This is a genomic window from Psychromonas sp. MB-3u-54 (assembly GCF_002836415.1).
In the GTDB taxonomy this organism is placed as follows: domain Bacteria; phylum Pseudomonadota; class Gammaproteobacteria; order Enterobacterales; family Psychromonadaceae; genus Psychromonas.
The window spans coordinates 1-48,158 of record NZ_PJBP01000121.1; the positions used below are offsets into that span (position 1 = coordinate 1).

At 40.9% G+C, this 48,158-nt stretch carries 41 protein-coding genes and 2 pseudogenes; 17 read left to right on the forward strand and 26 right to left on the reverse strand.

Annotated features, from left to right (window positions below; translation table 11 throughout):
• Positions 1-451: 451 nt before the first annotated feature.
• Entirely contained in the window at positions 452-1,792 is a 1,341-nt protein-coding gene (locus CXF72_RS08170; protein ID WP_101038481.1) for an SEL1-like repeat protein, read from the forward strand.
• 73 nt (positions 1,793-1,865) lie between these two features.
• On the opposite strand, the gene CXF72_RS08175 is transcribed toward CXF72_RS08170, so the two are convergent.
• Entirely contained in the window at positions 1,866-2,648 is a 783-nt protein-coding gene (locus CXF72_RS08175) for an NRDE family protein (protein ID WP_101038482.1), read from the reverse strand.
• Position 2,649: 1 nt separating this feature from the next.
• Positions 2,650-3,162, reverse strand: a complete 513-nt coding sequence (locus CXF72_RS08180) for a DinB family protein (protein ID WP_101038483.1) — start codon at positions 3,160-3,162, stop codon at positions 2,650-2,652.
• Between the two features lie 275 nt (positions 3,163-3,437).
• Here CXF72_RS08180 and CXF72_RS08185 point away from each other — a divergent pair, with 275 nt between their 5' ends.
• The 7 genes from CXF72_RS08185 to CXF72_RS08215 all read left to right on the forward strand — a co-directional run bounded on the left by CXF72_RS08185 (position 3,438) and on the right by CXF72_RS08215 (position 8,890).
• On the forward strand, positions 3,438-3,893 hold the full coding sequence (locus tag CXF72_RS08185) for a YHS domain-containing (seleno)protein (protein ID WP_101038484.1): 456 nt from the start codon (positions 3,438-3,440) through the stop codon (positions 3,891-3,893).
• A 123-nt stretch (positions 3,894-4,016) separates the two neighbouring features.
• Entirely contained in the window at positions 4,017-4,856 is an 840-nt protein-coding gene (locus CXF72_RS08190) for a hypothetical protein (RefSeq protein WP_101038485.1), read from the forward strand.
• Positions 4,853-5,761 carry a cyanophycin synthetase gene (locus tag CXF72_RS08195; protein WP_101038486.1) on the forward strand — a complete coding sequence of 303 codons (909 nt, stop codon included), beginning with the start codon at positions 4,853-4,855 and terminating at the stop codon, positions 5,759-5,761. The genes CXF72_RS08190 and CXF72_RS08195 overlap by 4 nt, the downstream gene beginning before the upstream one ends.
• A complete protein-coding gene (locus CXF72_RS08200; protein ID WP_101038487.1) occupies positions 5,761-6,942 on the forward strand; it encodes a hypothetical protein in 1,182 nt (393 codons plus the stop codon). Before CXF72_RS08195 ends, CXF72_RS08200 begins: the two co-directional genes overlap by 1 nt.
• A 308-nt stretch (positions 6,943-7,250) precedes the next feature.
• Complete coding sequence (locus tag CXF72_RS08205; RefSeq protein ID WP_101038488.1) at positions 7,251-7,460, forward strand: cold-shock protein; 210 nt, start codon at positions 7,251-7,253, stop codon at positions 7,458-7,460.
• Between the two features lie 488 nt (positions 7,461-7,948).
• Complete coding sequence (locus tag CXF72_RS08210; protein WP_101038489.1) at positions 7,949-8,287, forward strand: thioredoxin family protein; 339 nt, start codon at positions 7,949-7,951, stop codon at positions 8,285-8,287.
• A 279-nt stretch (positions 8,288-8,566) separates the two neighbouring features.
• The gene (locus CXF72_RS08215) at positions 8,567-8,890 is read left to right on the forward strand and encodes a hypothetical protein (RefSeq protein WP_101038490.1); all 324 of its coding nucleotides are present in this window, start codon (positions 8,567-8,569) and stop codon (positions 8,888-8,890) included.
• 391 nt (positions 8,891-9,281) lie between these two features.
• Here CXF72_RS08215 and CXF72_RS08220 read toward each other — a convergent pair whose 3' ends face one another.
• The 4 genes from CXF72_RS08220 to CXF72_RS08235 are packed head-to-tail and all read right to left on the reverse strand — an operon-like array spanning position 9,282 to position 13,559.
• A complete protein-coding gene (locus CXF72_RS08220; protein ID WP_101038491.1) occupies positions 9,282-10,481 on the reverse strand; it encodes an ABC transporter permease in 1,200 nt (399 codons plus the stop codon).
• A 3-nt stretch (positions 10,482-10,484) separates the two neighbouring features.
• The gene (locus tag CXF72_RS08225) at positions 10,485-11,699 is read right to left on the reverse strand and encodes an ABC transporter permease (RefSeq protein WP_101038492.1); all 1,215 of its coding nucleotides are present in this window, start codon (positions 11,697-11,699) and stop codon (positions 10,485-10,487) included.
• Positions 11,696-12,430 (reverse strand): ABC transporter ATP-binding protein, encoded by a 735-nt coding sequence (locus CXF72_RS08230; protein ID WP_232784916.1) that lies wholly within the window; start codon positions 12,428-12,430, stop codon positions 11,696-11,698. The genes CXF72_RS08225 and CXF72_RS08230 overlap by 4 nt, the downstream gene beginning before the upstream one ends.
• Positions 12,408-13,559 carry an efflux RND transporter periplasmic adaptor subunit gene (locus CXF72_RS08235; protein WP_101038493.1) on the reverse strand — a complete coding sequence of 384 codons (1,152 nt, stop codon included), beginning with the start codon at positions 13,557-13,559 and terminating at the stop codon, positions 12,408-12,410. The genes CXF72_RS08230 and CXF72_RS08235 overlap by 23 nt, the downstream gene beginning before the upstream one ends.
• A gap of 1,187 nt (positions 13,560-14,746) precedes the next feature.
• Between CXF72_RS08235 and CXF72_RS08245 the strand changes: the two genes are divergently transcribed.
• The 3 genes and pseudogenes from CXF72_RS08245 (at position 14,747) to CXF72_RS08255 (ending at position 17,812) form a co-directional block, all read left to right on the forward strand.
• Positions 14,747-15,703 (forward strand): carbohydrate porin, encoded by a 957-nt coding sequence (locus CXF72_RS08245; protein ID WP_101038495.1) that lies wholly within the window; start codon positions 14,747-14,749, stop codon positions 15,701-15,703.
• Positions 15,704-16,157: 454 nt separating this feature from the next.
• A pseudogene (locus tag CXF72_RS19800) lies at positions 16,158-16,438 on the forward strand (SulP family inorganic anion transporter); the annotation flags it as partial.
• A 339-nt stretch (positions 16,439-16,777) separates the two neighbouring features.
• Positions 16,778-17,812, forward strand: coding sequence for a carbohydrate porin (locus CXF72_RS08255; RefSeq protein WP_101038497.1), 1,035 nt, complete (start codon positions 16,778-16,780; stop codon positions 17,810-17,812).
• Positions 17,813-17,949: 137 nt separating this feature from the next.
• On the opposite strand, the gene CXF72_RS08260 is transcribed toward CXF72_RS08255, so the two are convergent.
• Positions 17,950-19,584, reverse strand: coding sequence for an FMN-binding glutamate synthase family protein (locus CXF72_RS08260; RefSeq protein ID WP_101038498.1), 1,635 nt, complete (start codon positions 19,582-19,584; stop codon positions 17,950-17,952).
• A 192-nt stretch (positions 19,585-19,776) separates the two neighbouring features.
• On the opposite strand from CXF72_RS08260, the pseudogene CXF72_RS08265 reads away from it, so the two are divergent.
• The 5 genes and pseudogenes from CXF72_RS08265 to gyrB all read left to right on the forward strand — a co-directional run bounded on the left by CXF72_RS08265 (position 19,777) and on the right by gyrB (position 28,140).
• Positions 19,777-21,494 (forward strand): annotated as a pseudogene (locus tag CXF72_RS08265) (SulP family inorganic anion transporter).
• Between the two features lie 428 nt (positions 21,495-21,922).
• Positions 21,923-23,299 carry a chromosomal replication initiator protein DnaA gene (dnaA, locus tag CXF72_RS08270; RefSeq protein ID WP_101038499.1) on the forward strand — a complete coding sequence of 459 codons (1,377 nt, stop codon included), beginning with the start codon at positions 21,923-21,925 and terminating at the stop codon, positions 23,297-23,299.
• 180 nt (positions 23,300-23,479) lie between these two features.
• On the forward strand, positions 23,480-24,583 hold the full coding sequence (gene dnaN, locus CXF72_RS08275; RefSeq protein ID WP_101038500.1) for a DNA polymerase III subunit beta: 1,104 nt from the start codon (positions 23,480-23,482) through the stop codon (positions 24,581-24,583).
• 36 nt (positions 24,584-24,619) lie between these two features.
• On the forward strand, positions 24,620-25,699 hold the full coding sequence (recF, locus tag CXF72_RS08280) for a DNA replication/repair protein RecF (protein ID WP_101038501.1): 1,080 nt from the start codon (positions 24,620-24,622) through the stop codon (positions 25,697-25,699).
• An 11-nt stretch (positions 25,700-25,710) separates the two neighbouring features.
• Positions 25,711-28,140: a DNA topoisomerase (ATP-hydrolyzing) subunit B gene (gene gyrB / locus CXF72_RS08285; protein ID WP_101038502.1), complete on the forward strand. Its 2,430-nt coding sequence runs from the start codon at positions 25,711-25,713 to the stop codon at positions 28,138-28,140.
• Positions 28,141-28,892: 752 nt separating this feature from the next.
• Here the strand turns inward: gyrB and CXF72_RS08290 are convergent.
• The 5 genes from CXF72_RS08290 to glyQ all read right to left on the reverse strand — a co-directional run bounded on the left by CXF72_RS08290 (position 28,893) and on the right by glyQ (position 34,483).
• Positions 28,893-29,228 carry a branched-chain amino acid transporter permease gene (locus CXF72_RS08290; RefSeq protein ID WP_101038503.1) on the reverse strand — a complete coding sequence of 112 codons (336 nt, stop codon included), beginning with the start codon at positions 29,226-29,228 and terminating at the stop codon, positions 28,893-28,895.
• A complete protein-coding gene (locus CXF72_RS08295) occupies positions 29,228-29,935 on the reverse strand; it encodes an AzlC family ABC transporter permease (RefSeq protein WP_101038504.1) in 708 nt (235 codons plus the stop codon). Before CXF72_RS08295 ends, CXF72_RS08290 begins: the two co-directional genes overlap by 1 nt.
• A 134-nt stretch (positions 29,936-30,069) precedes the next feature.
• A complete protein-coding gene (locus tag CXF72_RS08300) occupies positions 30,070-31,320 on the reverse strand; it encodes a valine--pyruvate transaminase (protein WP_101038505.1) in 1,251 nt (416 codons plus the stop codon).
• A gap of 176 nt (positions 31,321-31,496) precedes the next feature.
• Positions 31,497-33,563 (reverse strand): glycine--tRNA ligase subunit beta, encoded by a 2,067-nt coding sequence (gene glyS / locus CXF72_RS08305; RefSeq protein ID WP_101038506.1) that lies wholly within the window; start codon positions 33,561-33,563, stop codon positions 31,497-31,499.
• A gap of 11 nt (positions 33,564-33,574) precedes the next feature.
• Positions 33,575-34,483, reverse strand: coding sequence for a glycine--tRNA ligase subunit alpha (glyQ, locus tag CXF72_RS08310; protein WP_101038507.1), 909 nt, complete (start codon positions 34,481-34,483; stop codon positions 33,575-33,577).
• Positions 34,484-34,944: 461 nt separating this feature from the next.
• Here glyQ and CXF72_RS08315 point away from each other — a divergent pair, with 461 nt between their 5' ends.
• Positions 34,945-35,652, forward strand: coding sequence for a DUF2161 domain-containing phosphodiesterase (locus tag CXF72_RS08315; protein WP_101038508.1), 708 nt, complete (start codon positions 34,945-34,947; stop codon positions 35,650-35,652).
• A 50-nt stretch (positions 35,653-35,702) separates the two neighbouring features.
• Here CXF72_RS08315 and CXF72_RS08320 read toward each other — a convergent pair whose 3' ends face one another.
• The 14 genes from CXF72_RS08320 to mioC all read right to left on the reverse strand — a co-directional run bounded on the left by CXF72_RS08320 (position 35,703) and on the right by mioC (position 47,988).
• Positions 35,703-36,122 (reverse strand): F0F1 ATP synthase subunit epsilon, encoded by a 420-nt coding sequence (locus CXF72_RS08320; RefSeq protein ID WP_101038509.1) that lies wholly within the window; start codon positions 36,120-36,122, stop codon positions 35,703-35,705.
• Positions 36,123-36,137: 15 nt separating this feature from the next.
• Complete coding sequence (gene atpD / locus CXF72_RS08325) at positions 36,138-37,535, reverse strand: F0F1 ATP synthase subunit beta (RefSeq protein ID WP_101038510.1); 1,398 nt, start codon at positions 37,533-37,535, stop codon at positions 36,138-36,140.
• Between the two features lie 29 nt (positions 37,536-37,564).
• Positions 37,565-38,431 carry a F0F1 ATP synthase subunit gamma gene (gene atpG / locus CXF72_RS08330; protein WP_101038511.1) on the reverse strand — a complete coding sequence of 289 codons (867 nt, stop codon included), beginning with the start codon at positions 38,429-38,431 and terminating at the stop codon, positions 37,565-37,567.
• Between the two features lie 49 nt (positions 38,432-38,480).
• On the reverse strand, positions 38,481-40,022 hold the full coding sequence (atpA, locus tag CXF72_RS08335) for a F0F1 ATP synthase subunit alpha (protein ID WP_101038512.1): 1,542 nt from the start codon (positions 40,020-40,022) through the stop codon (positions 38,481-38,483).
• Positions 40,023-40,034: 12 nt separating this feature from the next.
• Positions 40,035-40,568 (reverse strand): F0F1 ATP synthase subunit delta, encoded by a 534-nt coding sequence (atpH, locus tag CXF72_RS08340; RefSeq protein ID WP_101038513.1) that lies wholly within the window; start codon positions 40,566-40,568, stop codon positions 40,035-40,037.
• Positions 40,569-40,579: 11 nt separating this feature from the next.
• Positions 40,580-41,050, reverse strand: a complete 471-nt coding sequence (gene atpF / locus CXF72_RS08345) for a F0F1 ATP synthase subunit B (RefSeq protein ID WP_101038514.1) — start codon at positions 41,048-41,050, stop codon at positions 40,580-40,582.
• Between the two features lie 39 nt (positions 41,051-41,089).
• Positions 41,090-41,347: a F0F1 ATP synthase subunit C gene (gene atpE / locus CXF72_RS08350; protein ID WP_101038515.1), complete on the reverse strand. Its 258-nt coding sequence runs from the start codon at positions 41,345-41,347 to the stop codon at positions 41,090-41,092.
• 80 nt (positions 41,348-41,427) lie between these two features.
• Positions 41,428-42,228 carry a F0F1 ATP synthase subunit A gene (gene atpB, locus CXF72_RS08355; RefSeq protein ID WP_101038516.1) on the reverse strand — a complete coding sequence of 267 codons (801 nt, stop codon included), beginning with the start codon at positions 42,226-42,228 and terminating at the stop codon, positions 41,428-41,430.
• Entirely contained in the window at positions 42,221-42,622 is a 402-nt protein-coding gene (locus CXF72_RS08360; RefSeq protein ID WP_101038517.1) for an ATP synthase subunit I, read from the reverse strand. The genes atpB and CXF72_RS08360 overlap by 8 nt, the downstream gene beginning before the upstream one ends.
• 163 nt (positions 42,623-42,785) lie before the next feature.
• On the reverse strand, positions 42,786-43,703 hold the full coding sequence (locus tag CXF72_RS08365; protein ID WP_101038518.1) for a ParB/RepB/Spo0J family partition protein: 918 nt from the start codon (positions 43,701-43,703) through the stop codon (positions 42,786-42,788).
• A gap of 12 nt (positions 43,704-43,715) precedes the next feature.
• On the reverse strand, positions 43,716-44,510 hold the full coding sequence (locus tag CXF72_RS08370; protein WP_101038519.1) for a ParA family protein: 795 nt from the start codon (positions 44,508-44,510) through the stop codon (positions 43,716-43,718).
• Between the two features lie 114 nt (positions 44,511-44,624).
• The gene (gene rsmG, locus CXF72_RS08375) at positions 44,625-45,248 is read right to left on the reverse strand and encodes a 16S rRNA (guanine(527)-N(7))-methyltransferase RsmG (RefSeq protein ID WP_101038520.1); all 624 of its coding nucleotides are present in this window, start codon (positions 45,246-45,248) and stop codon (positions 44,625-44,627) included.
• Positions 45,249-47,138, reverse strand: a complete 1,890-nt coding sequence (mnmG, locus tag CXF72_RS08380; RefSeq protein ID WP_101038521.1) for a tRNA uridine-5-carboxymethylaminomethyl(34) synthesis enzyme MnmG — start codon at positions 47,136-47,138, stop codon at positions 45,249-45,251.
• Between the two features lie 394 nt (positions 47,139-47,532).
• Positions 47,533-47,988 (reverse strand): FMN-binding protein MioC, encoded by a 456-nt coding sequence (gene mioC / locus CXF72_RS08385; RefSeq protein WP_101038522.1) that lies wholly within the window; start codon positions 47,986-47,988, stop codon positions 47,533-47,535.
• Between the last annotated feature and the right edge of the window lie 170 nt (positions 47,989-48,158).

The following is a 48,158-nucleotide window of genomic DNA, read 5'->3' on the forward strand; positions in this document are numbered from 1 at the left end:
AACACCATAGCGATCTTTTCATAAAAAAAGGCATTATCCTTAAATCCAATAAAGCTAAAAAAAACGCTGACGGCATTGCTTAAATCAAACCTATAGCGATCTTTTCATAAATAGAATCCTTATCCTTAAATCCAGTAAAGCTAAAAAAGCGCTGACAGCGTTGCTTAAATCAACACCATAGCGATCTTTTCATAAATAGAATCGTTATCCTTAAATCCAGTAAAGCTAAAAAGATCCGACGGATAGCGAATTTTTTAGAGCGTATGCAATGTTATCCCGAACATAATGACCAAAGCAGTCGTTAAACAATAAATATAACTATTTATTGTTATGGTGATTTTACGCATGGATATTACTCCATAAAAAACACTTACATTCAGGTTGTTATGATATTATCAATATCTTTTTATGCCTATTTGCAGATGTAATAACACATGAAGTAGAGTAATTAATGATGAAAAATATTATTTGGGTATCTCTTATTCTTTTTGCCTCTTTCGCACAGTCAGCAGACTTTCAAAAAGGGATAGACGCAGCTGACAAGGGTGACTTTAAAACAGCCTACAAAGAATGGTTTCCGCTTGCCGAACGGGGCGATGCAAACGCCCAATATAATATAGGGACTATCTATGCCAATGGTCTGGCCGTTCCTCAAGATTATAAACAAGCGCTCCTGTGGTCTCGCAAAGCCGCCGAACAGGGGCATGCAGACGCACAATACTATCTGGGGTTGATCTATAACAATGGTCAGGGCGTCCTTCAAGATAATAAACAAGCAGCAAAGTGGTATCACAAAGCTGCTGAACAGGGCCATGCAGGCGGCCAATACTATCTGGGGTTGCTGTATAACAGGGGCCGAGGTGTGCTTCAAGATGATAAACAAGCGGCAAAATGGTATCGCAAAGCCGCTGAACAGGGTCATGCAAAGGCACAATATTCTATGGGGGAGCGCTATGCCCTTGGTAAGACAGTCCCTCGAGATGATAAACAAGCAACCTACTGGTATCGTAAAGCCGCCAAACAGGGTCATCTAGACGCCCAATACAATATGGGGTTGATCTATCACAATGGTCAGGGCGTGCCTCAATATTATAAACAAGCAGCTCTATGGTATAGCAAAGCCGCCAAACAGGGGCATCCCGATGCACAATATAATTTAGGATTGATCTATGCCAATGGCCTGGGTATCCCTCAAGATTTTAAACAAGCAGCAAAGTGGTATCGCAAAGCCGCCGAACAGGGGCATCTAGATGCCCAATACAAGCTGGGGTCGATCTATGCCAATGGTGATAACGGCTTTAAAGATTATAAACAAGCGGCCCAGTGGTATCACAAAGCCGCCGAACAGGGCCATGCTGACGCCCAATATAATCTGGGGTTGATCTATCACAACGGTCTAGGCGTCCTTCAAGATTATAAACAAGCGGGCCAGTGGCACCGCAAAGCCGCCAAACAGGGGCATGCTGGCGCTCAATACAATATGGGAATGATCTATGACTATGGTCAGGGCGTCCTTCAAGGTTATAAACAAGCAGCCGAGTGGTATCGCAAAGCCGCCGAACAAAAACATGCCAATGCTCAATACTACCTGGGGCTGATCTATGCCAATGGTCATGGTGTTCGTCAAGATTATAAACAAGCGTATATGTGGCTCAATTTAGCCAAATATAATGGTGAAAAAACTAAAAATATATTTGATTTAATCATACCTAAAATGACATCAAAAGAGATAAATGAAGCGCAGAAACTGTCGAAAATATGCTTAGATTCACACTATGAAAATTGCGCTTAAAAATACTAAATTAGCTGAATTAAGCTTGCTAATGAACAGGTCCTAATATAAAAATTGGTTGTATGTTCCAGCTTTAAAGTGCAGGCAATTCGTTACTCAACGTTGGGCTTTGTAGAGTGAGAAGTCGTTGTTGCTTTTTTAATTGAGGATGCTTGCCGTCGCTAATATGAGATCGCCATTGCTGCAGGCTGGCTTCCGAGTAATAGTTAAATTCGCAGTAATTCGCATCGAGCAACACCTGACAGATACTTTTACTGTGGGCATCACTGCGGTCCATTAATACTGAATCACCTTGGCTGTCTGGATTATGCTGCAAATGAATTTTCTGCAGGACCTCAGCGGCCGACAACTCAGGTAACTGCGCCAACCATTGTTGAAAATGCCGTTGCCGTTTAGCTAACACCGCTTCGGTATTGAGCGCAGATGAGCTAAGCAGCAGTGCCGCTTGACAGACATTATGAGTACTTAAGTGCCGACCATTCCAGCTTAGATGTAAGCATTCACGACCAGACATGAGTACTAAATCAAAAGGGTTGTAGTATTGATAGCTTTGCTCAGAAAGGTGTTTTTTAACAAGCTTAACGTTGCCATAGGCTAAAGCTTGCGGAATAATATTTCCACGCGTAGGCGCGGTACTTGATTGGGGGTCTTGATAGCGATTAAGTAAGGCGAGAACCACCCCGTGATTATTAACACCAAACCATGTGCCTCCGGCTTGTCCGTCAATCGGATATAGCCGCTCAACGCCATTTTTCTGCTGTTGTTTTAAGCCGGCTTCATGGCGCAAGCGGGCTTCGTCACGATTCATGGTGATCACCAACGAATTGCTTAAACGTAGCACGCTTAGGGTACACATCTTAGTTACCTTGCTGGCGCAGGTAACTCGCCGTACTGGGTGCTATGCCGATAGCATCATCAACCAAAATACCTAATTCTTTTGCCACTAATTTGGCATAGGCCACATGATGCACCGTATGGTTAATCAGGTAACATAACTCACGACTTAGGCTGCTATCAAACAACCTGTTTTGTTGCTGCTTTAGGGAAATTTCAGACTCAACCTTAACGGCGCGTTCCTGCAATTCTGAATCAGGCGGAAGAAACCATGCAATTAATTCATTGATTAACTGCAAAGCCAACTCGGCATCATTTTCAATTTCGCTGTCGCGATGACGGCTGTTGTAATCAATATTGCCATTAACTGCACCCTGCTGAAGCGCCAAAAAATGATCCAGAATGTGGCGAACATGTTTGCCAATGCCCGATTCGCTATGCAGCGAAGGCTGGTTATAACGTTCTCCTCCACTCGCTACCACTAATTGCTGTACCTGCAGTAGTGCCTCTACTGTCGCTTCACGCAGCTGCTTCATTGTTTCTCCATTTATCTAACTAAAAAGCCTTCGCCATCTACTTGACCGGAGTAACGGCATAAATATTTCTTCGGAGTCTTCTTTTATCAACAATATAAGGATTGCTTGCAGCTGTTTTTATTGAAAAACATGCAATTCATTAATAAATCAGTGCGGCTTAATCGCATAAATTAAGGAGTGAGGATTTTATCCATGCAAAAATAAATACACAAAGATGAAATATTTACAGGCTTACCTAGGTCTAATTATTCTACTGCAGTCAATAAAGGTTGAACATGAAATTCGTCAATTTACCGGTGAAAATATTTTTACTGTTGTCTCTTTTCAGCTGCAATTCAGTACTGGCTGTCGATCAAGTTTATACGGGCTATTTTAGTCATAAAGCTATTTCAGGGTTTGATGCAGTTGCCTATTTTAGCGAGCAAAAACCGGTTCGAGGTTCGGCAAAATTTACCCTCGAGTATAAAGGAGCCGACTGGTATTTCAGCAGTCAGCACAATCTTAATAAGTTTAAAAAAAATCCAGACTATTTTTTACCACAGTACGGTGGTTACTGTGCATGGGCAATGGCGGGCAATAAAACGGCTTCGGGCAATGCACCATTTTGGACAATTTATCAGGATAAGCTCTACCTTAATTACGATCAAGACACTCAAGATCTGTGGTTAGCGAATAAAGATAACTTGATTAAAAAAGCCGCTAAAAACTGGGCAAAAATGGACAAAAAATAATATGCTATTAAGTAACACCAAGATAATTAACGGGCTGATTGTATTTTTGGGCTTGGTTCTTTTTGTCATCAATATACGCAGCTGCCAATCTCAATTGACAGAGGAAAATCCGGGGGTAACAACTTGCTGACACGCATCGCGCTGGTGGTTTCATATATTTTATATTGCATTCGATTTGCCGTTGCACCCTGGAAGTATTTTCAGCTCAACGCGAACTACTTTAATGAACAACGTAATCTGTTTTCGAAATTAGATATGGATGCGCGTATTCCCATACAATGGCGGCTGGTGCAGTGTATGGATATTGGTAATAACAACCCAAGCGCTTACCCTGTTTTTATGAAACCTGAATGGGGGCAAAACTCACAGGGTATTGTGCGTATTGATAACTTAGATACGCTGCAGAAGATACGCCGCAAACGCAGCGCTAACCCGCCATTTTATCTGCTTCAGCAAGCCGCACCGGGAAAACGAGAATTTGAAGTTTTTGTTATTCCCGAAAAAGATAATTTGCAGCAGTTTGCCGTTTTATCTATTACTGAAACCTGCAATACAAGCGATGATCCCCTGCCGATTAATGGAATCTACAATGACAACAGCTACTATACAGACCGTTTAGCCATGCTTAGCTTAAAGCAGCAACAAAAAATTTGGTCTCATCTTAAACAAATCGGTGAATTTCGTATTGCCCGTTATGGCATACGTGCTGATTCGCTGGAAAGTTTGATTGCGGGGCAGTTTCATATTATTGAAATCAACCTCTATGTCCCTATGCCACTGATTTTATTAGTACAAAATTTTAGCCTTTGGAAAAAAATTAAATTTATACGGAGCAGTATGAAGCAGTTAGCAAAAGTCACCACAACCATTCCGCGCACCCAAGCCGTTAAACCGGTATTTTTTAATAAATTCAAATTATCTCAACGATTAAAAAGAGCCACTAAAAATGAGGTTTCATCATGATTCGCTTGAAAAAGATCCTCTACGCATGGATCAGTAAAAAATTTATGGGCGGCTGCAGTCATTATAATGACCTTCGCGTGCGTAAAAGTTGCCGCAGCAAGGAACAGGCAAGGGATGTTTTTGCAGCGGCAAATGTTCCGCATGCACAGGGATTAATCTTTCTAAACCCTTTTAAAGCCATAAAATTTGCCAAAGAAGTTGGCTTCCCTTTGGTTATCAAACCCAATGTCAGTGGTTTCTCACGGGGCAGTTATTTTCCGATTGAAAATGTCAGGCAACTTTGGCGGGCGATATTTCTGGCCAAATTATGGTGGCCCTATACGGTTGTCGAGCAATATTTACAGGGCAACAATTATCGTGTGGTCGTGGCAAATGGGCAGGTAATGTCAGTATTACAACGTTATGCACCCTTTGTAACGGGTGACGGGATAGCTTCGATCGACCAGTTGATTGACAGAGAAAATGCCATTAGAGAGCAGATGAATTTATACCCTTGTATCTCTCCCCTGCAAAAAGGGCAACAAACGTTAAAGTTTTTAGCAAAGAGCGGCTATAACTTAACAACCGTTCCCAACTTGAATCAACAGGTGCTGCTATTTTATCGCATCTCATTAGCACCGGGTGGCGTGGTTGAAGTGATTGACAAGGAGACTATTCCAGCGGTGAATCAAACATTGTTTAAGAATGTGCTGCAGCGCTTTGATGCGAATATATTAGGCATTGATGTGATTATGGAGAAAGGTATTAGCACGGATTATCGGCAGCAAAAATGTATCTTTTTAGAGGTTAATTCACGCCCCTATCTGCATATGCATGCTTTTCCCCGTTATGGTGAAGCTGAAGATCTGTCTATCCATTTTGCACAATTGGAAAAGCTTAATATTCAGCAAACAGATACCTATTAATGAAAAGCTTAGTACGCAGCTTTTATCTGTTTGTGGCAGTACACTCCTTTCTGATCGGATTGCTGCCCATATTTATCCCTATTATTCTTTGGAATAAAGGGCTGGCGCTTAACGATATTGCCTATTTTATTGCATTCAGCGCACTCGGGTTTATTATTGCTCTGTATTTTTGGGACAGGTTACGTGCAGCTGCAAACTGGTCAAAGATAGTGGCTCTCTCTTTTATCTTTGAAATATTACTGGTCATTATTTTATTATGGGATTTCTCGCCTGTCTTATTAAGCATTGGCGCATTGATTAATGGTGCAGCGGGCTGTTTTTACTGGTCAACTCAACGGGTTTTGTTTCAACGTATTACCCAAACAAACAACAGCGGTGACAGCTTTGCTAATTTTCAAATTTTAGTGATGATTGTCTTAAAGTTAGGTATCTTGCTGGGCAGTTATTTATTAGCGGCAGCACAGATTAACCTGCTGCTTATTATTTTCATAAGTATCTCAACCTTAGGTTATTGGCTGCTTAGACACTCGCTTATTAACCAGATTGAACTATTAAGCAACAACCAACCCAGTGCTTTTTCTCTGCTTGAGGTGATTAACTTTAAAGACACTTTTAATTCGAAAGTGATTTTTTTGATTGATGGTGTTTTATTGTTTCTAGAAAGCTATTTTTGGGTATTGTCATTATATCTGCTGACCCAACAAAATCTATTAAAATTGGGCTTGCTGATTGTACTGTTAAGCGTACTTTTAGCCCTTATATTCTATGTTATCAAGAAGCGTATTGATCGTATTAACGCGCAGCACATCTTCACTATCGCGGTTTTCGGCTATGCGTTTTCCTGGCTGTTGCGCGCTGACTTAAGCCTTCAGACAGGTCCACTTGTTTTATACTCAACCGTATTGCTGATTGCCTTTTTAAGCAGCTTTTTTCGCCTCGCTTTTAACAAACGCTTTTATGATATCGCAAGCTTAGCGCAGCCGATTCAATATAGTATCTGTAAAAGTTATTATTCACAGTTTACTTTACTGTTGTTTTTTAGCCTTGCCGGTTATCTTTTTAATAGCAGTGACACGCCGCTACAACAACTGCAGCATATATATCTGCTGATTATCCCATTGGTTTTTGTCTATCTATTCTATGGGCGCACACAAAAAATACGGGCTGCTAAGCTAATTTAGCCTGTTTCAGGCTCTTGTAACCGACACAGGTAAATAACAGAATAAGACTTCGAGTTGATATTGCTAGGTAATCGCTGCCCTCCGCAGTCTGTTTTTCAGTCCTTAACTGTGTATTTATTAGGCATTTTATTGACTTTAACTTTTGATTCTGTATAATTCAACTCAGCAAAAGAAAGCCTTACGTTTACATTCTCCATTTCGTTGTTTTATTAATAATACCTCGCACTGTAGTTTTTAAGTTCCAGTCTGTTTTTACGCTATTCAAGCCTTCTGAAGGCAACCTTACATTAAAATTACAGGATATTATTATGTCTAATAAAGTACAAGGAACCGTTAAATGGTTCAACGAAGCGAAAGGTTTTGGTTTTATCGAGCAAGAATCTGGTCCAGATGTATTCGCTCACTTTAGTGCTATTGCAAGCGAAGGTTTCAAAACTTTAGCTGAAGGCCAAAAAGTAGAATTCACTGTAAGCCAAGGTCAAAAAGGCCCGCAAGCAGATACTATCGTAGCGCTTTAATTCGCTGTGATATTTTAGCTCCCCAATCGAGCTAAATTGATAAAAAAATGGTAAACCTTTGCGGGTTTGCCATTTTTTTTGTTTAAAAACAGGCTACCTTAACTCAAATAACATGAGGGAATTGACTGTTTATAGCTCACGGGCAGGTGATTTTTGAAACAAACAGGTATTAATTTTAAAAGCAGTCACAAAACGTCATATTGAGATGGACAATATTCAGCATCGCAAAAGGTGTTATTTAGGTCACGCCATCAATTGCTAGTTGAGCTTGAAGGGCTAGAATTTATGATAGGGAATGAGCTTATCAATCAGGTATAAGTGCACTTATTTAAGTTATTGCCTAAAAAACAGCACAAAGTTAAGCCGTTTATAATTGCCAGCACTTTTGAAAGTGGCTATAGAGTAACTGATCTTTTATAACTTGATGAAAATGGACAAATTTCATTTGAGCGAATCCATTATCCATCCAATACTAGGGAAAAAATAGCATGAAAAGTAGTCAGTTAGGATTTAATCCTGATTATACAAAAGACGCACCAACACTCGAACAGATTAGTGGCTTGGTCGGTGATGCTATCCTCGAATTCGGAGTACCCTGGTGCGGCCACTGTCAGGCTGCACGGCCGGCAGTAAAGGAGGGACTGAGCGAACATTCGCAGCTGCCTCACATTAAGGTATATGATGGAAAAGGTAAAACTCTGGGTCGTGCATTTCGGGTTAAGCTTTGGCCAACCTTGATTTTGCTGCATGATGGAACGGAGGTAGCGCGATTGGTCCGGCCTTTGAATGCTGACGAGGTACGCCAGTTGCTCGCACAATGTAAATAATTTTATCGTCTCTACTGCAGAATTTTATCTGCAAATTGATTGAGTTCACTTTTGTCGGGGGTTTTCTTCACCGCAAGTGAATAAATATATTTGCGGAAGATCACAGATAAATACCTTAACATTGTCAGAAAGGTGTAAACTGCGATCCATATCTCATTATTTTTTTAATTGGCATTAAAAAAACCCACAAATTATTGATGTTTAGTTGACCTCTTTTTTTTTGCCTGTAAAGTGTCATCAGCGTCTACTTCTTTGTTTATTGTCCTTAAAAGGAAAAATATGCATAAAATCATAAATGTTAAATTGACCTCTATTTTTTCCCCAATATGCCAAACGCTGCTTCAGGAGGATGCTCAAAGGCTGAAAACACAACCTGAGAATAAAGACCCGGATAACGCTACTGAATTACTTATTATTCGTCTCGACGGGACTATTATTGGTTATGCTACTTTTGACATTGTTGATGATATATATGTCAATATTAATTCACTGCATTTCAGAAAAATCTTTAAAGATCATTCACTCGGTGAATACTGGTTATCTCGTCAATTAAAGCGCCATCTACGTAATAATACCTATATCAATTTTTTGCTAGCCAGTTAAAAGTGCAAATACGTAATAGTACCTATATCAATTTTTTGCTAGCCAGTTAAAAGTGCAAATACGTAATAGTACCTATATCAATTTTTTGCTAGCCAGTTAAAAGTGCAAATACGTAATAGTACCTATATCAATTTTTTGCTGGCCAGTTAAAGGTATAACAATAACAGCGCTGCACAGTTAAAAGTGCAAATACGCAATAGTACCTATATCAATTTTTTGCTGGCCAGTTAAAAGTGCAAATACGTAATAATACCTACATCAATTTTTTGCTGGCCAGTTAAAAGTGCAGATACCTAATAATACCTACATCAATTTTTTTGCTGGTCAGTTAAAGCGATAACAATCACAGCGCTGCACAGATAAAAACCGCTCAGTTAGTTTTACAAATTGCTTATTCCGCCCGCAGCGCTTCAACCGGATTGAGCCGGGCAGCGCGGCGGGCAGGCAGGACACCGGCAATAAGTCCAATACTGATGGCGATGACTTCCGCCAGAATGACAAAGTTCCATGAAGTGTGTACAGGCAGCGCAGGTAAACTCAGATGCAGTAGTTGGGCAATACCGATACCCAGTCCCAGCCCGACGAATCCACCGACAGCAGAAAGTACAATAGCCTCCCCTAAAAATAAACTGAGTATCTGTGACCGTCGGCCACCTAATGCGCGAATTAAACCGATTTCACTGATCCGTTCATTGACCGCAATAGTCATAATAGTAACTATTCCGATCGCACCGACTAATAATGAGATACCGCCAATGGCACCAACGGCAAAGGTCAGCACATTCAATACCGACCCCAGCACCTCGAGCATCTGCTGCTGCGTAGTAATAGTGACATCATCCCTGCCATGTCGCTCTGCGAGGATTTTTTTTATACCCGCGACCACTGTTTCAATGGCAGTATTATCATCATAAAGCAGATCCACTTCATGCAGAGTCTCACGGTTAAATAAACTTAAGGCGCGGGATGCTGGAATATAAACGGTATCATCGAGATCAAATCCCAATACGTTACCTTTTGACTCCATCACACCAATAATACGAAAACGATTCCCCCCTACCGTAATGCGTTTTCCTAAAGGATTTAAATCGTCAAATAATTCATATTTGAGTTTACTGCCGAGTACGGCAAAAGCGCGCGGAGCAGTGGGATCATCATCGGGCAGAAAATGGCCTGACTTAATGCTCATTTGAAAAGCTTCCGGCATTTGTGAGCCAGCACCATAAACAGTAGTACGGCGACTGCGGTTACCCGCTTCCACCTCGGCATTGCCCTGTACAAAAGCCACTACGGCTCGCGCATAGGGTAGCCGTTTAAGTGCCTGCGCATCTTCAATAGTTAATGGTCTTTCGGTACCAAACACTCCCATACTGATCCCGCCGGTTGTCGCTTTCCCTGGATTGATGGCCACCAGATTAGTACCAAACTGGGTAAATTCCGCCAGTACAAACTGATGGACTCCTTCGCCGATAGAGGTTAACAGGACAACCGCAGCAACGCCCACTGCAATACCTAACGCAGATAAAAAACTGCGCAGACGATGTGCAATCAGAGATGAGGTGGTTAAATGGAGAAGGTCGCGCAGTCGCATAATCTATTTCCCCGTCAGGGCGAGAACAGGATCCAGGCGCGCGGCTTGTCGTGCCGGCAGTAAACTAAAAATAAATCCGGCCAACAGACTGACGGCAACCGCAGTCGATACCGCCCAAAGCGGGGCGTAGGCAGGCAGAGCAGGAAAAACCAGCCTGATGACAACACAACCGAGTTCACCCAATAATACACCGAGCATTGCGCCGAAGGTCGATAACATAATGGCTTCGAATAAAATCAGGTGCAGAATCTGCCGCTGAGGTGCACCCAGTGCTTTTAATAAACCAATTTCTGCCGTACGTTGAGAGACGGCGACCAGCATTACATTCATAATTAAAATACCGGCGACAGCGAGGCTGATTGCCGCAATACCGCCGATAGCATAAGTCAGTGCGCCTAATATACGATCAAAGGTTTTCAGAACCGCATCCTGAGTAATCACAGTCACATCACGTTTGCCCTGATGACGCTCTTTTAATATTTCAATGGTGGATTGTTTGACTGACTCAATGGCAGAACGGGTTTTGACTTCCAACAGAATACGAAACAGTGAAGCGCTGTTAAATAATTGCTGTGCAGATGCCACCGGAATAATAATAGTATCCTGCACATCCACACCAATAGATCGCCCTTCCGATGCCATAATTCCGATCACTCGAAAACGCCGATCACCCAGACGTATCCATTGACCGACTGCGGCTTGTGCTGCAAATAGTTGATCTCTTATATTACGGCCAATCACACAAACCGGTGTAGCACGATCCAAGTCGCCGGCAGGTAAAAAACGCCCCTGTGCCAGCTGCCAATGGCGAATATTTAACAGCTCAGCATTACTGCCAATAATGGGCACTTCACGTGAACGCCCCTGAAAACTGGCATTAATCGAACCTATGCTGATCGGCGCTATACGGCGAATATTAGTATTACGGGTTAATACCTGCGCATCATCCAGAGTCAGATCTCGGGGGGTAGTGCCCACCATAGCAACTGGATTAAGACCTGATGTTTCAGAATAGCCGGGGAAAACAATCACCAGATTGGTGCCTAATGAGCTAAACTCATTGCTGACATAACGCCGGGCCCCCTCCCCCAAAGCGGTTAACATAATGACCGAGGCAACACCGATAGCCATCGCCATTAACATCAATATTGTCCGGGTTGGGAACCCCGTCAGGGCGCGCCAGGAAAAACCGGTAATATCACGCAGCGCCGTTTTCATAAACTTGCCTGAGATAAGGTTTGATCTGATTCAATACGACCATCAAGCATTTTTAACTGCCGCGTTGCCCGCTCTCCAATATTGTTATCATGAGTCACTATAATGACCGTGATCCCCTGCCGGTTAAGCTGCTCGAGAATATTAATGACATCCTGACCGGATTTTTGATCCAGATTACCCGTCGGTTCATCAGCCAGTAATATTTTCGGCTGCATAATCGTTGCACGGGCAATCGCAACACGTTGGCGCTGCCCGCCGGAAAGTTGATCGGGTCTATGCTGAGCACGATCGGCCAAGTCCATTTCCGTGATCGCTTTATTAACCAGAGGGAGGCGCTGATCTGGCTCAGTACCTGCGAGCATCAAAGGTAGCTCAACATTCTGTGCAGCGGTTAATCGGGGGATCAGGTGAAAGGACTGAAAAATAAAACCGATGGTTTTGTTGCGGGTGGCAGCCTGCTCGTTATCCGGCAGTGCAGTAACATCCTGCTGGTTTAATAGATAAGTGCCTTCCGTTGCGCTATCCAGCAGGCCGATTAAATTCAGCAGGGTTGATTTCCCTGAACCCGAAGGCCCCATAATAGAAATATATTCACCCGCGACAATGGACAGATTAATATCATCGAGGGCATGCACCTTTTGCTCGCCAACCAGAAAGTCACGATGAATATTGTTTAACTCAATCATGTTTAATTGCATAGTGCTTAATTCAATCATCTTTACGTTCAACAATAGCACGGGCACCCTTCTCGACACCTTCCCGCTCAATTGAAGTCACCAGCCGTTCACCGGCAGCAACCCCGTCAAGCACTTCCGTATAACTCCAATTGCTTATACCGATTTTGATCTTTCGTTGTTCAAGCAATCCATTATCTTTTAAAATCAGTATATTGTTACGGTCGAACAGTGCCGCAGTGGGAATACGCAGGACGTTTTCACGTTGCTCAAGAATAACTTCGGCATCGGCACTGTAACCGGGCAGCATATTGTCAGTATTATCGAGATTGATAAATTCAACTTCTATTTCAACCGTGCGCGACTGTTTCTCCAGATCCAACACATAATCAGCAACCCGGCGCACTCGACCGGCAAATGTTCTGCCCGCAAAAGCATCCAATGAAATATGAGCAGGCATTTGCGGGCGAATCTGCGGTGCATCGACTTCATCAATGGGCGCGGAGACATACAGGCAGCTGTAATCAATCAAATCAATCGCCGGCAAAGTCGCAACACCAATCGGCGAAGGGGTTAGATACTCCCCCACTTCACCATTCACTTCAGCAACGCGCCCGCTAAAAGGTGCATTTAAGCGGGTGCGTGCCAGCGCGGCGTGGGTTGCATCAATTTTTGACTGGCTCACTTTGACCGAGGTCTGCGCAGCTTCGCATGCTGCAAGCTTAGCGTTCGCTGCGCTTTCGGCCTGGTCGACACTCTCCGCAGAGACCATATTTTTGGAGAACAAAGTGCGCAGGCGAAATGCTTCACGTTTGGCAAGATCGCCAATAATACAGGCCTCGCGCACCAGAGCCTCTGTTCGGTCACTCTCATACTGAGCCAGTGTGACCTGTGCCTGAAGATCATCATTCCATATTTCCAGCAGCAGTTGCCCGGCTTTGACCCGATCCCCCTCTTTAACCAGCAGATTTTCAATCTGGCCACCGATCGAGGGTGAAAGTCGCGCACGCTGGCAGGCCTTGAGCGTTCCCGCGCGCGTATTGGTAATAGTTGCCAGTACTTCGCCCTTGGTTACTTCCTGTACCACAACCGCGATCGGGCGGGGACGTTTGAGATAAACAATAAGCACAACAATGGCAACAATAATCAGCACACTGATAATGAGCAGGCGATGTTTTTTTAGCATGAAAAGATCCCGGTTATTTTTGCAGGAAAATTATTTATTGTGTTTATTAATCCGGACTGGATTAACTTATGCTCAGCGAAAAATAATAACAACTTGATTAATCAAAGCGCTATCAGCTGCACCTAATAAGGTTGAAATACTCAAAATCCCTTCAACTGAGTGTGCCTTCAGGCGATCCGCAGACCATTCTAAATATAGATCTAAAACAGCAATAGTGACAATAAGGCGATAGGGCGATAAAGCGATAAGGCGAAAAGGCGAAAAGGCGAAAAGGCGAAAAGGCGATAAGGCAATAAGGCAATAAGGCAATAAGGCAATAAGGCGATAAGGCGATAAGGCGATAAGGCGATAAGGCGATAAAGCGATAAAGCGATAAAGCGATAAAGCGAGAAGGCGATAAAGCGATAAAGCGATAAAACGATAAAGCGATAAAGCGATAAAACGAGAAGGCGATAAGGCGAAAAGGCTATAAAGCGATAAAGCGATAAAGCGAAAAGGCGAAAAGGCGAAAAGGCTATAAAACGATAAGTGCGGAGTGTTATAGCAAAAAAACTAAAGTGACAATGAGACGGTAAAGCGAAATGTTTTAGTAAAAAAGCTAAAAAGGGCGAATAACGGGCAGATAGATAACCAAGACTGAGATAGAAAATAGTCTGTTTAAAGGCAGAAATGAATAAAAAAAAGTGGATTTGGCAAATAGGGTATCAAATAGCAGCGCTGCTGTTTGAGTCATATTGTCCTAAAAGAGCACAAATTAATCCTATTGTCGTAATAAAAAGGAAATACAGCGCTTATATTTTATGACTAATTAAAACATTAGAAAGGGGGGAATAAGTAAAAATGCTGTTTTTATGACCTAAAGCACTGCGAAAAGCTCTTTTTTTGATTGAATTTTGACCTAGGTGGGGTTTTGTAGCCTTATTATTGATAGTTCAAGTTGCAGCTATCCATAATTAACCCTGATATTTTGTGGCCTTGCTCACACACCAGAAAGTAAAACTGCAAAACAGCTCACAAAAAAAGATGCAAACGCAATTTCTAGTTTGCGCAGTCAATTTTTATTAGATATCTTGAATTCAGAAAAGTTCAAAAATAATACAAATAAACAACAATATAATAATACAAAAAAAAATTACACAACACCTGAATCACTCAGGTATCTATGATAAAAAAGGAAATTAACTAACATGAAAAAATCTATTTTAGCTTCAAGCATCCTGGCTTTATTGGTAGCATCTGCAGCAAACGCAGGTCAAACATTTGATACTGCAGCAGGTTCTTTATCAATCGGTGGTGATGTTGAATTCAATTACGAATCTAACAATACTTCAAACTTAACTTCAGGTGGTGATGTCACTATCGTTGTAAAAGGTGAGCGTTTACTAGACAACAACGCATATGCTGGATTTTCTGTAGCTACTGAAGCTGGATTAGATGGTAACGTTACTTTTGATGACCGTAAATTTGTTATCGGTCAGAAAAATGATTGGAGCTTAGCGTTAGGCGCTTTTGAAGCAACTAACCTTTCACCTGCTGGCGCAGATATGTCTTTAACAACTTCTGGCGCGGTATCAGGTTACAATGGCGGCAAAGCGCGCGGCCGTGCTGCAGGTTCTGAACAAACTCAAGTCACTTTCAATAAAGAGGCCGGTGCACTAGGTTATGAATTAACAGCTTCAAGCCAAGATTCAGGTGATCTTGTTATTCTTCGTCCTATAGTGACTTACTCTGCAGCTAAATTCTCTCTTGCTGTAGGCGCTGAAGTTCCTGTAGTTGATACTCAAGATCATGCAGACTGGACTGGTTATGCTGCAACAGGAACTTTTGAAGCATCTGATATGGTAAGCATCACATTACGTGCTGCTACTCGTAGCGGTACTGAATTTGATACTGTTACTTCTACTATTGTTGCAGCTGATAATATGACCGCTGGTGTTGGTGTTGGTATACAGAACTTCTACTTAGGTGCTGAATTAAACGATAACAGTACTGATACTGAAACAAGTCTTTATACTGCATACAAAATCCCAGCTATTATGGATATTGATAACCTAGATTTCCACTTAGGTGCTGGATATGCATTCGCCCCAGATTCAGCTAACGATGTTACTACTGTTAAATTTCGTGTTAAATACATCTTCTAATTTAGCGGCTTAGCCGATAAACAGATTAAATAATAAAAACCTCACTTCGGTGGGGTTTTTTTATGCCTGAATTTTCAAAAAAAATCAGCACCCACCATAACCCGGTTTTCTATTGGTAAGTGCGCTATTCGGCGTTTACAAAAAATAGCTTTTATCCGTAATCTAATACCAAATCCATTAATTTTCTGCTTATTTCTGCTTGTTAAAACACCTTCTAGCTCGACATAAAACCACGTTTTATTCTTTGCTTCATAACATCCTGTTATTCACCCTTTCTTGGCCAGCTGGAGCTGTTCACAATAGAGTTACCTACTATTTTTTGAAATTAGAACAACTCGTTACTGCAATCAATGCCTTGCTTTCATGAATTTTTCCTGAGTCTACATAGATCACTTAATGAGTGGCATTGGTATCAGAAGGACTGCGAAATTATCAGCGGAAATAAGTGGTGGTGGTTGCTATTGCCTATGCACAATTGACCTATGTTATGCGCTAATAGGATTATATTCTGCCGATGTTGGTTTATTCGTTATTTGGCAGTTCTCGGTAATTAATAGCGGGTCCGATGCAGCGACTTGTGCGGTTATTGTGGCAGTTTCCCCCCTTAGCACAGTTAAGGATTGGCGAGGGGTTATGACCATAACAAGTCTTTGGGGTTTGCTTGGCAGTAGATTTAGGCTTGGCATGCTAGCCTACTTTCTATCCAACCCCATTTTAATAGGACTGTTATATGGCGGATTGCACGCATAAAAGACTCAGTGTGCATTTTAGCCATAATCTTAAGCACTCTGAAAAACTCTTATATTGTCTCAGTTTTGCTTTGCGCAGGCCGATTATTTGTTGTTTAAGTTGCAGCTACTCATAATTAATCCTGATTTTTGCAGGATTGCTCACATTTTGGACAGTAAAACTGTAAAACAGTTCACAAAAAAACATAGAAATACAATTTCTAATTTGCACGGCCAATTCTTATTAGATATCTTAAGTCAAGAAAAGATCAGTAACAAAGCAAAAAAAAATCAAACAAACCCTGGATAACTCAGGTATCTATGATAACTAAGGAAAGTAAAAATTATGAAAAAATCTATTCTAGCTTCAAGCATTCTGACTTTATTGGTAGCATCTGCAGCGAATGCAGGTCAAACATTTGATACTGCAGCCGGTTCTTTATACCTGGGTGGTGATGTTGAGTTTGATTACACAACGCAAACCGGTGAAACATGGGCTGATACTGATGGTAACATAACCGCTCCTGCGACTACTGCCAAGTCAGATTTTGCCGGAAGCGGCCGTTTATTAATTGATATCCATGGAGAAAAAGTTTTAGACAACGGTGGGTTTGCCTCTTTTGCAGTAGCACCTACATTCGGCCAAAATGGCGGCATTGGTACTGATGATGTTAAATTTTCCTTCGGTATGCAAAATGACTGGAGCCTAACGGCTGGGCATTTTGAAGCACAAGATCTTTCACCAGCAGGTCAGGATACTTATATAGCTGAGTCTGGTACGACTATGTACCGCGCAAACTATGCTCGCGGCCGTAATGATGATGACGGTGGCGCTCAAATGACCTTTAATAAAGCAATGGCAGGAGCTGGCTTTGAGTTAACGGCTCAGTCAAAGGACAGTGGTAACACTGTGATCCTTCGTCCTGTTGTAACCGCCGATTTAAGTGACAAAGTCTCAATGGCTTTAGGCCTTGAATTACCCATCGATGGTGATGACGATGGTATTACTGACAATGCCGATTGGATCGGTGCGGGTGGTTCGCTCAGTCTGCAGGCAACGGATGAGTTAACCTTAACGGCTCGTGCTGCTTACTTAGCAGATGATAGAATCCAAGCTGATTCAATAGATTCTTATACAGCAGGACTTAACGCACAATACAACAACTTCTTTATTGCCGCATTATACGGTGAGTCTGATTCTGATTCAAATACACTTGATACCACAGAAACACAGGTTTATGCTTCTTACAAAATCCCAGCAATTATGGAAATCGATAATTTTGATATCTACTTAGGTGCAGGTTGGTCACAAGCTGAACTTAATAATGAAACTAAAGATGACGTAGTTGGCGGTCGTGTGCGCTTTAAATACATTTTCTAATTTAGCGGCTTAGCCAATAAACACATTAAATAATAAAAACCTCACTTTGGTGGGGTTTTTTTATGCCTGCTTTTTACTAAATCAACTTTCACTGCGCAAGACCACCTGAATTGACACACCCAAAAAACAGATATCAATTAATCCAGAGCGGTTAAACCGGCGCTGGATTTGACCACACTATGCTCAGGTAAAAAACTCTCCGCAGTCGACTCTAGCATCTCCCGCGTCACGTTTTTCGGATAGTCTGCTGCAAGAAAACTGCTTTTGGCCGGATAAGGGTAAATTTCATCAAAGCGTAAAATAGCGGTTTGACTGGTACGCCGGTAAATATGTGCGCGGTTAAGCTGGCTTGCAGACTCAAGCCCGGCAGCGTTAATAATCTGCATGGCTGCCTGCACGGTTTTATGGTGAAATGAGGCAACCCGGGTGGCTTTATTCTCAACCACCAGTCCACTGACTAAATTGGGATCCTGAGTTGCGATACCGGTCGGGCATTTATTGGTATTACAGATTAAAGACTGCACACAACCTAATGCTATCATCATACCGCGGGCGCTATTACACAGATCAGCCCCGAGTGCGATATTTTTAACCAGATGAAAACCGGTAAAAATCTTGCCGCTGGCAATGACTTTAATTTCATCTTTCAGGCCAAAGCCAATCAGCGTATCACAAACAAAACTCAAACCTTCCCGTAACGGCATACCCACTGAATTAGAAAACTCTAAAGGTGCAGCTCCGGTGCCACCTTCTCCGCCATCAACGGTAATGAAATCAGGCTTTATGCCAGTTTTTAGCATCGCTTTACAGAGTGCAAAAAACTCACTCTTGTTGCCGACACAGAGCTTAAAACCTATCGGTTTAGCGCCGCAAAGTTGGCGTAACTGTCGAATAAAGAACATCATCTCTAGGGGTGTTGAAAAAGCGGAATGGATAGCGGGGGAGTTAACCGTTACCCCTGCAATAACGCCTCTTATCTGCGCTATTTCTATGCTGTTTTTATCACCGGGCAGTATACCGCCATGGCCCGGTTTTGCCCCCTGGGATAATTTAATTTCAATCATTTTCACGCTATTCAATAAGGCTGTTTTTGCAAAATTTTCCGCGCTAAAGTTGCCCAGTTTATCCCGGCAACCAAAATAGCCCGTGCCAATCTGCCAAATTAAATCCCCGCCGTGGCGCAAATGATAAGGGCTAACACTGCCCTCACCGGTATTATGAGCAAACCCGCCTGATTTAGCGCCTTTATTAAGCGCCAGAATGGCATTATTGCTTAATGCCCCAAAACTCATGGCGGAGATATTAAAGATACTGGCACTGTAGGGTTGCAGGCAATCGAATCCGCCGATGCTGACACGGCAATCGCAGATTGCCCGGTTAACATGACAAGCCGCCAGTGAATGCCCGATCCACTCATAACCAACTCGCTGCGTATCAACCTTAGTGCCATAGGGTATAGTATCGCGCTCACCTTTAGCTCTTTGATAAATCACTGAACGAAACATACGGTTAATGGGCACACCATCGGTTTCTGATTCAAAAAGATACTGGCGCAGATAGGGGCGAACATACTCGGTTATCCAGCGTACATGGCCTAGCACAGGAAAATTTCTCCTAAGTGCATGTTTAGTCTGGCGCATATCCCAAAGACCCAGCAGGGTAACAGGTAGAATGATAATCAAACCCCACAACATAGCCGGCCAAAATAGAGACACTAAACAAACCAAACTCACTGACAAACCCGCGACAAAAACGAAATATTTTTTGACCATCATATTACTCCTATGCTGTATATGAGCTTAAGTGTAATACTAAATTGAGCCGTCAATGCAGCGCTTTTAATGTCTCCTTTATTAATAACATTATTTTTATTTTTGACTACTATAATATTGGTCACTTTCTTATTTCTAACGCTCGAAAGACAACAGAGGTCCCCCTTGAAGTTTGCTCGCTTATATTCCTTTATGCCCGGCTTAAAAGGATTGCTGAATTACCAAAAGCGATGGTTTCGTGATGATCTCCGCGCGGCGTTATCCGTGGTGGCTGTTGCCCTGCCGGTGGCTATTGCCTATGCCCAATTGACCGGCGTCAATGCAGTCGTAGGCTTGTATTCCTGTATTTTTCCGATGTTGGTTTATGCGCTATTTGGCAGTTCACGGCAATTAATAGTCGGCCCCGATGCGGCAACCTGTGCAGTGATTGCGGCGGTTGTGACCCCTTTAGCAGCAGGGGATCCGGTTAAACATTGGCAATTGGTGATGACCATGACCGGAATGACCGGTGTTTGGTGTTTGCTTGCCAGTCGATTTAAGCTTGGGGTGCTGGCTGACTTCCTGTCCAAACCGATTTTAATGGGGCTGTTAAATGGTGTGGCAATCACTATTATTGTCAGTCAATTTTCTAATGTTTTTGGCTTTAGCTTTGAACACCGTTATCTGATTGAGCGCCTGGCTGATTTGCCGCATTATATGACTCAATTTCATAGACCGACGATCTTGGTAAGCTTAGTCGCTTTATCTGTGTTTTTATTGATTAAACGTTTTCGTCCGCATTGGCAGTGATGATAATGACCGCTTTTGCGGTCTGGTTCTTTAACTTGGGAACCTTTGAGATTAAGACAGTCGGGGTAATTCAATCTGGACTGCCGGTGTTTCAGACACCAACCTTTGATTTTGGTATCACACGTGAACTAGTTATGCCGGCACTTAATCTGGCGATGGTAAGCTTTGTCAGTATGATGCTAACGGCACGCAGTTTTGCAGCCAAAAATGGTTATGATATTGATGCCGATAAAGAGTTTATGGCCTTGGGTCTGGCTAATATAGCTTCCGCATTCTCGCAGGGATTTGCCGTCAGCGGTGCTGATTCGCGCACCGCCGTTAATGACGCTAATGGTGGGAAAACGCAGTTGGTCTCCATTATAGCGGCTGTGTTAATTACCCTAGTCGCATTATTTTTGACCGCACCATTACAATATATCCCTTCGGCAGCATTGGGCATTGTACTGGTCATTGCATCCTTATCACTGATTGATCTAAAAGCGCTGTGGCAGCTTCAAAAACGTGATAATTCGGCCTTTTTTCTGGCCTTAACAACCTTATTAGCCGTGCTCTTTATTGGTGTTATTCCCGGGATTACTCTGGCTGTACTGTTAGGTTTATTCCAATTTTTGCGGGTGGTGATGCGCCCGACGGAGCAGGTGTTAGGTATTGATAATAAAGGAATAATGCGCAGCATAGACAGTTCCGATAAAGCTCAAGCTATTCATGGTGTATTTATCTATCGCTTTAATTCACCGCTGACCTACTTTAATGCTCTATACTTCAAACGTCAGCTGCTTGGCAAAGTCGCAGGAGAAGAGGGGATTGAGTGTTTAATTATTGATGCAGTACCTTGTTTTACACACTTAGATTTAAGTGTGATGGCCATGCTTGCAGATTTGCATATGGTATTAAAACAGACCGGTATTCGTCTGGTGGTAGCTGGACGCAAGCGGCAAATGATCAAGTGGTGTGAATTGGCCGGCGTATCAACCACCGATGGCGGGGTACTGATTCGTTCAGATCTTTATTTAGCGTTAAAAATGAATCAAGTCTATAAACAGGCCCTCGCAGAAGGATTAGCACCTTTAGTACATAAACAACCCAGCAATGAGGATATTCTAATACACGGTCATTTATAAAGAGTATTAAGACCTTTTTTAGCAGCAGTTACCCCCTAATTTAAAAGCTTTTAAAATGCGTACACCCCCCGTAAAAGAATGCTAACAGATACCGTTAATCACGCTTAAAAATAAAAAAGTAAGCACTAACTTATCAAATAAACCTCATAAAACAAGCTATCTTGAATAATATAATTTTCTCTTTTCGCTGATTAAAACAGATAAATTTTAGCGGGCAACGGATAAAGCGCTTGAAAAAACAGCCCTTGAGAAACAGATAAAACAAAAATTTTTTAAGCAAGCGGCATTTAATACAAAAAACTAATCAAGGTGCATTTAATGATCATAAACACAAGGATCTTTTTTACTTATTTATGCACGGATCTTGTGGCGGAAAACAGATCTTAGCGGTAGAATTATGCGCCCGAATTTAATAACTGGAGTTAGTGATGTCCCTGGCAATTTGGCAAGAGTGCCTAGCACAATTAAAAGATGAACTGTCAGCCGGAGACTTTAGTACTTGGTTACGTCCTCTTCAAGCAGATTTTAATCATTCAACCCTGTCGCTTTATTCTCCTAATAAATATACCAGCGAATGGGTGCGTAACAAATACATGGCGACCATTGAAGATAAGGTTCAACAACTTGTTAATCAGGAAAATCCTAATCACTCGGTTAAGATTCGTTTAATGGTGGGTAATGTTAGCTCTGTTGAAAAAAAACCAGCAAAGCAAATACCAGCTCAGGCACCGATTACCAATCAACCTTGGGAAGGGGAGAGCAAAGCCAATAGAGTGCCTCACAAAAGTAATTTAATAAAAAAATACACTTTTGATAACTTTGTTGAAGGTAAATCAAACAACTTCGCTATCGCAACAACTCAGCAAATAGCTGAAAATCCAGGTGATGTATACAATCCTCTGTTTTTATATGCGCATCCAGGTTTGGGCAAAACACATTTATTACACGCTGTTGGCAATGCTATCGTCGCAGAAAATCCTGACAGTAAAGTGGTTTATATCCGCTCAGAACGTTTTGTGCAGGATATGATCAACTCTATCCGTAACAATACTATCGAACAGTTTAAAGAATATTATGCATCACTTGATGCGCTGCTTATTGATGATATTCATTTCTTTGCCGGTAAAGATCGCTCTCAAGAAGTGCTTTTCCAAACCTTTAATTCTATGTTGGATGCGCACCAACAGGTTATTTTAACCAGTGACCGTTTTCCCAAGGAAATTGAAGGTATTGACGAGCGTTTGCGGACCCGTTTTGGTTGGGGATTATCGATTCCCATTGATCCGCCTGAACTGGAAACACGCGTTGCAATTTTAATCACTAAAGCGGAAGAACGCGGTCTAAAACTGCCCGATGATGTGGCTTTCTTTATTGCGAAGCGCTTAACTATCACCGACGTACGTGTTTTAGAAGGGGCGATTGCTAATATTTCTGCAAAAGCACAATTCACCGGTCAGGGTATAACGATATCTCTGGTACAAGATGCCCTGCGCGATATGCTTGCGGTGCATACTAAACAAACGACTATTGATAATATTCAAAAAATAGTCGCTCAGCATTATCGTATTAAAATATCTGATATGTCTTCAAAGCGCCGTACCCGCACCGTAGCCCGCCCTCGTCAAATTGCCATGGCATTGGCTAAAGAGTTAACTCAACATAGCCTGCCGGAGATTGGAGAGGCATTTGGCGGACGAGATCACACTACGGTTTTACATGCTTGTCGAAAAGTCCAAGAGTTGCGTCGAGAAAATAATGATATCCAAGAGGATTATAAAATTCTGATCCGGACACTTTCGATGTAGACCAAGCAGATCTGAGCCAGCCAGTCAAAACTGTTGATAATTTATTTGGATTAAAAACAGAGCGAGCAGCTTATTAAGTAATTTAAAGAATAAATGACTTAATAACTAGCTCCTGTCAATTTCCTCCGCGTCTCACATTGACCACTTATTTAATGTAATTGCTATAAGGTAAGTTTGATTATGCATTTTTCAATTTCTAGAGAAGCATTTCTCCGTCCTCTGCAACTCGTTGTTAGCTCCGTCGCCGGCGGGCGTCCCGCGTTACCTATAATGGCCAATATTTTAATTGAAGTTAAAGATAACGTATTAAGCCTCACGGGAACAGATCTGGAAGTTGAACTGATTACCGTTATCGCACTGGAAAATGCCAGTGAGGATGGGGTTATTACGGTTCCTGCTCGAAAATTACTGGATATTTGCCGGGGGTTATCTGATCCCTGTGAAATCAAGTTTCAGGTAAAAGAAGAGAAAGTAACCATACGCTCAGGCCGTAGTCGTTACTTACTATCTTCATTGCCTGCCGTCGATTTTCCGAATATAGAATCCTGGCAAAGCCTGGTTGAATTAACGGTTCCTCAAGCTGAGTTTAAAAAACTGATCGAATTTACCCAGTTTGCGATGGCCAGCCAGGATGTGCGTTATTATCTTAACGGCATGTATTTTGAAGCTTCTGAACAGACATTACGCAGCGTAGCAACCGACGGGCATCGACTCGCATCCTGCTCAATAAAGCTTAATCAGGCCATTGAGCAACAATCTGTGATTGTGCCCAGAAAAGGGGTGATAGAGTTAGTTAAACTGCTCGATAATGATCAGGCAAATGTCACTATTCAAATCGGACAAAATAATTTGCGCGCCGTGATAGATGGTTTTATTTTCACTACTAAATTGGTCGATGGCCGCTTTCCGGATTATCGCCGCGTTATCCCTAAAAATGGTGATAAAGAGTTAATCTCTAATAGAGAATCATTAAAGCAGGCATTTTCGCGGGCTGCCATATTATCCAATGAAAAATTCAGAGGCGTGCGTTTAATTCTTTCTGAAAATCTCCTGCAAATTACCGCAAACAATCCGGAAAGAGAGGAGGCAGAAGAGTATATTGATGTTGATTATCACTCCGCCAATCTGGAAATAGGCTTTAATGTAAGTTACGTTTTGGATGTTCTAAACACCCTAAAAAGTGAACAGGTTAAAATAACATTTAGTAATTCAGATCACAGTGCTTTAATAGAATCTATTGACAGTGATGACTCACTTTATGTGCTTATGCCAATGCGTTTATAACTTCAAAAAAGATGATCTCCGTTAAGGTGTGGTTATATGTCACTCAGTAGATTGATTATCCATCAGTTTCGTAATATCAGCTCGGCCACGCTCGATTTTAATCCTAAAATAAATGTGGTCGTAGGGCCGAATGGCAGCGGCAAAACAGCCCTGCTTGAAGCTATTTACTTTCTCGGACTGGGTCGCTCTTTTCGTACCCATTTAACCAGCCGCGTGGTTGAACACCAATCTAAATCCTTTACGCTTTTTAGCGAAATTCAAAATAATAACGGCTCAATTCCTATTGGTTTACAGAAAAGTAAAAGTGGTGAGACCTTATTAAAAATTAATGGTGGTTACTGCAAAAAATTAGCTAATTTAACCCAATACCTGCCATTACAACTTATTACCCCTGAAGGTTACACTTTACTCTCAGGAAGCCCCAAAAACCGCCGTGCTTTCTTAGATTGGGGGGTTTTCTACCATGATCCTATTTTTTACCCTAACTGGTCCCGTATTAAACGGCTTTTAAAGCAACGTAATGCCGCTTTAAAGCAATGTAAAACTTACAACGAGCTCCAAATATGGGATAATGAACTTTGTCTTTTAAGTGAAGAAATCAGTCAACAACGACAAGCTTATTTTGAGTTGCTAATGCCATTAGTAAAACAAACATTAGCCGATTTTTTACCTGATTTTTCTATTACCAGTCAATTCTTTTGCGGCTGGGATAAAAACAATAAATCATTACAAAATTATCTAGTCGATAATTTTGATCGCGACAAACAAATTGGTTATACCAGCGCTGGACCTCAAAAAGCAGATCTTCGCTTTAAAATCAATGGAATACCTGTTAGCGATGTATTATCAAGAGGGCAGTTAAAGTTATTTGTTTACGCATTACGCTTAGCGCAGGGATTATTTTTAAACTCTTTTGATAATAAACAGTGTGTTTTTTTAATTGACGATTTTAGTTCTGAATTGGATCAGAACAAACAACAGATATTAGCAAAGCATATTATAGATTCGAATGCCCAAATATTTATCAGTGTTATTGCAACAGAAAATATCGATAAATTATTTGGACAGGAACAGACTGTGTTTCACGTGGAGCACGGTAAGATTAAAGCAGAATAGGTGAAAGTTTGATGGCTGAAAATAGTTATGATTCGTCAAATATTAAAGTACTAAAAGGGCTAGATGCAGTTCGCAAACGTCCTGGCATGTATATTGGCGACACAGATGATGGCACCGGTTTACATCATATGGTCTTTGAGGTTTTAGATAACTCAATAGATGAAGCGTTGGCCGGTTATTGTTCTGATATTATCACTACAATCCACACCGACGGCTCAGTTTCTGTACGTGATGACGGCCGCGGTATTCCTGTTGATATGCATGAAGAAGAGGGCGTTTCAGCAGCCGAAGTTATTATGACAGTCCTGCACGCAGGCGGTAAGTTTGATGATAACTCTTATAAAGTTTCCGGCGGTCTGCATGGTGTCGGTGTTTCCGTGGTTAATGCACTTTCGCAAAAGCTGCGTTTAACCGTTAAACGCCATGGTCACATTTATCAGCAAACCTATATTCATGGTGTACCCGAGGCACCGATCGCGGTTATTGGTGACACTGAACAAACCGGCACAGAACTTCGTTTTTGGCCTAGTGAAGAAACATTCTCCGATACCCTGTTTCACTACGATATTCTGGCTAAAAGATTACGCGAGCTTTCTTTCTTAAACTCTGGCGTGTCAATCAAACTTTTTGATAAACGCGAAGACGATAAGTCCGATCACTTTCATTATGAAGGGGGTATTGAAGCTTTTGTTAATTACTTAAATAAAAACAAAACGCCTATCCATCAAAAGATTTTTCACTTTTCAACAAACCATGAAGATGGCACTAATGTAGAAGTGGCCATGCAGTGGAATGATGGTTTCCAGGAAAATATTTACTGTTTTACCAATAATATTCCGCAAAAAGATGGTGGCTCCCATTTAACAGGTTTCCGTGGTGCATTAACGCGTACGTTAAATAACTACATGGAAAAAGAAGTCGCCAAGGTTAAAAACAGCAAAAATAAAACAGCCACTGAAGGCGGTGATTCGCGTGAAGGTCTAACCGCTGTTATTTCCGTAAAAGTGCCTGATCCTAAGTTCTCATCACAAACTAAAGACCGTTTAGTTTCATCTGAAGTACGCCCGGTTGTCGAAGGCGCAATGAATGAACATCTGCAGGAATTTTTACTGGAAAATCCTTCTGAGGCCAGAATTATAACGGGTAAAATTATTGATGCAGCACGCGCACGTGAAGCTGCCCGTAAAGCCCGTGATATGACACGCCGTAAAGGTGCTTTAGATTTGGCAGGTTTACCCGGTAAACTAGCCGATTGTCAGGAAAAAGATCCCGCTCTTTCTGAACTCTATATTGTGGAAGGGGACTCCGCTGGCGGCAGCGCTAAGCAGGGACGTTCACGTAAAAACCAGGCGATATTACCGCTTAAAGGTAAAATCCTGAATGTTGAAAAAGCACGCTTTGATAAAATGCTTTCTTCTCAGGAAGTGGCAACCTTAATCACAGCCTTAGGTTGTGGTATTGGCCGCGATGAATACAATCCGGAAAAAACGCGTTATCACCATATTATTATCATGACCGACGCCGATGTGGATGGTTCTCACATTCGAACATTGTTACTGACCTTTTTCTTCCGTCAAATGCCGGAGTTAATTGAAAACGGGTACATCTATATTGCTCAACCGCCTTTATATAAAATTAAAAAAGGTAAGCAAGAAGATTACGTCAAAGATGAAGCTGCAATGCAGGCATTCTTAACCCGCTTAGCAATGGAAAATTCATCACTGCATATAAATCCCGATGCACCCGGTATTTCCGGGATCGAACTGGAAAGCATGATTCAGCGTTACCGTACTGTTCAAAATACTATTGCACGTTTATCTCGCCGTTATCCCTCTGCGATTTTAGATAAGCTTATCTATAAACCTGAACTCTCGGCTGATAATCTGGCTAGTTATTCGCTTGTATCAGAATGGGCAAATGATGTTGTCGCAACCTTAAATCGAGAAGATTTAGGTGGCACAATTTATAAAACTGAAATCATTACATCTGAAGATGAACTAACCAACAACGTGATTTTCATCGTGCGTAAACATGGTGTGGATAACCGCTATCTGCTTGATGAAGAATTTTTTGGATCATCCGGTTACAAATCTTTGGTTTCATTGGGTAATGAAATACAGAACCTTCTGGAAGAGGGCGCATACATAAAACGTGGTGAGCGCAGAAAAGAAGTTAAAAACTTTATTGAAGCGGTAAACTGGTTGATGCATGAATCAAAACGCGGCCTTTATATACAGCGTTATAAAGGACTGGGAGAGATGAACCCCGGTCAGCTATGGGAAACCACTATGGATCCTACTGCGCGTCGTATGCTGCAGGTAACAATCCAGGATGCGGTGGGTGCTGACCAACTGTTCTCTACTCTAATGGGCGATCATGTTGAACCTAGACGTGAGTTTATAGAAAAAAATGCACTGCGAGCTGAAAACTTAGATATCTAACAAGAAGCACAGTAAAACACCCTAAAATGCCCGTCAGTTTGCCACTGACGGGCATTTTTTTTGCCCTGCAAAACATCTGAGTAATACCAAACGTGCTCAGTTGCTGCAAAGGAAAATTTTACGCTCACCAAGCCGCCGGGATAATTTTAAATAATAAATCGATTATTGCATTTAGTCTGATGTTATCGGTGGGGTGCATTTTATGCACCCTAGGCAGTAGTAAGCGGTGCAGCGAATAAGCGACAGCTTAGTATCTGAGCAGACACCCTACGAGCTATACGTTTGTTGTCATAGTTGGTGCTAGTTGGCGTTCAAATAAAACGGCTATTAAATTTATGATCAGTTACAGCAAAGGGAAAATTTACGCTCACCAAGCCGCCGGGATAATTTTAAATAATAAATCGATTATTGCATTTAGTCTGATGTTATCGGTGCGGTGCATTCTCTGCACCGCAGGCAGCAGTAATCGGTGCAGCGAATAAGCGACAGCTTAGTATCTGAGCAGACACCCTACGAGCGATGCGTTTGCTATAATATAACACCCGAAAAATAATTAAGGGCACAAATAACAACACAATAAAAACATTAAAGCATTGATTTAAAAGAATATTTTAACTTTGATGTTTATCTCGAATTTTTTAGTGTTAGTAACGGGCTAGCAGGACGAAATTCATTTTAAAGCAAGGATAAAAAACAGCTGTTTCGATATTGTTTCACGTGAAAAAAAAACGGCTAACAAGTACAAACAGCAGCTAACCAGCTAGAACTAGGGACTGGGAGAGATACATATACAGACCGGTACCCGCCATAATACTAAGCAGCGCATTAGCGCGCCACAGATGCAAAGCAACGACTAAAAGAAGTGCCAGAAGCTCTGCCGGGCCGTCGTCAAAAGTGCTGAAGCGCAAATCTTTAAAACAATAAATCAGCAGCAGCACCATCATGACCGGCGGCAGATAACGCCCTAAATAAATCAGCATAGGATGGTCGCTTATCTTATAGAGCAGAATAAACGGCAGAACCCGAGTGATAAAAGTAGCGACCGCCATTACAAGAATAAACAGCAGTAAGTAGTTAATATCCTGCATTATAAGGATCCTCTGTGGATGACTTCAGGAGATTTTTTTGTGCGCTGAAGCAACAGTAAGACGATAATAGATAACAGAATAGACATTAGCAGCATATTTTCCCGGCTGAATAACCAAATCGACACAAAAGCCACGGCGAAAGCCATCACAAAAGGCCAAGATTCGCGCACCGATTTATACTGCTCTATTGCCAGCACCGTAAACAACGCAGGAAGGGTAAAATCAAGCCCGCTGGTATTGAAGCTTATATTGGCGCCGACAATGGCACCTAAAGTAGAGCCAATCACCCAATAGCTATGATTTAAAACCGTGATCAGCAGATAGAAATTGGTCTGATCTTTATCATCAGTAGGCCGGGTGCCGGTCAGCAATGAATAGGTTTCATCGGTCAATCCGAAGATCAGATAAAACTTGCGCAAGCCGCGGGTCTTAAACTTATTGATCAGGGAGATACCATAAAACAGATGGCGTGAATTCAACAGCAAAGTGGTGATTGCAACTTCCGTAAAACCGGCGTGATTGGCGAGCAACCCGACAGCCATAAACTGCGCAGCCCCCGCGTAAATTACCAATGCCATCAAGGTTGCATAAATCCAGTGAAAACCCAGTTCATTAAACAGAACGCCAAATGCAATGCCCATCGGAATATAGCCAAAAAACACGGGGGCGGTTGCTTTAAATGCGCTTAGCAAAAGTGATTTATTCATTAAAACTGACTCTATTAGACTTTATAGGCTGCAAGCCGATAGCGGAAAACTGTTTACCGTCATGCAGCCAATTTAATGTTAACGCTATAACCAGCTAATAAATTAACTGGCTGTTTCACGTGAAACACTATTATTTATTTACCGTACAATTCGTTAATGGTATCAGCCAGAATAGTAATACCTTTATCAACGACCTTGTCATCCTGTGCATAATTAACACGAATACATTCCTGTGTATGCTGCCAATTCTGATCTAAACCAGGGAAAAAGTAATGCCCGGATACAATCAATAGGCCTTTGCTTTTAAGTAATTTGTACAACTCATTGGAAGAGATAGGTAAATCTTTAAACCATAACCAAAGAAATAAGGCACCTTCAGCTTTATGTATTTTAAACTCTGGTATGCTTATTTTTGATTTTAAAAGTTCGATGGCTTTATTCGCTTTTCCTTGATAAAAAGGTTTAATGACCTCATTACTTAATTGGATAATTTCTTTAGATTTAACTAAAGGTAATACAATTTCAGGACCAATACCACCCGGGGATAAAGCCGTAATACCGGATAAGCTAGACATTGCTTTAATAATTTCAGGCTTGGCGATAACAATACCGCAACGCGCTCCGGGTAATCCAAATTTAGATAAACTTAAACACAAAATAGTATTGGCGTTCCAGAAGGGAGTGGCATTTTCAAAAATAATATTAGGAAAGGGCGTACCATAGGCATTATCGATAATTAACGGAATATTATTCTTTTTAGCTAATCTATCAAGATGATTTATCTCCTCGTCGGTTAACACATTACCGGTTGGATTTGTCGGCCGGGAAACGCAGATAGCACCGATATCTTCGCTTACTTTCAGAGCATCAAAATCAACATTATATTTAAAAAATCCGTCTGCTAATTCTGTTATTTTAGGCCGCTGTGCAACAAAAGCATTCTCAGAAACACTGGCATCGGCATAACCTATATATTCAGGTGCTAATGGAAATAATATTTTTTTATTTTTATCATCACTAAAATTACCTGCCAGAAGATTAAAGAGGTAAAAAAAGGCATTCTGACTGCCATTGGTGAGCATGATGTTTTCCGGCGTTAATTCCCAATCATAGAGATCATTAAATAACTCAACCAGCGCATTGATAAAAGTATTTTTTCCCTGCGGGCCATCATAATTTGATAGCGTATTAATTAACTTTCCTTCGGTTAATAATTGCTGCATGAGCTCCTGCAGCCTATTTTGTATTTCTGGAATGGCGGCAGGATTTCCTCCGCCCAACATTAAAATATCATCTCCCCCCTGGACACCTTCATTAAGATCATCCATTAATTCAGTGATGCCTGAATGTTGTGTAAATTTATTTCCAAATAATGAGTAGGGCATTTTTGTTCCTATCCTGTATTTTATTAATTATTTTTGAAGGGATGTTTCATGTGAAACAATAATTTGTGTGAACAGCACTTTGTAAATAGAGAAAATAGAAGCTTTTATCCGTAACAAAAAAAGCTCAGTGAAAACTGAGCTTTTTAATAAGCATTTTACTTAGCAGGGATCATCTATTATAAAACAGAAACATCGGCAATTTTTAAGAACAAGTTACGCAAACGATTTAAAATAGCCAGACGGTTCGCTTTGATAGCCGGATCTTCGGCCATCACCATCACATTATCAAAGAAATCATCCACAGGCTCGTTCAGAGAAGCGAGTTCAAACAACACTGACTCGTAGTCTAAGTTATCAAATAAAGGGCTTAGCGTTGATTCTAGAGAGGCTAAAATTTCCGATAATTTGATTTCAGCGGGCTCCTGCAGTAAAGAGCTGTCTACCTGTGCGTTTATATCACCTTTGACTTTAGCGAGTATATTACTAATACGTTTATTGGCGGCGGCAATGGGAGCCGCTTCCGGTAATGTTTGAAACTTGGCAACAGCTTGCAGACGTTTTTCAAAATCAACAGGTTTAGTAGGACGACGAACCAGTACCGATTGAATCAGCTCAACTGAATAACCGTTAGCTTGATAAGTCGCACGGAATCGGGCGAATAAGAAATCGACAACATCCTGTACTACGTTAATGTTGGTTAATTTATTACCGTATTGCAGCTTCGCAATTTCAACCAATTCAACCAGATCCAGATCCAGATTTTTATGGGTAATGATACGCAATAGACCAATTGCAGCACGGCGCAGAGCAAAGGGATCTGCAGCGCCTTTCGGTGCTTGACCAATACCAAAAATACCCACTAAAGTGTCGAGCTTATCTGCTAAGGAAACAGCGCATGCCACTAAAGAGGTGGGTAATTTATCACCGGCAAAACGGGGTAAGTATTGCTCATTTAGAGCAATCGCAACTTCCTGATCTTCACCATCATGTAACGCATAATGCATTCCCATAATGCCCTGCACATCCGGGAACTCCATGACCATGTCGGTCATTAAATCTGTTTTAGATAAGAGACCGGCACGTTGGGCATGTTTTGTATCGGCTTTAATTTGCAGTGCGATATCTTCAGCGACATTGGCAATACGTTCAGATTTTTCTTTTAAAGTGCCTAATTTTTGTTGGAATAAAACACTTGATAAAGATTCTAAACGGCTTGCTAAGGTTTTCTTTTTATCGGTTTCAAAGAAGAATTCAGCATCCGCTAAACGTGGACGAATCACTTTTTCGTTACCACTTATTACTTGTGCAGGATCTCGACTGACAATATTCGAAACAAAAATAAAGCGCGATAAAAGCTTGCCGTCTTTATCTAATACCGGGAAGTATTTTTGATTATCTTTCATCGTATAGATCAGGGCTTCAGAAGGGACGTCTAAAAATTTATCTTCAAAGGATCCCACTAAGGTTACCGGCCATTCAACTAATGAAGTAACCTCTTCAAGTAAACTTTCATCAATATCTGCAACACCATTTTCATGGGCTGCCAATGCCTCAACCTGATCACGAATAATCGCTTTACGGCGTTCATAATCAACAATTACTTTGCCGCTATCATCTAATAATGTTTCGTATTGATCAGCATGATCAATGATCAATTCAGCTTCACCTAAAAAACGATGACCGCGAATAACTCGATCGGATTCAACACCTAATAACTCGCCTTTAATTAAGCGGGAACCAAATAACATAGTCACCGTATGAACAGGGCGGATAAATTGCGTACTGCTCGATCCCCAGCGCATCGGCTTGGAAATAGGCAATTTGGCCAAGGCACTCGCAGCGATTTCAGGAATCAGCTGAGCCACGGATAATCCTTTAACCTCTGATTTGAACAACAACCATTCGCCTTTATCGGTGATTAGACGCTCGGCTTGCTCAACGGTAATACCGTTTGAACGTGCCCAGCCCTGTGCAGCCTTAGTCGCCTGACCTTCGGCATCAAAGGCAACATTTACCGCAGGACCGCGTTTTTCCACTATTTTATCCGCTTGCGAGTCCGATAAGTTAGCAACAACTAACGCCAGACGACGCGGAGATGCTAACCAGCGGACGCTACCAAAGGATAACTCAGCCTTCTTTAATTCAGCTTCAACATTACTTGCAAAAGATTCAGCAAGTTTACGCAGTGATTTGGGAGGTAACTCTTCGGTTCCCAGTTCAATCAATAAATTTTCTTGTGCCATGAAACTTGCCTCTATTTAACTAGGTTTTTGCAAAGTGGGAAACCAAGCGCTTCACGCTTGCCGTAATACGCTTCAGCAACTGCTTTTGATAATGCACGAACGCGCAGTATGTAACGCTGACGCTCGGTGACCGAAATGGCATGACGTGCATCGAGCAGATTAAAAGCATGAGATGCTTTCATTACTTGTTCATAGGCAGGCAATGCGAGTCCCGCTTCGATCAGTTTTTGACTGTCTTTTTCACACTGATTAAATTGAGTAAATAAAGCATCAACATCGGCATGCTCAAAGTTATAAGCTGATTGTTCAACTTCATTTTGATGAAAGATATCACCGTAAGTCAATTTACCCATCGGGCCGTCGGTCCAGACAAGGTCATAAATACTTTCAACGCCCTGCACATACATTGCAATGCGCTCCAGGCCATAGGTTATTTCACCGGTTACCGGGCTACATTCTAAGCCACCCACTTGCTGAAAATAAGTAAACTGCGTTACTTCCATGCCGTTTAACCAGATCTCCCAACCGAGTCCCCATGCGCCAAGCGTGGGTGATTCCCAGTTATCCTCTACAAAACGGATATCATGAATGGAAGTATCAATACCTATTTCCTCAAGCGACTTTAAGTAAAGATCTTGAATGTTTTTTGGTGACGGCTTTAAAACCACTTGGAATTGATAGTATTGCTGTAGACGGTTTGGATTTTCGCCGTAACGACCATCGGTAGGTCGACGGCAAGGTTGCACATAAGCGCTGTTCATTGGCTCAGGGCCAATTGAACGTAAAAATGTTTGCGGATGAAAGGTACCGGCACCCACTTCCATATCAAGCGGTTGAACAATGGCGCAACCTTGGCGAGCCCAAAAATCTTGCAGTGCAAGAATGAGCCCTTGAAATGTTTTAGTATCGAATTTTTGCATAATTTAGGCTTAGAGTTAATGATAGGAAAATGACTGCCATTATACCTATGGTAGATTATTATACCAATGCCAATCAGTTAGATGAGCTGATATTGAAGTTAAGAATAGGATAAGATTATTGATTAGTATTAAAACAATAAAAGGTTTAAGCATAAAAGCGCAGAGAGGCAATAAAAATCAGCTAAATGCTGATTCAAAAGTTTTCTGATATTAAAGAGTGCCCTTCTTGAATAAACGGCTCAAAATACCGATAAATTTATGTAAGAGTACGAGGGTCTGTTGACCTTATTGAGACTCAAAATGACCAACTTTCCCCTTATGAAAACCAAGAAAAACTGCCAGAATCAGCAAAGCTTAGAACGTTTTTCTGTGTTAACCTAAAAAAATTTTAGCCATCATTTTTTGTTTAAATGGTTAACTTTCCAACACTCAATCAATTTAAACAACATAGAAAAATATAAATGAATAATAAACTCAAAGAATCTGATCTTTACCTGCCAATCAAAGGGTTTCTTGAAAACCTCGGTTACCAAGTCAAAGGAGAAATTAGTCATTGTGATATAGTCGCTAAAAAAAGTGATGCTAATTTAAATAATTCGTTAATTATTATTGAACTGAAATTGAGTTTAAATATCACTCTGTTATTACAAGCGGTTGACCGTTTATCTGTTGCTGATACTGTCTATATTGCTATTCCCAAGCACAGCCCTATTTATAAAAAACAGACATCCAAAGTCAAAAAACTGATCAAGCGTTTAGGCCTTGGTTTAATTATTGTTGATATGCAGGAAGCGGGGCAATATGTTGAAGTCATCAATGACCCGGATTATTACCTGCCCCGTAAAAATAAGCGTAAACAAAGTGCACTGCTAAAAGAGTTTTCAACACGACTAGGTGATCCTCAAAAAGGGGGTTCTAACTGCACAAAAGCCGTTTTAACCGCTTATCGCCAGCGTTGCATTAGAGTGGCACAATACTTATCTGAATTGCCCTCAAGTCGAGGTTTTGAAATAAAAAATGCCATCAATGAACCGCAGGCAACGCTATTTTTAAGGGATAATTATTATGGCTGGTTTGAAAAGATTGATCGGGGTATTTACAGCATTTCAGAAAAAGGAATAAATGAACTTCCTGAATGGGCCATTAAAATGAAGAAACTGTCACTTTAATAAAATAAAAAAGGCGACTTATTAGTCGCCTTTTTGATCAAAAGTTAATATTACTTTCGCAACATTTTAATAACACGCAGTTTTGCAATTGCTTGCGCTAATTGAGCAGTAACAAGGGCGTAATCAATATCCTTATTCGGATTTGACATTTGCTCTTGTGCCGTACGTTTAGCTTCTTCTGCTTTAGCTTTATCAAGATCGACACCACGAATAGCAGTATCAGCAAGCACGGTTACACCACCAGGCTGCACCTCAAGAAAACCACCAGAGATATAAAAAACCTCTTCATCACCATGCTGCTTAACCATTTTAACCATTCCTGGCTTAATAGGTGTTAACAGTGGCGTGTGGCCAGGCATAATGCCTAACTCGCCTTCTTCACCTGAAACTTGCAGATGTGAAACGCGCCCAGAAAAAAGAGATTCTTCAGCACTTACAACATCTAAATGTGTAGTCATTGCTTTAGTCATAGTTATCTCCAGCTATTACATCTTTTTCGCTTTTTCAACAGCTTCTTCAATCGCACCTATGTATAGGAACGCTTGCTCAGGGAGATCATCATAATCGCCAGCGAGTAACCCTTTAAAGCCAGCTAATGTGTCTTTAAGTGGTACGTACATACCCGGATCACCAGTAAATACTTCCGCTACGTGATAAGCCTGAGTTAAGAAATTACCAATTTTACGTGCGCGAGATACGACCAGCTTATCTTCTTCAGATAATTCATCCATACCTAGAATCGCAATAATATCTTTCAGCTCTTTATAACGTTGCAGGGTACCCTGTACGCCACGTGCGATATCATAGTGCTCTTGGCCAACAACTAATGGATCAAGTTGACGAGATGTAGAATCTAAGGGATCGATCGCCGGGTATAGACCCATTGATGCGATGCTACGGTTAAGTACAACTGTTGCGTCTAAGTGAGCAAAGGTTGTTGCCGGAGCCGGATCGGTTAAATCATCCGCAGGTACGTATACCGCCTGGATTGATGTAATAGAGCCCGTCTTAGTTGAAGTAATACGCTCTTGCAGAACACCCATCTCTTCCGCAAGTGTTGGTTGATAACCAACAGCAGAAGGCATACGGCCTAATAAAGCAGATACTTCAGTTCCTGCAAGGGTATAACGATATATATTATCAATAAATAATAATACGTCTTTACCTTCATCACGGAAACGCTCAGCCATAGTCAAACCAGTCAGGGCAACACGTAAACGGTTTCCTGGTGGCTCATTCATTTGACCGTAAACCATCGCTACTTTTGATAACTCAGGTTTTTCAACGTTAACAACGCCTGCTTCCTGCATTTCAAAGTAGAAATCGTTACCTTCACGAGTACGCTCACCAACACCGGCAAAAACAGACAAACCTGAATGTTTTAAGGCGATATTATTGATAAGTTCCATCATGTTAACTGTTTTACCAACACCTGCACCGCCAAATAGGCCGATTTTACCACCTTTAGAGAATGGGCATATTAAGTCTATAACTTTAATACCTACTTCTAGTGTAGCGACAGAAGCTGATTGCTCTTCGTATGTAGGGGCTTCGCGGTGAATTCCGTAATGCTCAGTTGCACCAATTTCACCACACATATCAATAGGCTCACCCAGTACATTCATGATTCGGCCTAATGTCGCCGTACCAACGGGTACTGTAATTGGATTACCTGTATCAGTCACTTCTAAACCGCGACTTAAACCATCAGAAGCACCCATAGCGATACAACGAACAACGCCGCCGCCAATTTGCTGCTGCACTTCCATGGTTAGATTCTTTGCCGTCACGATCAAGGCACTGTATATATTCGGTACAGTTTCTTGTGGGAATTCAACATCCACAACAGCACCGATAACCTGAATGATTTTACCTGTACTCATCTCTGATCCTCTAAAATTTGTTAATCTGCTTATACCGCAGCCGCACCACTACAAATCTCAGAAAGTTCCTGAGTAATTGCAGATTGACGTGCTTTATTGGCAACAAGTTGTAACTCATCAATCATATCACCCGCATTATCGGTTGCCGATTTCATGGCAATCATACGAGAAACTTGTTCACAGGCTAAGTTTTCCACAACACCCTGATACACTTGAGACTCCACATAGCGAACTAATAATGAATCCAAAATATCTTTTGGTTCACCTTCGTAAATGTAATCCCAGCGATCAGAAGCAACTTCCTTATCACCTTCTGCTTTAGGCAGAGGTAATAATTGGCTGATTGAGGGCTCTTGAACCATAGTACTAATGAATTTATTGTTTACTATAAACAAACGATCGATTTTACCTTCGTCATAGGCATCTAACATAATTTTCACCGAACCAATTAAATCATTAACTGATGGTGCGTCACCTAAACCTGAGTTTTGAGCAACTACATTAGCGCCTAATCCATTGAAGAATGCGGCGGCTTTAGAACCTATTACAGCTAAATCAACTTCAACATTCGCTTCCGAGTGTTTTTTCATTGCTGCAACAAGCGGTTTAAATAAGTTAATATTTAAACCGCCACATAAACCACGATCACTTGAAATAACAATATAACCAACTCGACTTATCTCTCTTTCTTGAAGATAAGCGTGGTGATATTCCAATTCACCAAGTGCGATATGACCAATCACTTTGCGCATGGTTTTAGCATAAGAAAGACTGTTCGTCATACGCAATTGCGCACGACGCATCTTTGATGCTGCAACCATTTCCATGGCACCAGTGATTTTTTGAGTATTTTTAACACTCGCGATCTTATTTCTAATTTCTTTATCGCCGGCCATTCTCTAGCTCCTAATTAATGATTAATTAACCGTCTAAGTAGTTAACTAATTACCAGGTTTGCGTCGCTTTGAAAGCTTCCAATATAGCATGGAATTGACCTTCAATTTCTTTGCTGTAATCACCGGTTGCATTAAGTTGAGCATAGAACTCAGCATGCTCATTTTTAGCATAAGAGAGCAGAGATGATTCAAAGCTTAGAACGTCTGAAACATCAACATCAGTTAGATAACCTTTCTCTGCTGAAAACAGTGATAATGCTTGTTCAGCAACTGACATTGGAGCATATTGTTTTTGCTTCATTAATTCAGTTACTTTCTTACCGTGGTCAAGCTGTTTACGTGTTGTTTCATCAAGATCTGAAGCAAACTGTGCGAACGCAGCTAATTCACGGTATTGAGCCAGTGCGGTACGAATACCACCCGCTAGTTTTTTGATCACTTTACATTGCGCAGAACCACCAACACGTGATACTGAAATACCAGGATCAACCGCAGGACGAATACCACTATTAAACAGCTCAGTTGTTAAAAATATCTGACCGTCAGTAATGGAAATTACGTTAGTAGGTACAAATGCAGATACATCCCCGCCTTGTGTTTCAATGATAGGCAACGCAGTTAAAGAACCGGTTTTACCTTTCACTGCACCTTTAGTAAAGGCCTCAACGTAAGCAGCGCTTACACGAGATGCACGTTCAAGAAGACGAGAGTGAAGGTAGAAAACATCACCAGGGTATGCTTCACGACCAGGCGGACGTTTAAGCAGCAGTGAAATTTGACGATAAGCAACAGCTTGTTTAGACAGATCATCATATACAATCAGCGCATCTTCACCACGGTCACGGAAGTATTCACCCATAGAACAACCCGCATAAGGTGCCAGGTATTGCAGCGCAGCTGTTTCAGATGCAGAAGCAACAACAACAATAGTATTTTCTAATGCGCCATGCTCTTCAAGTTTATTTACCACGTTTGCAATGGTTGATGCTTTCTGACCAATCGCAACATAGATTGAAAATAATCCAGTGTCTTTTTGGTTAATGATTGCATCGATTGCAATAGCCGTTTTACCGACTTGACGGTCACCGATGATTAATTCACGTTGGCCGCGGCCAATTGGAACCATTGAATCGATTGATTTCCAGCCAGTTTGCACTGGTTGATCAACAGATTTACGATCGATTACGCCAGGTGCTATCACTTCAATGGGAGAATAACCGTCATTTTCAATCGGGCCTTTACCATCAATTGGTGCGCCAAGTGTGTTTACAACACGACCTAACAAACCTTTACCTACTGGCACTTCAAGAATACGTCCAGTTGATTTAACCTTTTGACCTTCACGAAGATCACGGAAAGGTCCCATTACTACTGCACCAACAGAGTCACGCTCAAGGTTAAGTGCCATCGCAAAGCCACCATTTGGTAGCTCAATCATCTCACCCTGCATACATTCAGCAAGGCCATTGATACGAACAATACCATCGCTTACAGAAACGATTGTACCTTCATTACGTGCTTCACTTACGGCCTCGAATTTTCCAATTCGTTGCTTGATAAGGTCGCTGATTTCAGTGGAATTCAGTTGCATGCCAATTTCCCATTAAGATTGTAAAGTATTAGATAATCGACCTAGTTGACCTTTAGCAGAGCTATCAATCACTAAGTCACCCGCAGTAATTACCAATCCGGCAATTAGGGTTTTATCAATACTACAATGTAGATTTACTTTTCGTGCGAGACGTTTTTCTAACGATTTACTCAACTCATCTTGCTGCTTTTTAGAAAGACCATAAGCACAGACGACGGTTACGTCGATCTGTTTTCTATGCTCATCTTCTAATGCAGCGAAAAGTTGTGCAACGCGAGGTAAAACACTCAAACGTCCATTTTCAGCCATTATTTTAATTAAGTTCTGACCACTCTCATCGAGTTGGTTTTCACAAACATTAAGAAATAGTTTGGCTAGCTCTTGTGCAGCTTTATCACTTGTTAATAATTTTACCATCGTTGGATTATTAACAACTTCAGCGGTAAAAAACAGCATCTCAGACCAAGCTTCGATCTTGTTATTATCAACGGCAAATTCAAAAGCAGCTCTTGCATAAGGACGAGCTACGGTAGTCAATTCAGACATAAGCTCGCTCCTTATAGTTCAGCAACCAATTTATCGATAATGTCGCTGTTCGCTTCTTTATCGACAGTACGCTTAATGATTTTCTCAGCACCCGCAATAGCAAGACTGGAAACTTGTCGGCGTAACTTTTCACGTGCACGATTGATTTCTGCTTCAACTTCAGCTTCACCTTGCGTAATAATTTTTTTACGCTCGATTTGACCTTCATCTTTTGCTTTTTCAATAATTTGTGCACGACGTTTATTTGCTTGATCAACAATTACAGCAGCTTGTGCCTTAGCTTCTTTCAACTTTTCAGTTGCTTTAGCTTGTGCTAATTCAAGATCTTTCCCTGCACGTTCAGCTTGTGTTAAACCATCAGAAATTTTCTTTTGACGAACTTCTATCGCCGAAAGAAGTGGTGGCCACACATACTTCATACAGAACCAAACAAATACCGCAAATGCGATAGCTTGGCCTAATAGGGTTGCGTTTATATCCATAACAGCTCCTCAATAATTTGGTTAATTAGGATCCGTTAATTAGCCCGCAAGTTGACCTACGAATGGGTTTGCAAAAGTAAAGAATAATGCAATACCAACACCGATCATTGCGATTGCATCAATAAGACCTGCAACAATAAACATTTTCACTTGTAACATAGGTGCCATTTCTGGTTGACGTGCGGCACCCTCTAGGAATTTACCACCTAAAATACCAAAACCGATTGCTGTGCCCGCAGCGCCTAGACCAATTAAAAGCGCTACAGCAATTGCAGTAAAACCTAATACTGTTTCCATGAAATTCTCCGAATAAATATATATTTAAATTTTAATAAAAAACTGCTTATAAAAGCAAAATTAAGGTTATACCTGATTAATTAATGATCTTCGTGTGCCATGCTAAGATATACAATACTCAACATCATAAAGATAAAGGCTTGCAGAACAATAATTAAAATATGGAATACAGCCCATATAAAGTGTAATGGTAATTGCCACATACCTAACATAGCGATCAAAATAAAGATTAACTCGCCTGCATATAAATTTCCAAATAAACGCAAACCAAGCGAGACAGGTTTCGCTAACAGCGTCACTAACTCAAGGATTAAGTTTACAGGAATAAAGGCAGGGTGATTAAAAGGCTGCATGGTTAATTCTTTAACGAATCCGCCAATGCCTTTTATTTTAATGCTATAAAAGATGATTAAAGCAAATACACTTAATGACATACCCAGTGTGACGTTTAAATCAGTGGTAGGTACAACTTTAAGATAAGGTATTCCGACCGCTTGAGCAGCGCTTGGTAAAAGATCAACTGGAATTAAATCCATCAGATTCATAAGGAAAACCCAAACGAATATAGTTAATGCTAAAGGCGCTATCATGGCATTTTTTCCATGAAAAGTATCTTTGACATTTTGATCAACAAATTCGATCACTATCTCGATTAAACATTGTAATTTTCCAGGTACATCTGTTGTTGCTTTTTTAGCGATACTACGGAACAGCCACAGGAAGAGCACTCCGAGCCCTATTGAAAATAATAGAGAATCGACGTGAAAAGTCCAAAAACCAGCATCATGAACATTCCAACCACCATCTACACTCCAGGTGAGATTGGTTAAATGGTGTTGAATATACTCAGATGAAGTTATAGCTCCACTATCATCAGACATGTTTCATCCTACTATTGTTGTAAAAAAAGAAAGGAGCCAACCATTGAGAGATAACCAAGAGTACAAAAGAGATATAAAAAGCCAGTAAAGATAAACTTCCATATTTCAAAAATAGACTTAATAAAATCACAACTAAAAAAAGCTTAACCGCCTCTCCGCCATAAAACCCCCTAAGTACTAATTGTGTTTTACTGGCCCCTGCATGCGCAAAAGTCATTAAAACAAAAATCAGATTAGGAAGTATAAAAGTCATCCCTCCTGCTAAACCTGAATATCCTGATTTAGTTGAAGAAAAAACAGTTAATATCAGTGCAATAAAAAGAACAAGTAATAATTGAAAACCAACCAATTTAAGTCCCGCTTTCTGACTGTCTTTTGCCAGTCTATCAACCATTTTATTTTCCTTTTATTATTTAACATGCACTTTGAGAGCTCTCGCAACCAACATGTCAAATCGTGGTGAAGACTATAGCAACATCCAAGTCAATGCAATATAAGAGCTCATTTTTGGCGCTATATATGCGCTATAGATCAATTATTTTTATTTCTTTCATATTTCATTGTGCTACATCAATTTTAAACATTAATTCTTTTAAATCATCCAGCGAATTATAATTAATAACCAATTGCCCCGCCTTTTTTTTACCCGTTTTAGCGGTTACTGATAAACCAAATTTATTTTGAAAAGTGTTAATAATCTGTTCTGTTTTTTGGCAACGTGGAGAAGCTTGTTTTTCCGGTTGAGGATTTAAGGCTTGTTTTACTAATAACTCTGTTTTTCTCACATTTAGCGATTTGGCAACTATTATCTTGGCTAATTCGACTTGCTGATTTTTTTCACAGCTTAGTAGTGCCCGGGCGTGGCCCATTTCAATATCACCGTGCTCCAATAATAATTTAACGGCTTCATTTAAATTATTTAATCTTAATAAATTACTGATCGTGGTACGTGATTTTCCCACCGCCTTAGCAACTTCAACATGGGTTAAATCAAACTCTTCTAAAAGGCGTTTTAATGCAACCGCTTCTTCCATCGCATTGAGGTTTTCGCGTTGAATATTTTCTATTAATGCAATCGCTATTGCCGCATTGTCTTCTACATTTTTAATTAAGCAGGGCACATTTGTCAGACCAATAATTTTAGCCGCTCTCCAACGACGTTCTCCCGCAATAATCTCATATTGTTGGTGACCGGTTTCTCTGATAACCAGCGGTTGGATAATCCCCTGAGCATGGATTGAGTTAGCCAGTTCATCCAAGGCCTTATTGCTCATCTCTCTTCTTGGTTGATATTTACCCGGGTGCAGAGAATTGACATCAATATCTTTTAATATCCCCTTAACACTCACTTCGTCAATCAACGGTTGATTTTTTTCTGCATTAACGTCATGAGAAACCTGTTTTTGGCGGTGCGATGAACTACTGCTTAATAATGAATCGAGTCCTTTGCCTAAACCTCTTTTTTTCCCCAACATAATAATCCCTATTTAGACAGTTTTGGCACTTAGCTGCTCACATTTATCTTCGCGACGCAACATTTCAGCCGCTAATGCCAGATAAGCTTTTGCACCCGTTGAGTTCTTATCATAATACATAACAGGCGTACTAAAACTTGGCGCTTCAGCTAAACGGATATTGCGCGGAATAATAGTGCGGTAAACTTTTTCACCAAAGTGTTTTTTTAATTGATCCGAGACATCAGAACAAAGGCGATTACGAGGATCATACATAGTGCGTAAAACACCTTCGATCTTAAGCCCTGAATTAACCACAGATGCGAGCTTGCTGATAGTATCAACCAGCGCAGTTAAACCTTCTAACGCATAATATTCACACTGCATCGGAATTAAAACAGAATCAGCCGCGGTCATGGCATTGACCGTCAGCATATTTAACGAAGGGGGACAGTCAATAAAAATATAATCGTAATTATCTCTGTAATTTGCCAGTGCACTGCGTAAGCGTGTTTCTCGCGCAAAAAATTCCATTAACTTAACTTCAGCAGCGGTCACATCACTGTTTGCCGCAACCAAGTGATAACCCCCGGTTGTTTCAACCTCTACAACTTGATCTAGCGGTAACTCATCAATTAATAAATCGTAAGCACTATGAGCAACTTCATATTTATCAATACCACTTCCCATGGTTGCATTACCCTGGGGATCTAAGTCAATCACCAAAACGTTACGTTTGGTTGCAGCTATTGAAGCAGCGATATTTACGCAGGTTGTTGTTTTACCTACACCCCCTTTTTGATTTGCGATCGCAATTATTTTAGCCACAAGCTCTACTCTTAATTAAAATGAATACCATACCCAAATAACTTGAAAAAGCAGACCCAGAGCTAAGCGCCTGTCACTGAACGATCCATAATCCGAAGACACTGATTAAATTATTTAAATACGTTTAATTTTAACCAAGCAACGTTCGCCTTCAAGTGTTGGCACTTGTAATGAAATTGATTCTATAAATTCAAACTGTTTATCTAGTTCTTTTATTTCTTGTGCCGGAACTTGCCCCTTTAAAGCCAGAAAATGGCCTTTTTCATGGGGTAAATGTTTACACCAATACAACATATCATGAAGTGAAGCAAATGCTCGGCTGAGAACAACATCAAATTTATCCTCTGGCTGATACTCTTCGACCCGACTCTGCACAGTGGTTACGTTTTTTAGTCCCAACTCCAAAAGTGCTTGACGAATAAATCGCAAGCGTTTACCCAGACTATCTAATAAAACAAATTGTTTATCGGGATTTAGGATAGCGAGTGGCAGCCCGGGTAATCCTGGGCCGGTACCCACATCAATAAAGCGTTCTCCTATTAGATAGGGTGATACAACTATACTGTCCATTATATGTTTAACAAGCATTTGATTAGGATCTCTTACAGAAGTGAGATTGTAAGCTTTATTCCACTTGTTTAATAACTCGACCAACTGCACTAATTGTTGCTTTTGTGACTCAGTCACTTCAAGTGCTGTTTGGTCAATTAATTTTTGTAAATTTTCAAGCAGACTCATTTATAAAACCTTACGTCTTAGAGAATTTTTCTTTATATAAATTAATAATATAGATATTGCAGCAGGTGTTATTCCTGAAATTCTGGAAGCTTGACCAATATTTTCGGGCTTAGTATCATTTAATTTAGCCGTCACTTCATTTGATAAACCTTTAATATCAGAATAATCCAGATTATTCGGTAATAATGTATCTTCATTACGTTTAAGTTTTTCTATTTCTTCACGTTGACGATCTACATAACCTTGATATTTGATGATAATTTCAACTTGCTCAGCAGCTTGATCATTTTTGATCACTGGCCCTAATCCCTCAATTGAGATTAAACTTTGATAATTCACTTCTGGTCGACGAATCATCCCTTCAAGCGTACTTTCACGCTGCATTGGCGTTTTTAATAACTCATTAATTTGCGCCGCATTTTCTGATTTAGGGTGGATCCATTGATTTTTTAATCGTTGAATTTCTGTTTCTACCGCTTCCTGTTTCTCGCTAAATGCTTTCCAGCGAATATCATCAACAAGACCCAATTCACGCCCTTTTTCTGTTAAGCGCGCATCGGCATTATCTTCACGTAATAATAGGCGATATTCAGCACGACTGGTAAACATGCGGTAGGGTTCTTTTGTGCCTAGTGTAGAAAGATCATCAACTAATACACCGGCATAAGCTTGATCACGACGTGGGCACCAGCCCTCTTTGTCCTGGGTCATTAACCCGGCATTCATGCCCGCTAATAAACCTTGTGCGGCCGCTTCTTCGTAACCCGTTGTGCCGTTAATTTGGCCTGCAAAGAATAAACCATCAATATATTTACTTTCCAAAGTTGATTTAAGATCGCGAGGATCAAAATAATCATATTCAATAGCATAACCAGGTCTAGTCACAAATGCGTTTTCAAAACCTTTCATCGAACGAATAAAATCAATTTGCACGTCAAAGGGTAAACTGGTTGATATCCCATTAGGATAAATTTCATTAGTTGTTAAACCTTCCGGTTCAACAAATATTTGATGGGAATTTTTATCCGCAAAACGCATTACTTTGTCTTCGATAGAAGGACAATAACGCGGCCCAACACCTTCAATCACCCCGGAATACATCGGGCTTCGATCTAAATTACGACGGATAATATCGTGCGTTTTTTCATTGGTGTGAGTAATATAACAAGGAATTTGTCTCGGATGTTCACTACGGTCGCCCATAAATGAAAATAGAGGAGTGGGGTTATCACCGTGCTGAACTTCTAATGCTGAAAAATCAATACTGCGGGAATCTATACGTGCAGGCGTACCTGTTTTTAAACGTCCCGTACGTAACGGCAGCTGTCTTAATCGTTCAGCTAAACCGATTGAAGCTGAATCGCCAGCCCGTCCGCCACTATGATTTTTTAAGCCGACATGGATTCGGCCATTTAAGAAAGTACCAACGGTTAAGACAACGGTTTTTGCGGAAAATTTAATGCCCATTTTAGTAACAACGCCGCTAACTCGATCGTTTTCAACAACAAGATCTTCCACTTCTTGTTGAAATATTTTTAGGTTTTCTTGGTTTTCTAGCTTCTCCCGGATCGCCGCTTTATATAACAGACGATCAGCCTGTGCCCGTGTTGCTCTCACGGCGGGTCCTTTGCTGGCATTCAGTATTCTAAATTGAATACCTGCTTTGTCTGCTGCGTTTGCCATTAGACCACCCAATGCATCAATTTCTCTCACTAGGTGTCCTTTACCAATCCCACCAATGGCGGGGTTACAGGACATTTGACCTAATGTTTCAATATTATGGGTTAATAATAAAGTATTCATGCCCATACGAGCAGCGGCTGCAGCGGCTTCAGTGCCTGCATGACCTCCGCCAATAACAATTACGTCAAAATGTTCGTGGTAATTCATTCATTTTTCCAAAACTATAAGTTAAAAAGACAAAAGGGATTTTACTCTTTTCTTGCCTAAAGGAAAACAGATAAGATCAAAACAATATTATTAGTATTATATAAAGATCTTTAAAGATCTTTACTACTATACTTATTAATGTAATTGAATTTCTGTGCAAAACCATTTATTGATCTTAAAGATCAGGATCTTAAAGTAGATCTTTAAGTGTGCGCAAGAAGGGGTCTTCCTGCGCTTAACTAGGGGATAGTTTTGCTACTTATGCACAGACGCGATTAAGGCTAGGTTTGTACACTGTTAAAACAAAGCTAGTACATGACTTATAAATAAACTACCCACAGGCGGTTGTGGATAACTTAAAGGGGAAAATAGGGGGAAATCCTTCTAAATATGCTTATAAATCGTTAAGATCTTCAATCCAGAGAGAGATCCAATTTGAGATATTGTCTTCAGGTATAGGATAATCAACTATATCTATTTCTAAACGATCTCCGATACGAACCGCACCCATTTCTTCCAAAATATAATCCATATTCTTGGCAGCTTCGCAAAAAGTATCGTAATTGGAATCGCCAATGCCAATAATGCCATAACGTACATCATTCAAAGGTGCATTTACACCTTGAAGCTGTTCAGCAAATGATTTGAAGTTTTCAGGGTAATCACCCGCTCCATGTGTCGATAAACAAATTAGCCAAATTTCATCTTCAGATAAAGATAAAGTATTCAAATCAGGATCAAAGTGAAGGTCAGAATCAAAACCTGCTTCCTCTAATAAAACCTGTGCTGCTTCGGCAACATATTCTGTCCCACCTAACGTACTGCCTACTAATATTTGTAATGTGCTCATTTATAATCTCCATAAAATTTTTTTACACTATATAGCTACAAGAAAAACAATATAAAGCATCTTAGAAAATAAATTTGATTAATTTATAGTTTATTTATACAGAAATGCGGAAGAAAACAGCAGTTTGTTTATTAATTATTCGTTCGCACATTTTATTGAAAGAATAGTCA

What these genes read in the sequence shown, in the direction of transcription:
- mnmG (WP_101038521.1), bottom strand. Translation starts at nt 47,138, where the DNA reads ATGAATTACCACGAACATTTTGACGTAATTGTTATTGGCGGAGGTCAT.
- atpA (WP_101038512.1), bottom strand. Translation starts at nt 40,022, where the DNA reads ATGCAACTGAATTCCACTGAAATCAGCGACCTTATCAAGCAACGAATT.
- CXF72_RS08210 (WP_101038489.1), top strand. Translation starts at nt 7,949, where the DNA reads ATGAAAAGTAGTCAGTTAGGATTTAATCCTGATTATACAAAAGACGCA.
- atpB (WP_101038516.1), bottom strand. Translation starts at nt 42,228, where the DNA reads ATGTCTGATGATAGTGGAGCTATAACTTCATCTGAGTATATTCAACAC.
- gyrB (WP_101038502.1), top strand. Translation starts at nt 25,711, where the DNA reads ATGGCTGAAAATAGTTATGATTCGTCAAATATTAAAGTACTAAAAGGG.
- mioC (WP_101038522.1), bottom strand. Translation starts at nt 47,988, where the DNA reads ATGAGCACATTACAAATATTAGTAGGCAGTACGTTAGGTGGGACAGAA.
- atpG (WP_101038511.1), bottom strand. Translation starts at nt 38,431, where the DNA reads ATGGCCGGCGATAAAGAAATTAGAAATAAGATCGCGAGTGTTAAAAAT.
- CXF72_RS08205 (WP_101038488.1), top strand. Translation starts at nt 7,251, where the DNA reads ATGTCTAATAAAGTACAAGGAACCGTTAAATGGTTCAACGAAGCGAAA.
- CXF72_RS08235 (WP_101038493.1), bottom strand. Translation starts at nt 13,559, where the DNA reads ATGCTAAAAAAACATCGCCTGCTCATTATCAGTGTGCTGATTATTGTT.
- CXF72_RS08315 (WP_101038508.1), top strand. Translation starts at nt 34,945, where the DNA reads ATGAATAATAAACTCAAAGAATCTGATCTTTACCTGCCAATCAAAGGG.
- CXF72_RS08225 (WP_101038492.1), bottom strand. Translation starts at nt 11,699, where the DNA reads ATGAAAACGGCGCTGCGTGATATTACCGGTTTTTCCTGGCGCGCCCTG.
- atpH (WP_101038513.1), bottom strand. Translation starts at nt 40,568, where the DNA reads ATGTCTGAATTGACTACCGTAGCTCGTCCTTATGCAAGAGCTGCTTTT.
- CXF72_RS08300 (WP_101038505.1), bottom strand. Translation starts at nt 31,320, where the DNA reads ATGCCCTACTCATTATTTGGAAATAAATTTACACAACATTCAGGCATC.
- CXF72_RS08185 (WP_101038484.1), top strand. Translation starts at nt 3,438, where the DNA reads ATGAAATTCGTCAATTTACCGGTGAAAATATTTTTACTGTTGTCTCTT.
- CXF72_RS08260 (WP_101038498.1), bottom strand. Translation starts at nt 19,584, where the DNA reads ATGGTCAAAAAATATTTCGTTTTTGTCGCGGGTTTGTCAGTGAGTTTG.
- dnaA (WP_101038499.1), top strand. Translation starts at nt 21,923, where the DNA reads ATGTCCCTGGCAATTTGGCAAGAGTGCCTAGCACAATTAAAAGATGAA.
- CXF72_RS08365 (WP_101038518.1), bottom strand. Translation starts at nt 43,703, where the DNA reads ATGTTGGGGAAAAAAAGAGGTTTAGGCAAAGGACTCGATTCATTATTA.
- dnaN (WP_101038500.1), top strand. Translation starts at nt 23,480, where the DNA reads ATGCATTTTTCAATTTCTAGAGAAGCATTTCTCCGTCCTCTGCAACTC.
- atpD (WP_101038510.1), bottom strand. Translation starts at nt 37,535, where the DNA reads ATGAGTACAGGTAAAATCATTCAGGTTATCGGTGCTGTTGTGGATGTT.
- CXF72_RS08360 (WP_101038517.1), bottom strand. Translation starts at nt 42,622, where the DNA reads ATGGTTGATAGACTGGCAAAAGACAGTCAGAAAGCGGGACTTAAATTG.
- atpE (WP_101038515.1), bottom strand. Translation starts at nt 41,347, where the DNA reads ATGGAAACAGTATTAGGTTTTACTGCAATTGCTGTAGCGCTTTTAATT.
- CXF72_RS08245 (WP_101038495.1), top strand. Translation starts at nt 14,747, where the DNA reads ATGAAAAAATCTATTTTAGCTTCAAGCATCCTGGCTTTATTGGTAGCA.
- CXF72_RS08215 (WP_101038490.1), top strand. Translation starts at nt 8,567, where the DNA reads ATGCATAAAATCATAAATGTTAAATTGACCTCTATTTTTTCCCCAATA.
- CXF72_RS08295 (WP_101038504.1), bottom strand. Translation starts at nt 29,935, where the DNA reads ATGAATAAATCACTTTTGCTAAGCGCATTTAAAGCAACCGCCCCCGTG.
- CXF72_RS08220 (WP_101038491.1), bottom strand. Translation starts at nt 10,481, where the DNA reads ATGCGACTGCGCGACCTTCTCCATTTAACCACCTCATCTCTGATTGCA.
- recF (WP_101038501.1), top strand. Translation starts at nt 24,620, where the DNA reads ATGTCACTCAGTAGATTGATTATCCATCAGTTTCGTAATATCAGCTCG.
- CXF72_RS08170 (WP_101038481.1), top strand. Translation starts at nt 452, where the DNA reads ATGATGAAAAATATTATTTGGGTATCTCTTATTCTTTTTGCCTCTTTC.
- CXF72_RS08320 (WP_101038509.1), bottom strand. Translation starts at nt 36,122, where the DNA reads ATGACTAAAGCAATGACTACACATTTAGATGTTGTAAGTGCTGAAGAA.
- CXF72_RS08175 (WP_101038482.1), bottom strand. Translation starts at nt 2,648, where the DNA reads ATGTGTACCCTAAGCGTGCTACGTTTAAGCAATTCGTTGGTGATCACC.
- glyS (WP_101038506.1), bottom strand. Translation starts at nt 33,563, where the DNA reads ATGGCACAAGAAAATTTATTGATTGAACTGGGAACCGAAGAGTTACCT.
- atpF (WP_101038514.1), bottom strand. Translation starts at nt 41,050, where the DNA reads ATGGATATAAACGCAACCCTATTAGGCCAAGCTATCGCATTTGCGGTA.
- CXF72_RS08195 (WP_101038486.1), top strand. Translation starts at nt 4,853, where the DNA reads ATGATTCGCTTGAAAAAGATCCTCTACGCATGGATCAGTAAAAAATTT.
- CXF72_RS08255 (WP_101038497.1), top strand. Translation starts at nt 16,778, where the DNA reads ATGAAAAAATCTATTCTAGCTTCAAGCATTCTGACTTTATTGGTAGCA.
- CXF72_RS08200 (WP_101038487.1), top strand. Translation starts at nt 5,761, where the DNA reads ATGAAAAGCTTAGTACGCAGCTTTTATCTGTTTGTGGCAGTACACTCC.
- CXF72_RS08290 (WP_101038503.1), bottom strand. Translation starts at nt 29,228, where the DNA reads ATGCAGGATATTAACTACTTACTGCTGTTTATTCTTGTAATGGCGGTC.
- rsmG (WP_101038520.1), bottom strand. Translation starts at nt 45,248, where the DNA reads ATGAGTCTGCTTGAAAATTTACAAAAATTAATTGACCAAACAGCACTT.
- glyQ (WP_101038507.1), bottom strand. Translation starts at nt 34,483, where the DNA reads ATGCAAAAATTCGATACTAAAACATTTCAAGGGCTCATTCTTGCACTG.
- CXF72_RS08180 (WP_101038483.1), bottom strand. Translation starts at nt 3,162, where the DNA reads ATGAAGCAGCTGCGTGAAGCGACAGTAGAGGCACTACTGCAGGTACAG.